The organism is Streptomyces tateyamensis, assembly GCF_003205575.1.
GTDB lineage: Bacteria > Actinomycetota > Actinomycetes > Streptomycetales > Streptomycetaceae > Kitasatospora > Kitasatospora tateyamensis.
Map to the genome: position 1 here is coordinate 111,992 of NZ_PYBW01000053.1, position 56,098 is coordinate 168,089.

Here is a 56,098-nt window from a genome sequence, read left to right on the forward strand (position 1 = left end):
CCGGCCGACCTGCTGGCCCGGCCGGTCCATCGCTGGGCCTTCCACAGCGAGTCGGTAGTCTCTTGCAGGACCGCTTGACCGACCGCACCGGGGAGCCGCACGCCGTGAAGACGACCACCAGGACCCGCACGGCGGCCACCGCGGCCGGCGTCCTCGCGCTGCTGCTGGCGGTCGGCGGTTGCGGCAGCAGCGGCACCGGCTCCTCGAACGCAGGCCAGCCCCCCGTGCCGACCGGCACGGCAGGTGACGCGCCGTCGGCCGCCCCGTCCTCGGCCGCCCCGTCGGGCCCGGCGGCCGGCGGCGCCGACGCGGCGGCCTGGGCGAAGTGGAACCTCAAGCCGCTGCCGGCCGCGCCCGCGGCGCCGGCCGACAAGCCGGTCAAGCTCGCCAAGACCGGCACGGTCCCGGTGATCGACCACATCCAGACCACCGACAAGGTCGTCTTCATCACCATCGACGACGGGGCCGAGAAGGACCCCAAGTTCGTCCAGATGCTGACCGACCTCAAGGTCCCGATCACCATGTTCCTGACCAAGGACATCATCAAGAGCGACTACGGCTACTTCAAGCCGCTGCAGGCGCTGGGCAACTCGATCCAGAACCACACCGTCACCCACCCGGTGATGAGCAAGCTGAGCGCGGACAAGCAGAAGAGCGAGATCTGCGAGGACCAGTCGACGCTCACCCAGCAGTACGGCACCGCCCCCTTCCTGTTCCGGCCGCCGTTCGGCGACGGCGCCCACACGCCCACGCTGAACCAGTCGGTGCAGCAGTGCGGCCCGCGGGCGATCGTGCTGTGGAAGGAGTCGATGCAGATCCACGACATGCAGTACCAGGGCGCCAAGACCCTCCAGCCGGGCGACATCATCCTGGCCCACTTCCGCGGCCCGGGTGAGCTCAAGGGCGAGACCATGACCCAGATGTTCGGCGAGCTGCTCAGCCGGATCCAGGAGCAGGGTTTCGCGGTCGCCCGGCTGGACGACTACGTCCAGGCCCCCAGCTGACCGTCAGTAGTCGATGATCTGCAGGTTGCCGGTGGTCCCTACGGTCCCGCCCAGGTACACGGTGTGGCCGTCGGGGCCGAGCGCCATCGCGTTCAGGTAGTCCTGGTCGGTGGCGATGGTCTGCGCGGTCAGTGCGGCACCGGTGCCGGCGTTGTAGACCAGCACCTCGCCGCCGTTGGAGCTGTCGTTGTCGGCCAGGTAGAGCTTGGTGCCGTCGGCGCTGACCCGCGGGGCGCGCAGGTCGGAGACGGGCAGCGCGAGGTTCCTGACCACGGTGTCGGTACCCGGGTCGATCACCGCGCCCTTGCCGTTGACGGTGCCGTTGACCGCGAACAGCCGGCTGCCGTTCGGGGCGAAGGCCAGCTGGTAGAAGTTCGCCGTCCCGGTGCCCGGCACGGTGCCGACCACGGTCGGCACGGCGCTCGCGGTGCTCAGGTGCACCACGCCGGCCACGGTGCCGGCGTACAGGTCGTGGCTGCCAGGGCGCACGGCCAGGTCGCCCAGCTCGGTCGCGGCCACCTGCACCGCGCCGGTGAAGGTGCGGGTGGCGGTGTCGAAGGCCAGCACCTGGCCCTGGCCGTTCTGGCGGTAGGTCTGCGGGCCGTCCTGGGCCAGGTACAGGGTCGAGCCGTCCTGGCTGAGCGCCAGGCCCTCGGTGGCGCCCACGGACCAGCCGGCGGGCCGCGCCTGGTCGGGCAGCGGGTAGCTGCCGACCAGGGTGAGCGCGGCGGTGTCCACCACGCTGAGGGTGTGCCCGTGCAGCACGTACAGCCGCGAGCCGTCGGCGGTCAGGGCCAGGAAGCTGATCCAGGTGTCGGTGCCCAGGCCGAGCCGGCCGACCACGGCGTCGCTGCCGGTGTTCACCACCTTCAGCGCCAGGCCGCCGCCGCTCTGCTGCGAGACCACGTAGGCCCGGGTGCCGTCCGGGCTGACCGCCGGCACCGCGCCGCCGCTGCCGACCGCGATCACGGCCTCGGAGCCGGTGGCCGGCGCGGCTGCCGCCGCACCGCCCGCCGCCAGCGCCAGCAGGGCCGCGGCCGAGGCCGCTGCGGTGGTCCAACGGGCCTTGTTCACAAAAGACTTCATGTTTCCCCCTGGTCAGAAGTCGAAGATCTGCAGGCCGGAGCCGTTGTCGTCCATGCCGGTGGCGTACATCGTCTCGCCGTCCGGGCCGATCGCCAGGCCGTCGAAGGTGGACAGGTCGAAGCCGTGGACGTCCTCGGCGGGCACCTCGCGGCCGGTGGCGGTGTCGAACGCGAGCACCGCCGGGTCGTCGGCCGGGTAGCCGTCGGTCACGTAGAGCCGGGTGCCGTCGGCGGAGACCACCGGGTTGCCCAGCTGCGAGTAGCCGCTGGTCAGGGCCAGGCGGGCGGTCACCGTGTCGTGGTCCAGGTCGACCCGCAGGCCGGTGCCGTCGGCCACGTCGTTGACGGCGTACAGCGCGCCGCCGCCCGGGGTCAGCGCCAGGCCGTCCATGTGGGCGCTGTCCGGCACGGTGGCCGCCACGGTGGGCGCCGCGGCGGTGGTCAGCGCCAGGTGGACGATGCCGACCTCGGTGGAGACGTAGGCGCTGCGCCCGCCCGGGCGGACCACCAGCGAGAGCGCCTGGCCGCCGGGCAGCACCGCGCTGCCGGTGACGGCCAGGTGGACGGTGTCCACGGCCCACACCCGGCCCTGGGTGGGCGCGGAGGTGCCCGGTGCCGGGCCGTCCTGGGCGACGTAGACCGTCGAGCCGTTGACCGCCAGGGCGCCGGTCACGCCCGGACCCCAGCCGGTCGGCCGCGGCTCGTCCGGCAGGGTCACCGTGCTGACCACCCGGTGCCGGGCGGTGTCGATCACCGACAGGGTCTGCCCGTTGACCACGTACAGCCGGCTGCCGTCGGCGCTGAGCGCCGGGCGCTGGCGGCTGTGGTAGCTCAGGCCGAGGTCGACGGTGGCGACCGTGCGGTCCTTGACGGTGTTCACCACGTGGACCCGCAGGTGCAGGTCGGTGTCGTCGGCGACCGCGTAGGCGCGGCTGCCGTCCGGGCTGAGCAGCGGGCCGCCGGGCTCCAGGCCCATGGTCCCGAGCTCGACCAGGCCCTCGGTGCCGGCCACCGGAGCGGCCTGGGCGACCGCCGCCGAAACCCCCAGCAGCGCCCCGGCAGTTGCCAGTGCGGTCGCCCAACGGGCCACCGTGCCAACCGACTTCATATCTTTCCCCTCCCCAGGTGAAGCACCGTGGAAGACGGTGCCCGGGCAGGCTAATGCACGGCGGCACCCGTTCGGGCGCTAATCGCCCACTGGTTGCCCGAGCATCATGACCGGGCCGCGCTCGGTTCGACTCAGGATCACCGTCAGGGAGTTGGGGCCGCTGGGCTTGAGCTGGCGGCGCAGCTCCTCCGGGGTGACCGACATCCCGCGCTTTTTGATCACCACGGTGCCGACCGCGCGCTCGCGCAGCAGCGCCTTCAGCCGCTTCACCTGGTACGGCAGCACGTCGGTCAGCTCGTAGGCGCGGGCGTAGGGGGTGGGCACCAGGGCGTCGGAGGTGACGTAGGCGATCATCGGGTCGATCAGCGTGCCGCCGACCTGCTCGGCGACCTCGGCGACCATGTGGGCCCGGATCACCGCGCCGTCCGGCTCGTACAGGTAGCGCCGTACCGGGCCGGCCGGCGGGTCGGGCAGCCGGCCGCCGGCCAGGCTGTGCGGGCCGGGCAGCAGGGTGGCCCGGTGCGGCTCGGCGGCGCCGGTGCCGAACCAGAGCACCGCCTCCTTCACCTCGCCGTGGTCGGAGACCCACTCCGCCTCGGCGTCCTCGGGCACCGCCTCGTGCGCGATGCCGGGGGCCACCTTGAGCGCGCCCAGCCGGGTGCGCCGGCCGGCCTCGATCGCCCAGGAGAGCGGCGGGGAGTAGGCGTCGGGGTCGAACACCCGGCCCCGGTCGGTGCGCCGGGCGGGGTCGGTGAAGACCGCGTCGAACCCGTCGAGTTCGAGCTCGGTGGCATCGGCCCGGCGCACCTCGACCAGCTCGGACAGGCCGAGCGCCGCGGCGTTGGCGCGGGCCACCGCGCAGGTCAGCGGGTCGCGGTCGACGGCCAGCACCGCGATGCCGCGGCGGGCCAGCGCGATCGCGTCGCCGCCGATGCCGCAGCACAGGTCGGCCAGCCGCCGGGTGCCCAGCTCGGCGAACCGGGCGGCCCGCCAGTCGGCCACGCTGCGCCGGGTGGCCTGCTCGACCCCGTGGGGCGTGAAGTACATCCGGCGGGCGTCCGCGCCGAACTTCGCCTCGGCCCGGCGGCGCAGCTGCTCCTGGCCGATCGCGGCCGAGACCAGCTCGGCCGGGTACTGCCGGCGCAGCCGGGTGGCCACCGCCAGCTCGTCACCCGGGGCCAGTCCGGTCAGTTCGGCCAGCAGCGCCTGGCCGCGCTCGGTCAGCAGTTCCTCGAACGTCTCCACCCGGTCATTGTCCCGGTCGCGCAGATCGATGGGCGCGCCGTTGGCACTCTGGTTGACTGAGTGCTAACCGCGGCCTATGGTCGTTCCTGGCACTCCCCCCAGGGTGAGTGCTAACGCGACGGAACGGGTCTGACCCCCGCGACGGCAGGCCGGTCACGTCGCCACCTACCTGTTAGACAACCCCGTAATCTCCGAAGGGGAGCTCGGACGTGACCACCAGCAGCAAGGTTGCCATCAAGCCGCTTGAGGACCGCATTGTGGTCCAGCCGCTCGACGCCGAGACCACCACGGCCTCCGGCCTGGTGATCCCGGACACCGCCAAGGAGAAGCCCCAGGAGGGCGTCGTCCTGGCCGTCGGCCCGGGCCGCTTCGAGGATGGCCAGCGCCTGCCGCTCGACGTCGCCGTTGGCGACGTCGTCCTGTACTCGAAGTACGGCGGCACCGAGGTCAAGTACCAGGGCGAGGAGTACCTGGTCCTCTCGGCCCGCGACGTGCTCGCGATCATCGAGAAGTAAGCGTTCCGGCGGACCGACGGTCCGTCATCCGCCCGCCCCGGATCCCGTCTTCGACAGGGGCCCGGGGCGCGGCTTTTGGTTCACGTAGCGCAGCACACCCAAGGAAACGGACATCATGGCGAAGATCCTGCAGTTCGACGAGGACGCCCGCCGCTCGCTCGAGCGCGGTGTCAACAAGCTGGCCGACACCGTGAAGGTGACCATCGGCCCCAAGGGCCGCAACGTCGTCATCGACAAGAAGTTCGGTGCCCCGACGATCACCAACGACGGTGTCACCATCGCCCGCGAGATCGAGCTGGACGACCCGTACGAGAACCTCGGCGCCCAGCTGGTCAAGGAGGTGGCCACCAAGACCAACGACGTCGCGGGTGACGGCACCACCACCGCCACCGTGCTGGCCCAGGCCCTGGTGAACGAGGGTCTGCGCAACGTGGCCGCGGGCGCCGGCCCGGCCGCCCTGAAGAAGGGCATCGACAAGGCCGTCGCCGCCGTCTCCGAGCACCTGCTCTCGGTCGCCCGCGAGATCGAGGGCAAGGACGACGTCGCCGCCGTCGCCGCCCTCTCCGCGCAGGACCCGCAGGTCGGCGAGCTGATCGCCGAGGCGATCGACAAGGTCGGCAAGGACGGCGTGATCACCGTCGAGGAGTCCAACACCTTCGGTGTGGAGCTGGACTTCACCGAGGGCATGCAGTTCGACAAGGGCTACCTGTCGCCGTACTTCGTCACCGACGCGGAGCGTCAGGAGGCGGTCCTGGAGGACCCGTACATCCTGATCAACCAGTCGAAGATCTCCTCGATCCAGGAGCTGCTGCCGCTGCTGGAGAAGATCCTGCAGGCCGGCGCCTCCCGCCCGCTGCTGATCATCGCCGAGGACGTGGAGGGCGAGGCGCTCTCCACCCTGGTCGTGAACAAGATCCGCGGCACCTTCAACGCGGTGGCCGTCAAGGCCCCGGGCTTCGGCGACCGCCGCAAGGCGATCCTGGGCGACCTGGCCGTGCTCACCGGCGGCACCGTGATCGCGGAGGAGGTCGGCCTCAAGCTCGACCAGGTCGGCCTGGAGGTGCTCGGCACCGCCCGCCGGGTCACCATCACCAAGGACGAGACCACCGTGGTGGACGGCGGCGGCGACAGCGAGGCCGTGGCCGGCCGGGTCGGCCAGATCAAGGCCGAGATCGCCGGCACCGACTCGGACTGGGACCGCGAGAAGCTGCAGGAGCGCCTGGCCAAGCTGGCCGGCGGGGTCTGCGTGATCAAGGTCGGCGCGGCCACCGAGGTCGAGCTCAAGGAGCGCAAGCACCGCCTGGAGGACGCCATCTCGGCCACCCGCGCGGCGGTCGAGGAGGGCATCGTCGCCGGCGGCGGCGCCTCCCTGGTGCACGCGCAGAAGGTGCTGGACGGCGGCCTGGGCCTGTCGGGCGACGAGGCGACCGGTGTCGCGGTGGTCCGCAAGGCGCTGGCCGAGCCGCTGCGCTGGATCGCCCAGAACGCCGGCCTCGAGGGCTACGTCATCACCCACAAGGTGGCGGAGCTGGAGCAGGGCCACGGCTACAACGCGGCCACCGGCGAGTACGGCGACCTGCTGAAGGCCGGCGTCATCGACCCGGTCAAGGTCACCCGCTCGGCGCTGGAGAACGCCGCCTCGATCGCCTCCCTGCTGCTCACCACCGAGACCCTGGTGGTGGAGAAGAAGGAGGAGGAGTCGGACGCCGGCCACTCGCACGGCGGCCACGGCCACTCGCACTGACGCCTGACACGCACTGACGGCCCGGTGCCCCCCGCCTCGGCGGGGTGGCACCGGGCCGTCGGCGTCTACCCTGGGGCGCATGATCGAGGCACGGCATCTGCGGGTCCTGCGAGCGGTGGCGCGCACCGGTTCGTTCTCGGCGGCGGCGCGCGAGCTGGGGTGCACCCAACCGGCGGTCAGCCAGCAGATGAAGGCGCTGGAGAAGACGATCGAGCTGCCGCTGGTGGTCCGTTCGGGGCGTGGGGTGCAGCTGAGCGAGGCGGGCGAGGTGCTGCTCAAGCACGCCTCGGGGATCCTGGCCGGGCTCAGCGCCGCCGAGCAGGAGGTGGCGGCGATCGCCGGGCTGCGCGCCGGGCGGGTGCGGCTGGTCTCCTTCCCGACCGCGAGTTCCACCCTGGTGCCGCCCGCTGTCGCCCAGCTGCGGGGCACCCATCCGGGGGTCCGCGTGTCGCTGGTGGAGGCCGAGCCGCCGGAGTCCCTGGCGATGCTGCGCGGCGGCGAGTGCGAGGTAGCGCTGGCCTTCCGCTACCCCGACCAGGCGCCGCAGCAGCCGCCCGGGCACGGGGCCGGCCGGGCGGCGCGGGCCAAGGCGGTGCTGGCCGCGGCCGAGACGGCGGCCGCCGCGGACTGGTCGGACCTGGTGGTCCGCCCACTGCTGGACGACCCGCTGGTGGGCCTGCTGCCGCCCGGGCACCCGTTGGCCGGGCGCGACGAGGAGCACCCGGTCGAGCTGGCCGAGCTGGCCGGCGAGCAGTGGATCGCGGGCTGCCCGCAGTGCCGAGGGCACCTGGTGGAGCTCTGCGCGGGCGCCGGCTTCGAGCCGCGGATCGACTTCGCCACCGACGACTACCCGGCGGTGGTCGGCCTGGTGGCGGCCGGGCTCGGCGTCGCGGTGCTGCCGGGGCTGGCGCTGGGCGCGGTGCGCCGGGACACGGTGGCGGCGGTGCCGGTGCACGCCGCGGGCGGCGGGCCGGCCCGCCGCGAGGTGGTCGCGCTGACCCTGCCGGACCTGGCCGAGGTGCCGGCCGTGGCGCTCATGCTGGACCGGCTCGCCTCGGTGGCGGCGGCCGGTCGCTGACTGCCCGGGTGCGGTCCGCTGGCCGCCACCTCCTGAAGGAACGTTTCTCCTCCTACTGACGAACCGTCAACGGCGCCTCGACGAGGCGGTTGCGGGCCCGGCCCTGCAGTTCCTCGCGCTCGTCCTCGGTCAGTCCGCCCCAGACCCCGTACGGCTCGCGCACCGCCAGTGCGTGGGTGGCGCACTGCGCGCGTACCGGGCAGCGCATGCAGACCTCCTTGGCACTCTGCTCGCGGGAGCTGCGCGCGGCACCGCGCTCCCCCTCTGGGTGGAAGAAGAGCGAACTGTCCACACCTCGGCAGGCTGCGGAGAGTTGCCAGTCCCACAGGTCCGCGTTGGGACCGGGGAGGCGGGAGAAATCGGCCATGGCTCATTCCCTTCGATGAGGCTTCCGTACGGCGAGGCATCGAGACGCCGGGAAGGACACCTGGAAATATGACTTACGGCGACCTACGGGACAAGTCACCCACACACTTACACAACAGTCAATGATCGTACAAAAGCTATAAAAGCGGACGAACTGGGCATGAAGCGGGTCGCCCGGGCTGTGGCAATCGGGTGGTCCGGTGTGTCGCCGGCGGGCGGCGCGCCGGTGGTTCGACTGCGCTCCGGCGCACGGGGACGGCGTTCCCACGCGCCTGACGAGCACAAAAGAGCGGGGTTCGCCCCGCGATGCGGCTGATCGGTAATGAGTCGGCCACGTACAGTGGTGGAGATGGCCCTGAAGGCCGTAACTCATTCGAGTGACGGTCGTTGGAAGTGCGGAGAGAGTTCGTACCAGCCAGGAGGCTCAACGTGACGCGGATCAGCTGCGGAGGACGGTCATGACTTCCGTTCTCGTTTGCGACGATTCACCGCTCGCCCGGGAGGCGCTGCGCCGAGCGGTGGCGACGGTGCCGGGCGTCGACCGGGTGACCACGGCGACCAACGGCGAGGAGGTCCTGCGCCGCTGGGTGGCCGACCGCTCCGACCTCGTCCTGATGGACGTGCGGATGCCCGGCCTCGGCGGGGTCGAGACGGTCCGTCGGCTGCTGTCCGCCGACCCCGGTGCCCGGATCATCATGCTCACCGTCGCGGAGGACCTGGACGGCGTGGCGCTCGCCGTCGCCGCCGGCGCCCGCGGCTACCTGCACAAGGACGCCTCCCGGGCCGAACTGCGCGCCACCGTCACCCAGGCGCTGGCCGACCCGACCTGGCGGCTGGCCCCGCGCCGGCTGCGCAGCCCGGACATGGGTGCGGCGCCGACCCTGACGGCCCGTGAGATCCAGGTGCTGGAGGGGATGAGCCACGGCCGCAGCAACGCGGAGATCGGTCGCGAGCTGTTCCTGTCCGAGGACACCGTCAAGACGCACGCCCGCCGCCTGTTCAAGAAGCTCGGCGCCTCCGACCGGGCGCACGCGGTGGCCCTCGGTTTCCGCTGGGGCCTGGTCCGCTGAGCTGCGCCGCGCACCGCCCGCGCCCCTTCGCGCCGTTGGCCGAGGGGCGCGCGCAGCCGGTCGGTTCGCACGGCTCACGAGCCGGGCGAACCATGACTCCCGGGTTTCCACGGCCGTGGCATAGGCCCTTCGGCGGTGGAGGCTGCACCATGGAGGGGTGGAGCGCGATGGCGGCGGGAGCGGGGGTGGGACGGTGGCGACGGATAACGGTCCGGTGCACAACTCCGGACGCGGTGCGGCGTTTCGCGGATCGACCAGGCACCATGGACCGATGCGTGAGGACGAGCCCGGCGACAGCGGCGCGAGCCGACCGCCAGTGAGCGAGCCGCCGCCGTCCGAGGAGCGGGCCACCGGCCGCGGTCGCCGGGCGGCGCCCGGTGCTGCGCCCGGCACCTCGCCGCTGGTCGCCGAGCTGGTGGCGGCCGCGGTCCGGGGCGAGGGTCCGGCCACTGACGCACTGTTGGCCTACGTCCATCCGCTGGTGCTGCGCTACTGCCGGGGCCGGCTGGTCCGGCTGCCGGGCGGGGCCCGGCACCATGTGGACGACGTGGCGCAGGAGGTGTGCGTCGCGGTGCTCTGCGCACTGCCGCGCTACCGGGACGAGGGGCGTCCGTTCGAGGCCTTCGTCTACTCGATCGCCGCGCACAAGATCGCCGACCTGCAGCGGGCCGCGATGCGCGGGCCCGGTTCCACCGCGATCCCGCCGGGCGACCTGCCCGAGGTGGTGGACGAGGCGCTCGGCCCGGAGGAGCGCGCGCTGCTGAGCAGCGACGCGGCCTGGATGCGCGAGCTGCTGTCGAACCTGCCGGCCCGTCAGCGCGAGCTGGTGCTGCTGCGGATCGCGGCCGGGCTGTCCGCGGAGGAGACCGGTGAGGTGCTCGGCATGTCGCCGGGCGCGGTCCGGGTGGCGCAGCACCGCGCGCTCAGCCGGCTGCGGGCGCTGGCGGAGGAGTCCGCGTAGCCGCGAGTCGGTGTGTACTCGCTCACCCTTGTCAAGGGGGCGCGACGTGAGAACTCGTGAAGCCAGTACGATGGGGTATCGGCGCCTGGACAGGTCGCCAAAGATCGACCGGGGCGAGCGGCGTTACCTCGTATGTTCGTCCAGGAGACCTGGCCTGTGCCGGTGGACGCGCGCCCGCCGACCCTCAACCGGGCGCGGTACGGAACGACACGGCCGGCCACGGGAAGGTAGCCCCCCACCATGTCTCTTAACGCCGCAGGCGTACCCGAGAAGTTCGCCATGCTCGGACTGACGTACGACGACGTCCTGCTGCTGCCCGGGGAATCGCACGTGCTGCCCAACCAGGTGGACACCTCCTCCCGGGTCTCGCGCAACGTGCGGGTCAACATCCCGCTGCTCTCGGCCGCGATGGACAAGGTCACCGAGTCCCGGATGGCGATCGCGATGGCCCGTCAGGGCGGCGTCGGCGTGCTGCACCGCAACCTGTCGATCGAGGACCAGGCGAACCAGGTCGACCTGGTGAAGCGCTCCGAGTCCGGCATGGTCACCGACCCGATCACGGTGGGCCCGGACGCCACGCTGGCCGAGGCGGACGCGCTCTGCGCCAAGTTCCGGATCAGCGGCGTGCCGGTCGCCGACCCGGACGGCAAGCTGCTGGGCATCGTCACCAACCGCGACATGGCCTTCGAGGCCAACCGCTCGATCCTGGTCCGCGAGATCATGACCCCGATGCCGCTGATCACCGGCAAGGTCGGCATCTCCGCCGAGGACGCGGTCGGGCTGCTGCGCCGCCACAAGATCGAGAAGCTCCCGCTGGTCGACGCCGAGGGCCGGCTCAAGGGCCTGATCACGGTCAAGGACTTCGTCAAGGCCGAGAAGTACCCGAACGCCGCCAAGGACGCCGAGGGCCGGCTGCTGGTCGGTGCCGCGGTCGGCGCCAGCGCCGAGGCCTTCGACCGGGCCCAGGCGCTGGTCGAGGCGGGTGTGGACTTCCTGGTGGTGGACACCTCGCACGGCCACAGCCACAACGCGCTGGACTGGATCGCCAAGATCAAGTCCGCCGTGGCGGTGGACGTGGTGGGCGGCAACATCGCCACCCGGGACGGCGCCCAGGCGCTGATCGACGCCGGCGTGGACGGGGTCAAGGTCGGCGTGGGCCCGGGCTCGATCTGCACCACCCGCGTGGTGGCCGGGATCGGCGTGCCGCAGGTCACCGCGATCTACGAGGCCGCGCTGGCCTGCCGCGCGGCGGGCGTGCCGGTGATCGGCGACGGCGGCCTGCAGTACTCCGGCGACATCGGCAAGGCGCTGGCCGCCGGTGCCGACACCGTGATGCTGGGCTCGCTGCTGGCGGGCTGCGAGGAGTCGCCGGGCGAGCTGCTGTTCATCAACGGCAAGCAGTTCAAGTCCTACCGCGGCATGGGCTCGCTGGGTGCGATGCAGACCCGCGGCCAGGCCAAGTCCTTCTCCAAGGACCGCTACTTCCAGGGCGAGGTCAGCTCGGACGAGAAGCTGATCGCCGAGGGCATCGAGGGCCAGGTGCCCTACCGCGGCCCGCTCTCCGCGGTGCTGTACCAGCTGGTCGGCGGCCTGCGCCAGACCATGGGCTACGTCGGTGCGGGCACCGTCGCGGAGATGGAGTCCAAGGGCCGGTTCGTCCGGATCACCTCGGCGGGCCTCAAGGAGAGCCACCCGCACGACATCCAGATGACCGTCGAGGCGCCGAACTACACCAGCCGCTGACCCGGCTGCCGTCGAAGGCCCGCCACCCCCTGGTGGCGGGCCTTCGGGCGTTGGCGGGGGATACTGGGGGGCGTTGTTGAGCAGCAAGCAGAGAGGCTCGAAGTGACTGAGATCGAGATCGGGCGAGGCAAGCGCGGCCGCCGGGCGTACTCCTTCGACGACATCGCCGTCGTCCCCAGCCGCCGGACCCGGGACCCGAAGGAGGTCTCGATCGCCTGGCAGATCGACGCCTACCGCTTCGAGCTGCCGTTCCTGGCGGCCCCGATGGACAGCGTGGTCTCGCCCGCCCAGGCCATCGCGATCGGTCAGCTCGGCGGCCTCGGCGTGCTCAACCTGGAGGGCCTGTGGACCCGCTACGAGGACCCGCAGCCGCTGCTGGACGAGATCGCCGAGATCGCTGACGGGGCGTCGGCCACCCGCCGGCTCCAGGAGATCTACGCCGCGCCGATCCAGGCCGACCTGATCGGCCGCCGGATCCGCGAGGTGCGCGAGTCCGGCGTGGTCACCGCCGCCGCGCTCTCCCCGCAGCGCACCGCCGAGTTCTCCAAGGCCGTGGTCGACGCCGGGGTGGACGTCTTCGTGATCCGCGGCACCACGGTCTCCGCCGAGCACGTCTCCGGCGCCGCCGAGCCGCTCAACCTCAAGCAGTTCATCTACGAGCTGGACGTGCCGGTCATCGTCGGCGGCTGCGCCACCTACACCGCCGCGCTGCACCTGATGCGCACCGGTGCGGCCGGCGTGCTGGTCGGCTTCGGCGGCGGCGCCGCGCACACCACCCGCAACGTGCTCGGCATCCAGGTCCCGATGGCCACCGCGGTGGCCGACGTGGCCGCCGCCCGCCGGGACTACATGGACGAGTCCGGCGGCCGCTACGTGCACGTGATCGCCGACGGCGGCGTGGGCTACAGCGGCGACATCGCCAAGGCGGTGGCCTGCGGTGCCGACGCGGTGATGATCGGGGCCGCGCTGGCCCGGGCCACCGACGCGCCGGGCAAGGGCTTCCACTGGGGCATGGAGGCGGTGCACGAGGAGCTGCCGCGCGGCAAGCGGGTCAACCTGGGCACCGTGGGCAGCACCGAGGAGATCCTGACCGGTCCCTCGCACACCCCGGACGGCACCATGAACCTGTTCGGTGCGCTGCGCCGGGCGATGGCGACCACCGGCTACTCGGAGCTCAAGGAGTTCCAGCGGGTCGAGGTGACGGTCAGCCACCGCTGATCCGTCGCAGCTGCGGCGGCCGCCCGGTCCGGGCGGCCGCCGCACCGCTATTTTCGGGGTCGAGTGAACAGCGGCCCGGCACACAGGGGATGATGGAGGCTTGACCGTCCCCGCGTTCCACGCCGCGGGTGGACGGTCCGTCACCTGACCGGCCGTAGCACATGGGGGAACGCCCGCAATGACCCAGCCGCAGGGCAGTTCCGGACGCCTCCTGGCCGACCGCTATCGGCTCGAGTCCGTCCTCGGCAGTGGTGGCATGGGCACCGTCTGGAAGGCCGAGGACGAGATGCTGGGCCGCACCGTCGCGGTCAAGGAACTGCGGATGCACGGCGGGGTGGACGAGGACGAGCGGCACCGGCTGATCGTCCGCACCCTGCGCGAGGCCAAGGCCACCGCCCGGATCCGGCACACCGCCGCGGTCACCGTCTTCGACGTGGTCGAGGAGGACGACCGGCCGTGGATCGTGATGGAGCTGGTGGACGGGCGTTCGCTGGCCGAGGTGGTCAAGGAGGACGGGCCGGTCACCCCGGTGCGGGCCGCCGAGATCGGCCTGGAGCTGCTCGGGGTGCTCGGCGCGGCGCACGCCCAGGGGATCCTGCACCGGGACGTCAAGCCGTCGAACGTGCTGATCGGTGAGGACGGGCGGGTGGTGCTGACCGACTTCGGCATCGCCAGCGTGGAGGGGGACACCTCGGTCACCTCCACCGGCATGCTGGTCGGCGCGCCCTCGTACATATCTCCCGAGCGGGCCAGGGGGCAGAAGCCCGGGCCGCCGGCCGACCTGTGGTCGCTGGGCGGCACGCTGTACGCCGCGCTGGAGGGCAAGCCGCCCTACGACCGGGGCTCGGCGCTGGCCACCCTGACCGCGGTGATGACCGAGGAACTGCCGCCGCCGGCCGGTGCCGGGCCGCTGCTGCCGGTGATCCAGGGGCTGCTGGAGAAGGACCCGGCCAAGCGGCTGGACGCCTCGCAGACCCGGTCGATGCTCAAGCGGGTGGTCGCCGAGGCGACCGCGCGGGCGGAGTCGACCACCCAGGCCGAGCTGGTGACGCAGGCGCAGGCCGAGCCGGCCGCCGAGCAGACGGCCAAGGTGGCCAAGGTGGCCAAGCAGCGGCCGCGGGTGCCCGGGCTGAGCACGGTGCGGGTGGGGGCGGCCGTCGCGGCGTCCGAGCAGTCGGCGGACCCGGTGGATCCGGGGGCGCAGGAGACCAGTTGGAGCCGGAGCCCGACGCTGGCCGCGGCCGGGCGGTGGCCGCGGCGGCGGTGGCTGCTGGCGGTGCTGGCCCTGGTGGTGGCGGTGCTCCTGGTGTTCGGAGTGGTGTGGCTGGCCCAGGGTGACGGCGGGACGGCGCACCGGGCGGGGGCGGGCGGCGGGGCGTCGGTCGCCGCCTCCGGGGCCGGTGCGCCCCCGGCTTCGGGCTCGGCGGCCGCCTCGGCCTCGGTGTCGCCCTCCGCTCCGGCTTCGGCGAGTGCGGCCGGGGCGCCGCCGGCCAGTCCCGCTGCGTCAGCCGGCGCTGCGTCAGCCGGCGCGTCCGGCAGCCCCGCGGCGTCCGGCTCGCCCGCGCCCTCGGGGCCGCCGGCCGGCTACCGGACCTACCAGGACCCGTCGGGCTTCACCGTCTCGCTGCCCGGGTGGCTGGCCGAGGACTCCTCCTCGAAGGCCGGTTCGCGGGTCTTCACCGGTCACGGGCTGCGGCTGCAGCTCGACTGGATCAGCCCGCCCGGCCCGAGCGCGCTGGGCGCCTGGAAGGACGAGGAACCCGCGGTGCGGGGCGCTTCGGCCAACTACCAGCTGGTGCGGATGGAAGCGATCACTTACCGGCAGTGGACCAACGCCGCGGACTGGGAGTGGACCTTCGGCTCCGGGGTGACCAAACGCTCGCTCAACCGGGGCTTCGTCGCCGGTTCGCACGGTTATGCGCTCTACTGGACCGCGAACGACAGCGACTGGAACACGCCCGAGCTCAGCCAGGCCAGGCAGACCGCCTTCGACAGCTTCCAGCCCGCGCCGTAACGAGCGGTCCGCGAGAGGGAAGGGGAACGGCCATGCGAGCTGGCCCTGGCCAGACGGTGGCCGGCCGGTACCGGGTGACGGACCGGGCTGCCGGCCCGGCCGCGGCCGACGGGCTGCGGCTGGTCGCCGTGGACGCGGAGACCGGGGGGCGGGTGCTGCTCGAAGGGGTCGAGCTGCCCGAAGTGCTGGTGCCCGAACTGGCGGGCAGCGTCGACTTCCCCGGCAGCCGGTGGCTGGACCCGGAACCGGTGCTGGCCGTGGCCGCCGAGGCCCTGGCGGCGGTGCCCGAACATCCGAGGCTGCGTCAGTCCTTCGCGGTGCTGGCCGAGGACGGGGTGGTCTGGGTGGCGGTGGAGCTGCCGGGCGGGGCGCCGTTGACCGAGTTGCTCGCCGAGGGGCCGCTGGAGCCGTACCGGGTGGCCGAGTTGGCCGCCGACCTGGTGGCCGCGCTCGGTGCCGTGCACCTCACCGGACGGGCGCACGGCGGGGTGCTGGCCGAGCGGGTGCACGTGTACGAGGACGGTGCGGCGCTGCTCGGCGGCCCGGTGCTGGGGGCGGTCGAGGAGGCGTTGGCCCGGGAGCTGGGCGGACCGGACGGCCGGCGCTGGGGGCTGGCCCGGACCGGACTGGTCGGGGCCCGGGCCGAGCGGTGGCCGCCGGAGCTGCTGGCCGAGCAGGGAGCGGTGGCCGGGCCGCCGGCCGACCTGTGGGCGCTCGGGGTGCTGCTGCACCGACTGCTGACCGGTCAGGGACCGTTCCCGGAGCAGGCGCCGCCGGAGCTGTACGCCGCGGTGCGGGCCGGGCAGCGGCTGGACAGCGCCCCCTGCGGGCCGCTGCGCCCGCTGGTGGACGGGCTGCTGGTGCCGCAGCCCGGGCAGCGGTGGACCGCGGCGCAGGCCCGGCAGTGGCTGACCGGGATGCTGGCGGGCGCGCCGGAGCCGTACCGGGTGGAGCCGGAGCACGAGGTGCTGCCGGTGCTGCGCCCGTCCTGGCCGCTGGTGGTGCGCCGGCGGCGCGGGGCCCGGGCGGTGGGCCCGGAGCACGCGCGCCACGCCCGCGCGGCGGCGCGCCGCCCGTCACCGCTGCTGCCCCTGCTGCTGGTCGGCGGGGTACTGGTGGCCATGGTGGCGGCGATGGCGGCCGTGGTCCTGCTCAACGGTTAGAGCGGGTCACAGGGTGGTCACGCGGACGGGTCGCGCGCGGGGGTGCGGGATCGGACGCCTAGGCTGGAGACGGAACATTGTCCGAGCCGGTGATCATTGCGTGGTGCACCGAAGAGGGGGACGGTCGCCATGGGCGGACAGGAGCAAACGGCGCAGCCGAGAATGCTGGCCGGGCGCTACGAGTTGGGGGAGCGGCTCGGCCGGGGCGGGATGGGGACGGTCTGGCGGGCCGTCGACCTGATGCTGGACCGGGAGGTGGCGGTCAAGGAGCTGACGGTCGACCACCTGCCCGAGGAGGACCTGGCGATCCTGCAGTCGCGGATGAAGCAGGAGGCCCGGGCCGCCGCGCGGATCAAGCACGCGGGTGTGATCACCATCCACGACGTGCTGGAGCAGGACGGCCGCCCGTGGATCGTGATGGAGCTGATCGACGGCCGCTCGCTGGCCGACCTGATCTCCCAGGAGGGCCCGCTCTCCCCGCGCACCGCCGCCGAGGTGGGGGCCCAGGTGCTCGCCGCGCTGCACCGCGGCCACCAGCTCGGGGTGCTGCACCGTGACGTCAAGCCCGCCAACGTGCTGCTGGAGCGCGGCACCGGTCGCGCGGTGCTGCTGGACTTCGGCATCGCCAAGTTCGAGGGCTCCTCGGAGCTGACCCGCCCCGGCGACCTGGTCGGCTCGCCCGACTACCTGGCGCCCGAGCGGGCCCAGGGCGGCCGGCCCGGTCCGGCCTTCGACCTGTGGGGCCTGGGGGCCACCCTGTACACGGCGGTGGAGGGCAACTCCCCGTTCCGGCGGGACAACCCGATCTCCACCCTGGCCGCCGTGGTGGACGAGCCGCTGCCGGAGCCGGTCCGGGCCGGTTCGCTGGGTCCGGTGCTGGCCGCGCTGATGGCCAAGGACCCCGAGGAGCGCCCGAGCGCCGACGCCGCGCTGCGGATGCTACGCGCGGTGACCGACGGCCACACGGTGTCCATCGGCACCCCGCCGCCGCTGCGGGTGCCGACCCAGTCGGTGCCGTTGGTGGACCGGTTGGAGGTCGCCGAGGAGTCGGCCGGCCAGGTGGCCGCCCCCGCCGAAGCCGCCACCGACCCGGCCGCCCCGACCACGGCGACCGCCCCCGTCCGCCGGGCGGGCCGGGGCGGCCGCCTGGCCCTGCTCGCGCTGGCCGGCCTGCTGCTGCTCGGCGGGGCCGGCTACGGCGCGCTGCGGTTGACCGAGCAGGGCGCACCGGTGGTCAGCCCCCCGGGCCCTGCGCCGACCACAGACGCGGTCCGGCCCGCGACCGACGGCACCCCCGGTCCGCTGCCGGCCGGATACCGCTGGCAGCAGGACGAGGAGGGCTTCCGCTTCCCGATACCCACCGACGCCGGGGTCTGGCAGCGCCGGGTGAGCAACGGCAACATCTACTACACCCCGGACGGGCAGAAGCACCTCATCCAGTTCGCGGTCTCGGTGGGCGAGCAGGGCTCCCCGCTGGACCACCTGCGGTCGATGGCGGCGGACGACCGCACGCTGAAGGACTACAAAGAGGTCAAGCTCGGCGCGACCACGGTGAACGGCCACGAGGGCGCGTACTGGGTCTTCACCTACACGGCCACCGACAAGGCCGCCAACCCCGGGCCGCGCAAGCTGTTCGAGGAGGAGTTCAAGGACTCCGACGGCACCGCCTACGCGATCCTGCTGTCCGCCCCGATCGCCGACGCGACGGCGGCGGAGCAGCGGTTCACCATGATCCTGAACAACTTCACCGTCACCCGCCGGTCGCAGAGCGGCGGATGACATATCGGCAACCGAGGTATTTTGTAGTTACCGACGGGTACCGTCCGGGGCGGTGAAGACCTAAGCTGCGCCCATGACGGACATCTCGGCAGTCAGCCGCGGCACCGGCCGCAATCCCGTGGCGCCGGGCGCCGGCCGTACGGTCGCCGCGGCGGTTCCCAAGTCCCTGGTCGCGCGGCTGGCCCGCGGCGTCACCGCCGGCGGCGACGCCGAGCCGGTCACCACCCTCGCGCCGCTCACCGGCGAGCCGCTGGCCGAGCTGCCGCAGTCCACCCCCGAGGACGTGGCCGGTGCCTACCGGGCGGCCCGACTGGCCCAGCCGGCCTGGGCCGCGCTGCCGGTCAGGCGCCGGGCCGAGGTGCTGCTGCGCTTCCACGACCTGCTGCTCAAGCGGCAGGACGAGGTGCTCGACCTGATCCAGGCGGAGACCGGCAAGGCCCGGCTGCACGCCTTCGAGGAGGTGCTGGCCACCGCGATGGCGGCCCGGCACTACGGCCGGTCCGCGGTCGGCTACCTGAAGGACCGTCGGCGCGGCGGTGCCGTCCCGGTCTTCACCCACACGGTGGAGGGCCGGCGGCCCAAGGGCGTGATCGGCCACATCTCGCCGTGGAACTACCCGCTGGAGCTGTCGGTCAGCGACGCGCTGCCGGCCTTCGCGGCGGGCAACGCGGTGGTCAACAAGCCCGACACGCAGACCGCGCTGACCGCGCTGTGGGCCCGGGAGCTGCTGATCGAGGCCGGGCTGCCGGCCGAGCTGTGGCAGGTGGTGCTCGGCGACGGCCCGGTGGTCGGCCCGGCCGTGGTGGAGCACGCCGACTACGTCTCGTTCACCGGCTCCACCCGCACCGGGCGGGACGTGGCCCAGCGGGCCGCCGCCCGGCTGGTCGGCGCCTCGCTGGAGCTCGGCGGCAAGAACGCGATGCTGGTGCTCGCCGACGCGGACCTGGACAAGGCCGCCGAGGGCGCGGTGCGGGCCTGCTTCTCCTCCGCCGGACAGCTGTGCATCTCGATCGAGCGGCTCTTCGTGCACCGCTCGGTGGCCGACGCCTTCCTGGCCAGGTTCGCCGAGCGGACCGCGGCGCTGCGCCTGGGCGGCGGGCTGGCCTACGGCGCGGACATGGGCTCGCTGGTCTCCGGGCGACAGCTGGAGACGGTCACCCGGCACGTCGAGGAGGCGGTCAAGGCGGGCGCCACGGTGCTGGCCGGCGGTCAGGCCCGCCCCGAGATCGGCCCGCTCTTCTTCGAGCCGACCATCCTGGACGGGGTCACCCCCGAGATGGCGGTCTGCTCCGAGGAGACCTTCGGCCCGGTGGTGTCGATCTACCGGTTCGACACCGAGGAGGAGGCGGTCACCGCCGCCAACGCCACCCCGTACGGCCTCAACTCCAGTGTCTGGACCAGGGATCTGCGCCGCGGCCGGGCGATCGCGGCCCGGCTGCGCACCGGCACGGTCAACGTCAACGAGGCCTACGCGGCGGCCTACGGCTCGGTGGCCTCGCCGATGGGCGGCATGGGCGACTCGGGCCTGGGGCGGCGGCACGGCGCCGAGGGCATCCTGCGCTTCACCGAGGCGCAGACCATCGCCAGCCAGCGGGTGATGCCGATCGCGCCGGCCTTCGGGCTGGACGACGAGAAGTTCGCCGCGCTGTTCACCAAGAGCCTGCGGATCATGAAGGCGCTGGGCCTCAAGTGAGCGGCGATCAGCTGAGTGAGGGTCAAGTGACGGACGGCAAAACGGACTTCGACTACGACGTGATCGTGGTCGGCTCGGGCTTCGGCGGCTCGGTCTCGGCGCTGCGGCTGACCGAGAAGGGCTATCGGGTCGCCGTGCTGGAGGCCGGACGGCGCTTCACCCGGGACGAACTGCCGAAGAACTCCTGGGACGTCAGGAACTACCTGTGGGCCCCCTCGCTGGGCCTGTACGGCATCCAGCGGATCCACCTGCTGGCCAACGTGCTGGTGCTCGGCGGCGCCGGCGTGGGCGGCGGCTCGCTCAACTACGCCAACACCCTGTACGTCCCGCCGAAGGCCTTCTTCGAGGACCGCCAGTGGCAGCACATCACCGACTGGCAGGAGGAGTTGGCACCGTTCTACGACCAGGCGCAGCGGATGCTGGGGGTGCGCACCAACCCCACCATGACCCCCTCGGACGTGCACCTGAAGGCGGCCGCCGAGCGGATGGGCTGCGGCGACACCTTCCACTTCGCCCCGGTCGGGGTGTTCTTCGGGGACGGCCGGGACGCCGACGGCTCGGCCAAGGCGGTGCCCGGCGGCGAGGTCGAGGACCCGTACTTCGGCGGCGCCGGACCCAGCCGCAAGGCCTGCGTGGAGTGCGGCGAGTGCATGACCGGCTGCCGCCACGGCGCCAAGAACATGCTCACCGAGAACTACCTGCACCTGGCCGAGGCGAACGGCGCCGAGATCCACCCGCTCACCACGGTGGCCCGGATCCGCGAGCAGGGCGCGGGCTTCGCGGTGGACGTGCTGCGCACCAACGCCCGGTCCGGCGCGGCCAGGAAGGCCGGTGCCCGGACCCTGACCGCCGCCAAGGTGGTGGTCGCGGCCGGCACCTACGGCACCCAGAGCCTGCTGCACAAGATGCGCGACGGCGGCCTGCTGCCGAACATCCCGGCCACCCTGGGCGAGCTCACCCGGACCAACTCCGAGGCGCTGGTCGGCGCGCAGACCACACCGCGGCGCTACGGCGGCCCGGTGGACTTCACCAAGGGCGTGGCGATCACCTCCTCGATCCACCCGGACGAGAACACCCACATCGAGCCGGTCCGCTACGGCAAGGGCTCCAACGCGATGGGCTTCCTCTCCATCCAGCAGGTGCCCGGCGGCGGGCGCGGCCCGCGCTGGCTGCGGGCCGGGGTCACCGCGGCCAAGCACCCGACCGTCTTCGCCCGCTCGCTGAGCAACTACCGGTGGTCGGAGCGGACCATCATCGGCCTGGTGATGCAGTCGCTGGACAACTCGATCACCGTCTCGCTCAAGCAGAAGGGCCTGGGGAAGGGGTCGCTGACCTCGCGGCAGGGCCACGGCGAGCCGAACCCGACCTGGATCCCGGCGGCCGAGGCGGGCGCCAAGGCGATCGCGGCGGAGATCGGCGGCTTCGCCGGCTCCACCGTCGGCGAGATCTTCGACATTCCGATGACCGCGCACTTCATCGGCGGCTGCGCGATCGGCGACAGCCCCGAGCGCGGCGTGGTCGACCCGTACCACCGGCTCTACGGGCACCCGGGGATCAGCGTGGTGGACGGCTCCACCATCTCCGCCAACCTGGGGGTGAACCCCTCGCTGACCATCACCGCCCAGGCCGAGCGGGCGATGTCCATGTGGCCGAACAAGGGCGAGGCGGACCCGCGCCCGGAGCCGGGCCAGGCCTACCGCCGGGTCGCCCCGGTGGCCCCGCAGCACCCGGCGGTGCCGGCCGGCGCGTTCGGGCAGCTGCTGCTGCCGGTGCCCGCGGTCCCGGCCAGGCAGGACGAGCAGCAGGCCGCTCCCGCCGTCGAGGGCTGACCTGCAGCGGGCGAGGCAGGCAGCGGGCAAGGCAAAGGGCCCCGCGGGGGAACGGGGCCCTTTGTCGCTCAGCACACGGCGTCAGGGCTGCGCCGGTGCTGGGGTCGGCGGCGCCGGGGGAGGAGCGCCGCCTCTATTCGGATGGCTCGACGGGCGCTCGACGGGGCCGGTCCGGCCCGCCGTCTCGGCGCCTGGTCCTCACGCAGTGTGAGGAGATACCCACTGTCACCGCCGATGGGCGGGAGCAGCGAAGCCGATGGCCCACCCGCCGGCCTCGGCCGCCGGTGTGCCCTCCCCTGCATCGTGGTGGACGCGGGCCCTGCTCTGCAACTGGTTCGGCGTACTTCGGCACAGTCCATTTTCTGCCAGGCATCTTCCTGACATCCGGTCAGCACCGTGGCGGGCTCCGGTCGCCCGCGCGAGAACCTGGTGACGTTGGGTAGTCGCGGGGTGGTTCGCCGGGTGGCGCGGCGGCTGCTCGGGCGTCCCCGGGCGCTGCCGCCGCACCTCCTGGCGCAGTCGTGAGCCGGCCGCTGTCCCCTGCCGCCGCCTCCCCGCACCCGTGCACGGTCCCACGACGCCCCGTCCGACCGCCGGCCGGCTGTGGGGCGTCACGTGCGCGAGTGGACTGGACTTCCACGCGTGGTCCTGCCGGACCGTACGGGCGCGGGCCCGGGCGCGGTGCGGCACACCTGGCGGGTGTGGCGCGGTCGTACGGTCGCCGGGTCAACGAGGCGGCGGCGGGGGCGGACACGGCCGCAGCGGCAAAGGGGTGAACGGGAGGGAACCGCGGTCCCGGTAGAATCGAAGGTGGAACCCCCACATCGCCGCCGGAAGGCCGTCTGTGTCCCCTGCTACCCCCGAACTCCCCGTACCGTCGGTCGACACCGTTCTGGTCGTCGACTTCGGCGCCCAGTACGCCCAGCTGATCGCCCGCCGGGTGCGTGAGGCGCGGGTCTACAGCGAGATCGTGCCGAGCACCATGCCGGTGTCCGAGATGCTCGCGAAGAACCCCAAGGCGATCATCCTGTCCGGCGGCCCCTCCTCGGTCTACGAGGAGGGCGCGCCGCGGCTGGACCGCGCGCTGTTCGAGGCCGGCGTGCCGGTCTTCGGCATGTGCTACGGCTTCCAGCTGATGGCGATCACCCTCGGCGGCACGGTGGACAACACCGGTGCCCGCGAGTACGGGCGCACCCCGCTGCACGTCTCCAGGGCCGGCTCGACCCTCTTCGAGGGCACCCCGACCGAGCAGTCGGTGTGGATGTCGCACGGCGACGCCTGCTCCGCCGCGCCGGCCGGCTTCACCGTCACCGCCTCGACCGCGGTGGTCCCGGTGGCCGCCTTCGAGGACGACGAGCGCAGGCTCTACGGCGTCCAGTACCACCCCGAGGTGCTGCACTCCACGCACGGCCAGCAGATCCTGGAGCACTTCCTCTACCGCGGCGCCGGCCTCGCGCCGACCTGGACCACCCACAACGTGGTGGACGAGCAGGTCGCGCTGATCAAGGAGCAGGTCGGCGACAAGCGCGCTATCTGCGGCCTGTCCGGCGGCGTCGACTCCGCGGTCGCGGCCGCGCTGGTGGCCCGCGCCGTCGGCGACCAGCTGACCTGCGTGTACGTGGACCACGGCCTGATGCGCAAGGGCGAGACCGAGCAGGTCGAGAAGGACTTCGTGGCCGCCACCGGCGTCAAGCTCAAGGTGGTGGACGCCGAGGAGCGGTTCCTGACCGCGCTCAAGGGCGTCAGCGACCCGGAGGAGAAGCGCAAGATCATCGGGCGCGAGTTCATCCGCGTCTTCGAGCAGGCCCAGGCCGAGATCATCGCGGACGAGGGTCCGGCGGTGGAGTTCCTGGTCCAGGGCACCCTGTACCCGGACGTGGTGGAGTCCGGCGGCGGCACCGGCACCGCCAACATCAAGTCCCACCACAACGTCGGCGGCCTGCCCGAGGACCTCGAGTTCCAGCTGGTCGAGCCGCTGCGCAAGCTGTTCAAGGACGAGGTCCGGATGGTCGGCCAGGAGCTCGGCCTGCCGGAGGAGATCGTCCAGCGCCAGCCGTTCCCGGGCCCGGGCCTGGGCATCCGGATCGTCGGCGAGGTCACCAAGGAGCGCCTGGACCTGCTGCGCGAGGCGGACGCGATCGCTCGCGAGGAGCTGACCGCGGCCGGTCTGGACCGCGAGATCTGGCAGTGCCCCGTGGTGCTGCTGGCGGACGTGCGCAGCGTCGGCGTGCAGGGCGACGGCCGTACCTACGGCCACCCGGTCGTGCTGCGCCCGGTCTCCTCCGAGGACGCGATGACCGCCGACTGGTCCCGCCTGCCGTACGAGGTGCTGGCCAAGATCTCCACCCGGATCACCAACGAGGTGCGCGAGGTCAACCGCGTGGTGCTGGACGTGACCAGCAAGCCGCCGGGCACCATCGAGTGGGAGTAATCCCTCCCGGGATTTGAACGGCCGCACCGCCAGCCACGTACTCGTGGTTGGCGGTGCGGCCGTTCGTGTCGGATCCGACCACTGCGCGGGTGTGGTCGGATCCGGCGCCCGGAGCTGGCAGATAACGTCAAGAGAGCGCGGCAGCGGGCAGAATGCGGTACGTGGCAGTCAGGAACTGACGGTACGAAAGGTGACGCGATGATGGAGGGCACCAGGGACTCGGTGGACGCCGGGGACCCGGGCACCGGAGCGCCGGGACCGGCCGGGCCGGGGACGGGACGGGCGGCGGAGCTCAAGGCGCTCGGCCGGCGGTACGCGCTGCTGCCGCTGCGCCTCTTCCTGGGCGTCACCTTCTGCTACGCCGGCCTGGACAAGCTGGCCGACAGCCACTACCTGGCCGCCCGCACCGACCCGCAGTCCTTCTACGCGCAGACCCTGGCCGCCAAGCCGCACAGCCCGGTCGGCGCACTGCTCGAGCCGGCCCTGCACGCGCCGACCTTCTTCGCGCTGCTGATCGCCTTCGGCGAGCTCGCCGTGGGTCTGGGCACCCTGGTCGGGCTCTGGGGCCGGCTGGCCGCGCTCGGCGGGGCCACGCTCAGCCTGACCCTGTTCCTGACGGTCAGCTGGAACGTCTCGCCGTACTACCTGGGCAACGACCTGCCCTACCTGATGGCCTGGACGGCGCTGCTGCTGGCCGGGACGCCGTACCTGTCGGTCGACGGCTACCTGGCCCGGCGCGCCGAGCGGGACCGGGCCCGCGGGCTGACCGAGGACGCGGTGCGCCGGCGCACCTTCCTCGACGGCTCGATCGCAGCGGTCGCGCTCGGCGGGGCCGGCCTGCTGGTGGGCTCGCTGACCGCCACCTTCGTGCGCAAGAAGCCGGGGCCGGCGGCCGCGGCCACCCCGGCGCCCGCCCAGTCCGGCGGAACCGGCGGCAGCGGCGGTGCAAAGGTCTCGGTGGCCGCGGCGGACGTGCCGGTGGGCGGCTCGGCGGCGGTGAAGGACCCGGCCAGCGGGGACACCGTCTACATCCTGCAGCCCAAGGCCGGGCAGTACTGCGGCCTCTCCTCGGTCTGCACGCACGCCGGCTGCACCGTGGACCCGCCCAGGAACGGTGCGCTGAGCTGCCCGTGCCACGGCTCCAAGTTCGACGCCGCCACCGGCGCGGTGCTCACCGGTCCGGCGGTCAAGCCGCTGCCCAAGTACACCGTCACCAAGGACGGCGACCGGCTGGACCTGGGCGCGCAGAGCTCCTGACGGGCCGGCTGCCGGCGCGGTGTCAGTCCGGCCCCGGGCGCTGCCCGGGGCCGCGGTCGCGCCGGGAGAACGCCGTGACCGCCCCGATCAGCCCGGCGGCGCCGAGCACGATGAAGGTCACCGGCAGCACGATCCGGCCGTTCACCGAGAAGCCGCTCAGCGAGGCGGTCAGGTAGAGCACCCCCAGCACGGTGAACAGGGTGCCGGCCAGGAACGAGAAGACGTCGAACCGATGCCGCTTCATCCGCGCACCACCTGGATCTCACCCGCGCCGACCTCGACGGTCAGCTCGATCGTTCCGTTGTCCGCGCCCCCGGCCACCGGGGCCAGGTGCACCAGGTGGTGCTCGCCGACGCCCTTGCGGTCGGAGCCGGGGGGCAGTTGCGGGCCGTACAGCCGGCCGGCCACCACCCGCAGGTCCAGGTCGGCGGCGGTGTGCGGCGGCAGCACCACCCGCACGTTGCCCGCGCCCACCTTGACGCGGCTGCCGACGGTGCCACCGCCCGGGTTCACCCCGCTCAGGTCCAGGTCCAGTTCGCCCGCGCCCAGCACGTACTCGGACTGGACCGCGGCCGCGTCGGCCGGGGCGTACTCGCGGTGGCCGAAGGCGTTGTCGCGCACGGTCGGGGAGTTGCCCAGGGCGACCAGCCCGAGCGTCACCGCCAGGGCGGGCAGCACCAGCACCTTGGCCCGGCCGACCTTGGCGCCGAGCAGGATGGTCAGGCCCAGCACGGTCAGGCCGGTGGCCAGCACGGTGGCCAGCGGGCTGTGCCCGGCGGTGTGCGCGGTGCCGGCCCAGACCGCCCAGGAGGCCAGGGCCGCGACGGCCAGGCCGAGCCAGGCCAGCCCCGAGTGCGACCGGCGCTCCCGGCGGGCCGGCGGCGGGGTGGGCCGGGCCGCGGCCGGCTCCTTGCGCAGCGGGTCGCCCTCGGGCAGGTCGGCCCGCTGCCACCAGGCGGGCGCGGGGGTGCCGGGCGGCGGGGCGGCGTCGAACGGGGGGAGGTACGGGTTGCGCTCGGGGTGGCGCGGGTCCCAGAGGTAGCCGGTGCGGCCCTCCGCGGTGTCGGCGGGCGGCCGGTCCTCGGGGGCGGCGGTGCGCGGGTCCCAGCGGTAGTCCGCCCGGTGGGCGCCGCGCTGCTCGGCCCGGTCGGCCACCCGGGCGGCCAACTGCTCGCCCAGGTCGGCCTTGCGGGCGGTCCACTCGGCGTGGAAGTCCTCCCGCCAGGTCTTCCAGTCGGCCAGTGGGGAGGGGGCGTCGGAGCTGCGGGCGGGCCGGTCGTAGGGACCCTCCGGGCGCGGCGGGGCGCCGCGGCCGCGGGCCCGGCGGCGGCGCTCCGGGTCGTGCCGGACCGCGAAGAAGATCATCGCGCCGAGCAGCAGCAGCGGGAAGAAGGAGTCTCCGCTGCCCATCCAGGAGAAGAAGACGCCGGTGCCGATCACGGTGAGCAGCACCGCGCCGATCGACTGGCCGTCCACCCGGCCGGTGAGCACCCGCTGCAGCTCGGTGCGCCCGTGAGTACCCTCCGGGTGCTCGGTCGGCATGATCAGCCAGGCCAGCCCGTAGACGAACAGGCCCAGGCCGCCGGTGAGGCAGAGCACCGCGGTGACCACCCGGAAGACCACCGGGTCGATGTCCAGGTGGCGCCCGAGGCCGCCGCACACCCCGCCCACCACCCGGTGGCTGTCGCTGCGGGTCAGCGGGGGGCGGGCGGTGGGCTGCGGATCCGGCTGCGGCGGCTGCCGCTCGGCGTCCGGCCCGGCCGCCGGCTGGCTCTGCTCCTCGGTCATGCTCCCTATCCTGCGGGCTCGCGCTCGCGGGCGGCACCGGGATCGGCCCCCTGGCGACCCTGATCTCTCCCTGAGAGCCGGTCAGGGTGCCCGCCGCCGAAGCACCGTCACCGCCTACCTAGGGGACGGACCCTGATGCGTGCGGCCCCGCCGACATGTGACCATCAGGGGCGTGGCAGCCCCCGGAACCGAACCGACCTCCAGCCCGCCCCTCGCCGAGAACCCCGCCGGCGCGGGCGGCGAGCCGTCCCCGGTGCCCGGCCGCCCGCCCTACCGCAAGCTCTACCGCAGCCCGCACTCGCGGATGCTCGGCGGGGTCGCGCACGGGTTGGCGGTGCACCTGGGCCTGCCGGTGGCCTGGGTCCGGGTGGGGTTCGTGCTGCTCTTCTTCGCCAACGGGATCGGGGTGCTGCTGTACGCGGCGTTCTGGTTCGTGGTGCCGATCGGGATCGGCGAGCCGGCGCTGGGCAGCGACTGGGTCTGGGCCGGCGGCCAGTTCGTGCCCGCCGGGGCCTCCGGGATCACCCCCGATCCGCTGCGCAAGGACCGGCGCGGTCGGCTGGGCCGGCTGCGCGACCTGCTGCAGGGCACCTTCCAGGGCGAACCGGTGATCGCCGAGACCGTGCCGCCCGGCACCGAGCCGGGCAGCCGCCCGGGTACCAGCCGGCAGAACGCGGGCCAGCTGGCCGCGCTGCTGATGCTGGTGATCGGCGTGATGGCGCTGCTCAACGCGCTCGGCATCCAGTCCGCCAAGCCGTACACCTGGCCGCTGCTGGCGATCGGCGTCGGGGTCGCGCTGGTCTGGCGGCAGGCCGACGACTCGCGCTGGCAGCGCTGGTTCGGCCTGGACGGCGGGCGGCGGCGCACCGCGGTGGCCCGGGTCGGCGCCGGCGTGCTGCTGGTCACCGCCGGCATCATCGGCTTCCTGGTGCTGCAGGGCATCGGCTCCACCCCCGCCGCGGTGGTCGAGGCCTCGCTGGCGGTGCTGGCGGGTGTGGCGGTGCTGACCGGTCCGTACGCGCTGCGGATGTGGCAGGACCTGGGCGCCGAGCGGACCGCCCGGATCCGGGCCCAGGAGCGGGCCGAGATCGCCGCGCACATCCACGACTCGGTGCTGCACACCCTGACCCTGATCCAGCGTCGGGCCGAGGACCCCAAGGAGGTGCAGCGGCTGGCCAGGGCCCAGGAGCGCGAACTGCGGCTGTGGCTCTACCGTCCGGAGGCCGCCGCCGAGGCCGCGCCCGATACCCTGGCGGAGCGGATCCGCGAGGTGGTCGCCGAGGTCGAGGACCGGCACGGCGTGCCGATCGAGCTGGTCTGCGTCGGGGACTGCCCGATGGACGAGAAGATCGCCGCGCAGCTGCGGGCCGCCAGGGAGGCGATGGTCAACGCCGCCAAGTACGGCGGCGGGGGCCCGGTGCAGGTGTACGCCGAGGTCGAGGGGAGGACGGTGCTCGTGTACGTGCGCGACCGCGGCCCCGGCTTCGACCCCGAGACCGTTCCGGAGGACCGGATGGGCGTGCGGGAATCGATCATCGGTCGGATGAAGCGCAACGGCGGGACCGCCCGGGTGCGCCCCGCGCCGGACGGCGGTACCGAGGTCGAGCTGGAGATGGAGAGAGCCGCAGATGACTGACGCTGTGCCCGCCGAGCCGGGCCGGACCGCGCGGGTGGTCCTGGTGGACGACCACCGGATGTTCCGCACCGGGGTGCGGGCCGAGATCGGGCGGACCGAGACCACCGGCATCGACGTGGTGGGGGAGGCCGACGACGTCGAGTCGGCGGTCAAGGTGGTGGCCGAGACCCGGCCTGACGTGGTGCTGCTGGACGTGCACCTGCCCGGCGGCGGCGGGGTCGAGGTGCTGCGCCGCTCCGCCGCGGTGATGGGCGAGCCCGGCGGGGTGAAGTTCCTGGCGCTGTCGGTCTCCGACGCGGCCGAGGACGTGATCGGGGTGATCCGCGGCGGCGCCCGCGGCTACGTCACCAAGACCATCACCGGCACCGACCTGGTGGACGCGGTCTTCCGGATCGCCGACGGGGACGCGGTCTTCTCGCCCCGGCTGGCCGGCTTCGTGCTGGACGCCTTCGCCGCCACCGACACCCCGCCGGTCGACGAGGACCTGGACCGGCTCACCCAGCGCGAGCGCGAGGTGCTGCGGCTGATCGCCCGCGGCTACGCCTACAAGGAGATCGCCAAGCAGCTGTTCATCTCGGTGAAGACGGTGGAGAGCCACGTCTCGGCGGTGCTGCGCAAGCTGCAGCTGAGCAACCGTCACGAGCTGACCCGGTGGGCGGCGGCACGCCGGCTGGTCTGAGGGTGCCCGGAACACGAGGGAGCCGCTGTCCGCGAGCGCGGACAGCGGCTCCTTCCTCGCGCAAGGTCCGGGGCTGGCAGTCGCTCAGCCCTCGGCGGCGGCCCGCTCGGCGGCCGCCGCGACGCTGCGGCGGTCGAGCGCCTTGGAGACCCGCTTGCCCAGCTTCTGACCCGGCATCTCGACCAGCTTGTAGGTCAGGTGGCTGACCAGCAGCACGCAGGCGACGAAGAACGCGGGCAGCAGCCAGCGGCCGGCCCCGGTGGTCGGGAAGTGCACCACCTTGTCCTTGAACCACCAGGTGCCCCAGAGGACCGGAATGTGCACCACGTAGACCGAGTAGCTGATCGCGCCCAGCCAGGTCAGCACCCGGGGCCAGCGGCGGCCGCGCAGCAGCATGCCCAGGCCGAAGACCGCCCAGGCGGTCACGTAGGGGAGCGAGAAGCCCTGCCAGGAGCCGGTCCAGGTGCGGTCGAGCGCCTTGCCGTGGTTGTACATGTAGCCGACCAGGAAGCCCGCGGTCAGCACGAAGGCGCAGCAGATCCAGGCCAGCAGCCGGTCGATCTGCCCCTTCTCGGCCCGGAAGATCGCGGTGCCCGCGAACATCGTGGCCAGGATCATCATGCTCTCGTAGAACGTGGACCGGGCGTTCAGGAAGAGCAGCGCGGCACCGAGGCCGCCCAGCACCAGGGCGCCCAGCCGGATCAGCTCGGGGCGGCCGAGCAGGACCAGGACCAGGCCGGTGGCCATGACCGCGACGGTGGCGACGATGATGTGGTGGGTCTGCGCGGGGGCCACCCAGGGCTGCTGCGGGGTGATCAGCTGCGGCGTCCACCAGGCGCCGAGCAGCAGCGCGGCGCCGGCGAAGAAGACCGAGATCGGGGCGCTGTTGCGGTGCCAGCCCTTCACGAAGAGCGCGCTGACCAGGAAGTAGAAGACCATCTCGTAGCAGAGCGTCCACATGGCGCCCAGGGCGCTGGCGATGTTGGTCATCTCGTGCAGCAGGGTCAGGTTGGCCAGGGAGGCCCAGTACGGACGGTCCGTGACCTGGCTGGGGACCGCGGAGTAGGAGTGCGGCAGCAGCACCAGCGACAGGCCGACCGCGATGATCAGCAGCGGGTAGATCCGGAAGAGCCGGCCGACCCAGAACCCGCGCACGTCTCCGCGACGCTCCAGGGAGGCGGGTACGATGTAGCCGCTGACCAGGAAGAACAGCATGACCGCGAAGATTCCCAGGTCGAACTTCTTCTCGAAGTCCGTCCCCCAGGAGAACCACTTCAGCAGGCCGAAGTGGTGGATCGCGACCAGCAGGGCGGCGATGCCCCGCAGGCCGTCGAGCCACCCCAGGCGGGGAGCGGGCCGGGCGGCCGGGGCATCCGTCGGGTCGCCGATGGTCAGTTCGGCGGGCTGGTTTGCAGTCACGGTCACACGGGGAGGCTAGCCTACCGAACCCGGGCCCTGCATGGCGCGGGCCGCGCCCCGCGCGTGAGTGCCGCCGCCGGCCGCTCGCGGTGTTCGAGCGCGAGGAGTGCGTCTGCGGAGGACAGGTGAGACTACCGGTCGTGCGGCGCCACATAATAGGGTCTTGACGGTTGCCGGGCAGTGGCCCGGTAGACGCGCGTCGCGGCCGACTCCGAGCAAAGCTGCTCCGGGGCTCGGTCGCGTTACCGTGTCTGCGCACTTTTCCGCCCGTGACACCCGCGACTGACGGAGCACGATGTCTGAGACCATCACGGAGAGCCGCCCGGCGGCCGGCGATGCCACCGGTTCCTCGTCGGCAGGTGGTTGGCCCGCGCTGGTGTGGTGGAACCCGGTCAGCTGGCCGGTGCGGATCCTCGCCCCGCTCGGCTACTGGGTCTCGACCCGACTGATCATGATCATGACAGTCTTCCAGACCCACGAGAACTCCAACGGTGAGGTCCACCGGCTCTACCAGGCGTGGGCGCAGATCCTGCGGCACGGGTCCTACCCGATCGGGGACCCCACCTGGCAGTACCCGCCGGGGGCGGCCGGGGTGATCCTGGCGCCGCTCGCGGTGCCGGGCGTGAACTACGTCCAGGGCTTCGTGGTGGTGACGCTGGTCGCCGACCTGGTCGTCATGGGGGCCCTGCTGCGCTACGGCAGCCGGCCGGAGCGCTCGCTGGCCGGGGCCTGGGTCTGGCTGCTGACGCTGCCGCTGATGACCTACATCCCGTACGCGCGGTACGACGTGATCGTCTCGCTCTTCGCGGTGCTGGCCCTGCTCTGGCTGCAGCGCAGGCCGTGGCTGGGCGGCGGCATGGCCGCGCTCGGCGCGATGATCAAGGTCTGGCCCGCCTTCGCCGTCTTCGGCGCGCCGCGCGGGCGCTCGCTGCGCTCGGCGGCGCTCGGCTTCGTGGCCTCGGCGGTCGCGCTGGTGGTGATCGCCATGGCGCTGTTCAAGGGCTCCTTCGACTTCCTCAACGGCCAGGGCAACCGCGGCGTCGAGTTCGAGTCGCTGCCCGGCAGCATCCTGCTGCTGGCCCACCAGTTCGGCTACCAGGGCAGCATCGCCTACCGGTACGGCTCGCTGGAGATCGTCGGCCCGCACGTGGAGACGATCGGCAAGGCCATGCTGGTGCTGAGCGTGGTCGGCTTCTGTTGGCTGCTGCTGTGGCGGCTGCGGGCCCGGACCTTCTCCGACGCCACCCCGGCGGACGCCGCGCTCGCCGTCGTACTGGTCTTCATCACCACCAGCCGGGTGATCAGTCCGCAGTACCTCATCTGGGTGGCCGGCATCGGCGCAGTGTGTCTCAGCTTCAAATCGACCACCCAACGCCCGATCGTGGGGCTGCTGGTCCTCGCCACGGCGATGACCACGGTGGAGTTCCCGCTCTTCTGGCAGGACGTGATCGCCGGCAAGCCCGGCTTCGACGCTCTGCTCGCGGCGCGCAACCTGATCCTCCTGGTGGCGACCGTGTGGTCCTGTGCCAGGCTGTGGCGGGCCACGGTGACGCGAGGCAGTCGGCGGGGCCTTTCGAAGTAGTGCGGCCCCGGCCGTCCGTCAGCCGATCGTGCCGCACGGCCCGACCGCGATTATCGAGGTGTTGTGATCACTAGCAAGGAGGCCCGGTGCACCGGGCAGGGCCGCGCGGGGGGCGGGTCGTGACCTCACAGCTCGTGGACGAGGCGGCCGCGGTCCGAGTGCCGTCCCGCCGGGGGCACCGGCGGCGCGGAGCACGGTTCGTGGTGCGCGCCGGCCGTACGGTGCGCTACGCCGCACCGGCGCTGCTCGGATACCTGGTGGTGCGCGCGATAGGCGTCGCGGTCCTGCTCAACTGGCACAGCCAGTCGATCATGAACCCCGCCTACCGGCAGTTCTCCGGCGGGCACCACGCGACCGCGCTGATCCAGCTGGCCACCCTCTGGGACGCGCAGTGGTACCTGGACATCGCGCACCACGGCTACGCCGGAACGCCGGCGCATCCGGGTCCGTTCGGTCCGTACCAGCCGTACGCCTTCTTCCCGGTGTACCCGACGCTGATCCGGGTCGTCTGGACGGTGCTGCCGCTGCCGCTGCACTACGCGGCGCTGCTGACCGCCTGGGTGGCGGCGCTGGCGGCCGCCTGGGGCGTCTTCGCCGTCGCCGACAAGCTCTACGGCCGCCGGGCCGGGGTGATCGCCGCGGTGCTGTGGGGCGTGACGCCGTACGCCGTGGTCGAGAGCATGGCCTACTCCGAGCTGCCGTTCTGCGCACTGGCCGCCTGGACCATGTACGCGGCCGTGACCAGGCGCTGGATCCTGGCCGGGGTGCTCAGCACGCTGGCCGGGCTGACCCGGCCGACCGGCGTCGCGGTCGCTGCCGCGGTCGGCATCGGTGCGGCCTGGGTGCTGGTCTCCCAGTGGTGGCGGGCGCGCCGGGGCGACCTGCCGGCCGAGGAGCGGGTCGCCTGGTGGCGGCTGGTCCTGGGCGGCGCGATCGCCCCGGTCGGCTTCGTCGGCTTCATCGCCTGGGTCGGCGTCGTCAAGGGGCGGATGGACGCCTACTTCCGGATCCAGGACGCCTGGCAGTCGCACTTCGACTACGGACGCTCCACCTGGGACTCCTTCCACCACATGCTCACCGTGCCCGGCGGCGTCTGGCTGACCGACCTGGTGGTGGCCGTCGTCCTGGTGGTCTCGGGCCTGCTGCTGGTCCTGTCGGTGCTGCAGCGACAGCCGCTGCCGTTGCTGGTGTTCAGCGCGGTCACCCTGCTGCTGGCGGTGGGCGACGCGGCGTACTTCAACTCCCGCGCCCGCTTCCTGGTGCCCGCCTTCGCCCTGCTGTTCCCGCTGGCGGCGAACCTGGCACGGGTGCGGACCCGGGCGGCGGCGCCGATGGTGCTGGCCTCGGCGGCCGTCTGCTCCGCGCTGTACGGCGGCTATGTGGTCTTCGTCTACCCCAACTCACCCTGAGCAACGGCTCACCATGGGTCACGAGAGAGAATCTGGCAGGTCTGCGGGCATGAGTGTCGGCACAATGAGTACTGCTTCGGCGCCTCCAGAGGGGCCGGAGACGAGCGGGGAGACGCGTGGCGGCCTACGCCGCAGCGCCCTCGACCTGGCCCGGGGGGCTTACTGGCTCTGGCCCGCACTGCTGATGCTGGGCCTGGGCCTCTACGGCAACACGCGGGTCGGTCTGTGGCGGGACGAGCTGGCGACCTGGAGCGCGATCAACCGCAGCACCGGCCAGCTCTACTACCTGCTGCACCACCTTGATGCCGTGTCCGGCGCCTACTACCTGTTCCTGCAGGAGTGGGCGCGGCTGTTCGGCCACTCGCTGGCCGTCCTGCGGCTGCCGTCGGCGCTGGCCATGGCCGTGGCCGCCGTGTTCGTCGCGCTCACCGGCACGAAGCTGTTCGACCGGCGCACCGGCCTGACGGCCGGTCTGCTCTTCGCGCTGATCCCCTCGGTCTCGCGGTACGCGCAGGAGGCCCGCTCCTACGCCATCGTGGTGATGGCGGTGGCGGCGGCGACCTGGCTGCTGCTGCGGGCACTGGAGCGGCCGAGCGCACTGCGCTGGCTGCTCTACTCGCTGACGGTGCTCACCGTCGGCGTCTTCCACATCGTCGCGCTGGCGACCCTTGCACCGGGCGCGCTCGTCGTGGTGCTGCGGTGGCGGCGCGATCGGGACCGGCGCCAGCTCCTGGGGTTCACTTCGGCGGTGCTGGCGGCGGTGCTGGTGGTGCTGCCGATCGCCTACGAGGGGCACAAGCAGGTCGGCCGCCAGCTCGGCTGGATAAAGGCCCCCGACCTGCCGTACGTCGCGGACCCGTTCTGGCGCGGGCTGTACGGGTCCAGTTGGGTGAGCCTGTGCGTGCTGGCGATGGCGGTGCTGCCGCTGGCCTGGCCGCACGGGCGCCGGCCGGCGGTCAGGATCGCGGCCTTCGCGCTGCTGCCGATCGTGCTGATCTGGCTGGTGTCGCAGAGCTCGAGCCACTACTTCCTCGACCGCTACCTGCTCTTCACGCTGCCGGCCTGGACGGTACTGGCCGCCGCCGGGCTGTCCGCGCTGCGGCCGCGGGCCCTTGCGTCGCTCGGGCTGGTGCTGGTCGCCCTGGTCGGGCTGAACGACCAGCAGCACCTGCGGGAGGTGGGCTCGCGCGAGCTCTTCGACGCCAACGCGGCCGCTGCTGTGATCGACAAGGGCTACCAGCCCGGTGACGGCCTGATCGCGGTGCGCGGGGACCTGGCGTTCCTCCAGATCGAGACCGCGGTCGACTACGCGCTGCCGGCCGACCGGACGCCGAGGACCCTGCTGGTCTCGAAGACCGCGGCGCAGATCGGGGAACTGCTGCCGATGCCCTGCGCGGACCCGGCGGCCTGCGTGGGCACCACCCCGCGCGTGTGGGTGGTGACCGTCGGGAACTGGCAGGACCCGTACCGGGGGCTGAGCGTCGGGGAGGTCGCCGCACTGCGCGACTACAAGCAGGTCTCGGTGACCAACGTGCCCGGGCTGATGGTGACCCTCGTCGAGCGGAAGTGACGGTACGGACGATCCAGGGCTGCCGGGCCCCTCGACGGTGACCCCGTGAGGAGTGCCCGGTAGCGGCCTGCGTATCCTTCTCGGGACGCCGGCATCGTGGGGACCCGGCGGGGGACGTTGGCCGGGGGGCAGCGATGAGCATCAGTACGACCTGCGAGGCGCCGGAGGCCGGCCGGACGCAGGACCGTCCGGCCGAGGCCGGACGACAGCTGAAGGACCTGGCGAGACGGGGGTACTGGGTCCCGCCGGGCCTGCTGACCCTCCTGGTCTGCCTCTACCGCATCACCCGGACCGGCCTGTGGCGCGACGAGTTGGCCACCTGGAGCGCGATCGACCGCAGCCCGGGGCAGTTGTACGCGCTGCTGCACCACATCGACGCGGTCTCGGGGGCCTACTACTTCCTGCTCAGGGGCTGGGTCGCCCTGGTCGGGTCCTCGGTGCTGCTGCTGCGGCTGCCCTCGGCGATGGCGATGGCCGGCAGCGCGGTCCTGGTCGCACTGATCGGCCGTCAGGTCTTCGACCGTCGGATCGGCCTGACGGCCGGTCTGCTCTTCACGGTGATCCCGTCGGTCAGCCGGTACGGCCAGGAGGCGCGCTCGTACGCCTTCGCGGTGCTCGCGGTGGCCGCCGCGTCCTGGGCGCTGCTGCGGGCGCTGGAGCGGCCGCGGATCGACCTGCGCGGGGCAGGGTGGTGGGGGCTGTATGCCGGGTCCGTCGGCTGCGCCGGACTCTTCCACCTGGTCTCACTGGCCGTCCTGGCCGGCCACGCCGGGATCGTCGGCCACCGCTGGTGGCGGGTGCGGGCCCGGGGGCCGGTGGCCGGCTTCCTGCTGTCGGTACCGCTCGGCCTGCTGCCCCTGCTGCCGCTGGCCTGGATCGGCATGCACCAGCAGGGGCAGCAACTCGGCTGGCTGGATGCGCCGAGCGTCCAGTACGTCGGCGATGCGTTCTGGCCCGGCCTGTTCGGTTCCTCCTGGACCAGCATCACGGTGATGGCACTGGCGGTGCTGCCGCTGGCCTGGCCGCGCGGCCGGCGCCGCACGCTGGACCTGTACCTGCTGGCCCTGCTGCCGGTCGGGCTGGTCTGGCTGGTGTCGCAGGGCGGTTCGCACTACTTCCTCGACCGGTACCTGCTCTTCACCCTGCCGTTCTGGGTGCTGCTCGCCGCGAGCGCACTGGCCGGGCTGCGCCCGCGGGCGGTCGGCCTGGTCGGCCTGGTGGCGGTGGTGCTGCTGGCCGGGCCGCAGCAGATCCAGCTGCGGAAGCCGGACGCGCGCGAGCGTTTCGACGCGGCCCGGGCGGCGGCCGTGCTCGCTGCGGACTACCGGCCGGGCGACGGTCTGGCCGTGCCCAGGGGGCCCTACCACTGGTTCTTCCAGGTGGACACGGCACTGCGCTTCTACCTGCCGCCGCAGGTGGCGCCGACCGACGTGTTCCGGGCGAAGTCCGCCGTGCAGCAGCAGGGGCTGTACTCGGCGGCCTGCTCGCAGGACCGGACGCTCGCCTGCCTGGCGGCGGTGGCGCCGCCCCGGATCTGGGTGGTGACCGTCGCGGACCGCAACGACCCGTTCGCCGGCCTGTCCGACACCGAGAAGGCCGCGCTGACCTCGCAGTACCGGGTGCGGTCGGTGACCGAGGTGCCGGGCATGGTGCTCACGCTGATGGAGCGCTAGTTCGGATTCTCGGGAGCCGCCGGAACTGTCACCGGCGGGCCATAGACTCGAAGAGCCATGAGTAGCCTCTTTGACGACCTCCCGCTGCCCGGCTTCGAGCACTTCGAGGCCAAGCCCGCCGCCGTGCCGACCGCGGACCTCGCCGAGGAGCCGCCGCCCGAGGAGTACGACGCGGGCGGGTACGACGAGGAGACGATCCCCGCCGACCTGTTCCGGACCGACTACGCGGCCCAGGACGAGCGCGACGCCCACTACCGCAACGGCGCCCACCGCCCGGTGGTGGACCCGGCGCAGCTGCTGGCGGGGATGAACGACCCGCAGCGCGAGGCGGTGCTGCACGCCGGCTCGCCACTGCTGATCGTGGCCGGCGCCGGCTCGGGCAAGACCCGGGTGCTGACCCACCGGATCGCCTACCTGCTGGCGGCCCGCGGGGTGCAGCCGGGCGAGGTGCTGGCCATCACCTTCACCAACAAGGCCGCCGGCGAGATGCGCGAGCGGGTGGAGCAACTGGTCGGGCCCCGGGCCCGGGCGATGTGGGTCTCCACCTTCCACAGCGCCTGCGTGCGGATCCTGCGCCGGGAGAGCAAGCGGCTCGGCTTCACCTCCAGCTTCTCCATCTACGACTCGGCGGACTCGCAGCGCCTGATGGCCCTGGTCTGCCGTGACCTGGACCTGGACCCCAAGCAGTTCCCGCCGAAGTCCTTCACGGCCAAGGTCTCCAACCTCAAGAACGAGCTGATCGACGAGGAGAGCTACGCCGCGCAGGCCGCCAACCCGATGGAGCGCAAGCTGGCCGAGGCCTACGCGCTCTACCAGGCCCGGCTGCGCGAGGCGAACGCGCTGGACTTCGACGACATCATCATGACCACCGTCCACCTGCTGCAGGCCTTCCCGGACGTGTCCGAGCACTACCGGCGCCGGTTCCGGCACATCCTGGTGGACGAGTACCAGGACACCAACCACGCCCAGTACACCCTGGTGCGCGAGCTGACCGGCGGCGCGGCGGGTGCGGCCCCCAAGCGCACGGTGGACGGCGAGTTCGTCAACCCCGCCCAGGCCGGCCTCGCCGAGCTGCCGGCCGCCGAGCTGTGCGTGGTGGGTGACGCGGACCAGTCCATCTACGCCTTCCGCGGCGCGACCATCCGCAACATCCTCCAGTTCGAGGAGGACTACCCGGCCGCCACCACGATCCTGCTGGAGCAGAACTACCGCTCCACCCAGACCATCCTGTCCGCCGCCAACGCGGTGATCGAGCGCAACGCCAACCGGCGCGCGAAGAAGCTCTGGACGGCCGGCGACGACGGCGAGAAGGTGGTCGGCTTCGTCGCCGACGACGAGCACGGCGAGGCCCAGTTCATCGCCGAGGAGATCGACCGGCTGACCGACGCCGGCCACGCCCGCCCCGGCGACGTGGCGATCTTCTACCGGACGAACGCCCAGTCCCGGGTGTTCGAGGAGGTGTTCATCCGGGTCGGCCTGCCCTACAAGGTCGTCGGCGGGGTGCGCTTCTACGAGCGGCGCGAGGTCCGGGACGTGCTGGCCTACCTGCGGGTGCTGGCCAACCCCGAGGACACCGTGCCGCTGCGCCGGATCCTCAACGTGCCCAAGCGCGGCATCGGCGACCGGGCCGAGGCGATGGTCGAGGCGCTGGCCGCCCGGGAGCGGATCTCCTTCGCCCAGGCGCTGCTGCGGGTGGACGAGGCGTACGGGATGGCCGCGCGCTCGGCCAACGCGGTGAAGAAGTTCAACGCGCTGCTGGCCTCGCTGCGCCAGGTGGTCGACTCGGGCGCGGGCCCGGCGGCGATCCTGGAGGCGGTGCTGGAGGAGACGGGTTACCTGGCCGAGCTGCAGTCCTCCACCGACCCGCAGGACGAGACCCGGGTGGAGAACCTCCAGGAGCTGGCGAGCGTCGCGCTGGAGTACGAGCAGGACCCGGGCGAGCGGCCGGACGCCGGCGAGGACGGCGCGCCGCCGGTCGGCTCGCTGGCCGACTTCCTGGAGCGGGTCGCGCTGGTCGCCGACTCCGACCAGATCCCCGACGACGAGGACGGCCAGGGTGTCATCACCATGATGACCCTGCACACCGCCAAGGGGCTGGAGTTCCCGGTGGTCTTCCTGACCGGCATGGAGGACGGGATCTTCCCGCACATGCGGGCGCTCAGCCAGGTCAAGGAGCTGGAGGAGGAGCGGCGCCTGGCCTACGTCGGGCTGACCCGGGCCCGCCGGCGGCTCTACCTGACCCGCAGCGTGCTGCGCAGCGCCTGGGGCCAGCCGGCCTACAACCCGGCCTCTCGGTTCCTGGAGGAGATCCCGGCCGAGCTGGTCGACTGGAAGGGCAACGCGGCCAAGGCGCAGGCCGCCGCCCGTTCGCTGACGGTCAGCGGGAGTCGCGGTGGCGGCGGTGGCGGCTTCAGCTCGCAGGGGCCCAAGGCGGGTTGGGGCAAGTCGGCGCGCTCCGCGGTGGTCGAGCGCGAGGTGGTCGCGCTGGCGGTGGGCGACCGGGTCAGCCACGACAAGTTCGGGCTCGGCACGGTGGCCCAGATCGAGGGCGCGGGCCACAACGCCAAGGCGACCATCGACTTCGGCGCCGAGGGGCGCCGGACGCTGGTGCTGCGCTACGCCCCGGTGGAGAAGCTCTGACCGCGGGTGCCGCGCGGCCCGGAGTCCAGGCCGGGGGGTTGTGATTTTCCCCTCGCTTTGGCCGCGGACGGGCGGGCCCGTGGGGCGGGGCGCTAACCTCCCCTCAGGTCGGTTATCGCTGGTTAACATGGAGGCAGTGATGGGTGTGTCGGGCCCGATCCGGGTGGTGGTCGCCAAGCCGGGGCTGGACGGTCACGACCGTGGTGCGAAGGTGATCGCGCGCGCCCTGCGGGATGCCGGCATGGAGGTGATCTACACCGGCCTGCACCAGACTCCGGAGCAGGTGGTGGACACCGCGATCCAGGAGGACGCGGACGGCATCGGCCTGTCGATCCTCTCCGGCGCCCACATGACGCTCTGCGCCAAGGTGATCGAGCTGCTCAAGGAGCGGGACGCCGCGGACATCAAGGTGTTCTGCGGCGGCATCATCCCCGAGGCGGACGTCGCCGAGCTGAAGGCGATGGGCGTGGCCGACATCTTCACCCCCGGCACCCCGACCGGCGACGTGGTCGCCTGGGTCCGGGCCAACCTGCGCCAGGCCGGCTGAACCGCGACTCACCCGACGGTCGGGCTCACCCGCTGAGCTCGGCCAGCATGGCGGCGCGGAACTCCAGGGTGCCGGCCAGCCGGGCGAAGGTCTCCGCCCAGGCGGTGTCCGGGGCCGCGTCGGCCGCCAGGGCCGCGACCGCCGGCGCCGCGGCCGGCGCGAGCGAACGCTCCGTCAGGCCCAGCACGCCGCTGTGGCTCCACGGGTAGGAGCCGGCGCCGGCCGCCCGCTCCAGTGCGGCCACCACCGCGGTGGACAGCGGCGGCGTCCACGGCACGGCGCAGGCACCGAGCAGCTGGAAGGCGTCGCCCAGCCCGTGGCTGCGCAGGAACGCGGCCGTCCAGGCCGCCCGCTCGGCGGGCGGCAGCACCGCGAGCAGCCTGGCCGGCGCACCCTCGAAGACCCGGCGGGCCCGCCGCGGCACCGGGCCGAGCAGCGCCCGGGCCCACGCCACGTCCCGCTGGCGCACCGCAGCCCTGGCCCAGGCCTCGCGCACCTCCGCCTGCCAGCCTCCCCCCTCCTCCGGCCGGGTCGACCGCCGTGAGCCGTCCACCGCGTCCAGCACCGGCAGGGCGAGCAGCTGACCGGGCGTCAGGGCGAAGGCCGTGCACCAGGCGGCCAGCGGGGTGGCGGCCAGCACCTCGCTCAGCCACCAGGCCTGCTCGCCGCGGCCGGTGGGTGAACTGGGGGCTATCCCGTCCCGGCGCATCCCCTCGTCGCAGCCGCTCGGCGGGGTGACCAGCAGGTGGCTGCCGGCGCCGGCCAGCGTGACCGCGGCCAGCGCGCGCTCGGCCATCCGGGCGCCCAGCGCCGAGCCGGGCAGGCCGGAGAGCAGTTCCGCGGCGGTGGCCCGCACGCCCGGGCTGCCGTCGCCCAGCGCCTGCTCCAGGAACTCCTCGTCGGCCGGCCCCAGGCCGTCCTGCAGCGCGTCCAGGAAGAGCAGCCGGTCCTCGGCCCGCTCGCTCGCCCAGCTGGACCGCAGCAGCGCCAGCCCGGCGGCGGGATCGGTGCGGCGCAGCCGGGTGAGCTGGGTGACCCGCTCGGCGAACAGCCCCTGCTGCCAGATCAGCTCGGGTGCGGTGGGCCCCTCGGCGCCGACCGTGCGCAGCACGTACCGCCACTCGGGGTTGTGCTCGGCCAGCCAGCGGCCCAGCGGACCGGTCACCGCGACCACGTCGCCGCGCAGTTCGCTGCGCGAGCGGGCGGTGTCCAGCAGCGCCGGGACCAGCGCTGCCGGCGGGCGGTAGCCGCGCCGGCGGACCTCGGCCAGCCACTGCGGCAGCAGTTCGACCAGGTTGGCCGCGCCCGGGTGGCCGCCGCGCCCGGCGAGCAGGGTGCGCAGCCGGGTGGCGGCCGGGGCGGGCAGCGGGGGCCGCGGGTCGGCGGGTGCGGGCTCGGCGGTGCGCGGCGCGGGGGCGGGCAGTAGGCCGGCCCGGCGCCGCACGGTGGCCAGCGCGGCCAGCTCCAGCAGGGCGCAGGCGGGGTCGGTGCCGTCCACCGCGGCGGCCGCCTCGGCGAGCGCGGGGGAGCCGGTGAGTTCGGGCAGCGGGCGGCGGTCGGTGCCGAGCAGGGCGACGGTCTGCAGGCGGGCCCAGTCCTGAGCGTCCGTCATGCCGGCACCGCGATCGGCTCGCCCCGCTCGTCCCAGACCGTGACCGGCTCGAAGCCCAGGTGGCCGTACTCGCCGAAGACGGTGACCGGGCGCCCGCCGGAGACCGCGGCGAGGCGCCACAGCCCGGCCTCGCCGCCGGCCGGCGGGCGGACCGGCAGCACGTGCCGGTCGTCCGTCAGCCGCCAGCCGCGCGGGTCGGGCAGCGGGACCGCGCCGGCCAGCAGCACCGGCCAGGACTCGGTCCACGGATCGGCGGCCACCGCCTCGCCGTAGGCGGCGGGGGCGGCGGCCAGCGGCCGGCCGGGCGGAGCGGCCCCGGCCGGCTCGGCGCCGCCGTGGCAGGCGCCGAGCACCGCGCGCAGCGGCCAGGCGGACGGGTGGAAGGCCAGCTCGGCCTCCAGCAGGTGGCCGGTGGGCAGTGCGGGTGCCGGTGCCTGGCCGGGACGGTCGTAGTCGACCAGCAGCGCCGGGCGGCCGGTCTTGGCGCCGCGCAGCCAGGTCTGCCGGGTGGTCACCGGGCCCTCGGCGCGCCGACGGCTGCCGAGCACCAGCCAGCGGTCGCGCACCGTCGGTCCGGCGAGCAGCGCGGCGGTGTCCACGGTGAAGCCGACCCGCCCTCGCACGGTGGCGGCCAGCGGGGCGGGCAGTTCGCCGACCCGCTGGTAGGCGGTGGCCAGCAGGTGCAGCAGGGCGTGCCCGGCCAGCCGCTGCTCGACCGGGAGGGCCGCCAACTCGCGGGCGCGGGCGGCGAGTCCCGGAGCCTGGGCGTCGACCATCCGGGCCGCCACCTGCTCCCAGTCCACCCCGCCCGGCTCGGCCAGCCCGCCGCGCACCCGGTCGGCCAGCACCTGCCGCAACTCCTCGGCCCCGCCGGCCACCCGCTCCGCCCGCCGCCCGGCCCGCCGCGCCGCGGCGAGCGGATCGGCGGGGCCGCTGTTCCTGCGTTCCTCCATGCTCCGAACGCTAGGACGGGGGACTGACAGTAAGTCAGGAGAGCTGCCCGAGCCCGGCCGGCGGCGGTTGTCAGTGCTGCCCGGGATGCTGGTTCCTGTCGGGGTGGTGCGGGTGTTCGTACCCCCGGTGATCTGCGCTGATGCTCCCTGGTACCCCACCGCCACGGCACCCGTGCGCCCTGTGGCGGGCGATGAGACGGAGCCCTTCGAATGAGTGATGAGCAGGCCGGGACGGTGCTGCGGGCGCCCGCCGAGGAGGCGTTCGCCGAGGAGCTGGCCGCGTTGGAGCGGGTGGACGACCGGGTCCGGCCGGGGAGTTGGCGGCTCTCGCCGTGGGCGGTGGCGACCTATCTGCTCGGCGGCACGCTGGCGGACGGCACGGTGGTCACGCCCAAGTACGTGGGACCGCGCCGGCTCGTCGAGGTGGCGGTGGCGACGCTGGCCACCGACCGGGCGCTGCTGCTGCTCGGGGTGCCGGGCACCGCCAAGACCTGGGTGTCCGAGCACCTGGCGGCCGCGATCAGCGGGGACTCCACCCTGCTGGTGCAGGGCACGGCCGGCACCGGCGAGGAGGCGGTGCGGTACGGCTGGAACTACGCGCGGCTGCTCGCCGAGGGGCCGAGCCGGGCCGCCCTGGTGCCCTCGCCGGTGCTGCGCGCGATGGCCGCCGGGCAACTGGTCCGGGTCGAGGAGCTGACCCGGATCCCGCCCGACGTGCAGGACGCGCTGATCACCGTGCTCTCGGAAAAGGCGTTGCCGATACCGGAGTTGGGCGGACAGACTCAAGCTGTCCGCGGGTTCAACCTGATCGCCACCGCCAACGATCGCGACCGCGGGGTCAACGAACTCTCCAGTGCGCTGCGCCGCCGTTTCACCACGGTGGTGCTGCCGCTGCCCGCGACGCTCGACCAGGAGGTCGAGATCGTCGCGCGGCGGGTCGGGCAGCTCGGCCGCGCCCTGGAACTGCCCGAACTGCCGGGCGGCGCGCAGGAGATCCGTCGGGTGGTGACGGTCTTCCGCGAGCTGCGGGAGGGCGTCACGGCCGACGGTCGCACCAAGGTCAGGACACCCACCGGCACCCTCTCCACCGCCGAGGCGATCTCGGTGGTCACCCATGGGCTCGCGCTCGCCGCGCACTTCGGCGACGGCGTGCTGCGCGCCCGGGACCTGGCGGCGGGGGTGCTCGGGGCGGTGGTCCGCGACCAGGTGGCGGACCGGGCGGTGTGGCGGGAGTACCGCGAGGGCGTGCTGCGCGAGCGGGCCGATTGGCGGGACTTCTACCGGGCGGCGTGCGAATTCGACTGAAACACAAATGTACTGACGCAGCGTCAGACAGAGGGATGAACGAGGGGGAGAGGGAAGCGGAGATGACTGGCGAGGTGACCCTGCTCGGAGTGCGTCACCACGGGCCCGGCTCGGCCCGTGCGGTGGCGGCCGCGCTGACCGCGCTGCGGCCGGACGCGGTGCTGATCGAGGGGCCGCCGGAGGCGGATGAGCTGCTGGCCCTGGCGGGGCGGGCGGACCTGGTGCCGCCGGTGGCGCTGCTCGCCCACCCGGTGGGCGAGCCGGCCCGGGCGCTCAGCTGGCCGTTCGCGGCCTTCTCCCCGGAGTGGGTGGCGATCCGGCACGCGCTGGCGCAGGGGGTGCCGGTGCGGTTCGTCGACCTGCCGGCCGCGGCGCGCTTCGCGCTCGCCGAGGAGCCGGCCGGGTCGGACGAGCGGGCCGGGCAGGCCGAGCCGGACCCGATCGCGGTGCTCGCCGCCGCGGCCGGCCAGCCGGACCCGGAGGCCTGGTGGGAGGACGTGGTCGAGCACCGGCTGCCCGACCGGGACCCGTTGGCGCCGTTCGAGGCGATCGCCGAGGCGATGGCCGAGCTGCGCGCCGACGATCCGGTCGGCACCCCGGGCTCGCCCGGGGTGCACCCGGGCACCGGGGCCGGGGTCGGGGCCGCGCGCCCCGGCCCCGGCCCCGCCGGTACCCGGCCCGGATTCGGCGAGCTGCGCGAGGCGTACATGCGCCTGCAGATCCGCGCCGCCCGCCGGGCCGGCCACCGGCGGATCGCCGTGGTCTGCGGCGCCTGGCACGTACCGGCGCTCGCCGCCCCCCGGGCGGCGGGCGCCGACCGCCTGCTGCTCGCCGCCCTGCCCAAGCGGCCCAGGACGGAGGTCAGCTGGGTCCCGTGGAGCCACGGCCGACTGGCGCTGCGCTCCGGGTACGGCGCCGGGATCGAGTCCCCCGGCTGGTACCAGCACCTGTTCGACAGCGCCGACCGCGGCCCCGCGGCACTGGCCCGCTGGTTCGCCAGGGCCGCCGAGCTGCTCCGGGGCGCCGACCACCCGGTCTCCGCCGCCCAGGTGATCGAGGCGGTGCGCCTGGCCGAGACCCTCGCCGCACTGCGCGGACGCCCGGTCGCAGGCCTGGCCGAGACGCTGGACGCGGCGCGGGCGGTGCTCTGCGAGGGCTCCGAGATCGCGCTCGCCCTGGTCCGCGAGCAACTGGTGGTCGGTGAGGTGCTCGGGCAGGTGCCCGCGGACGCGCCGGCCGTACCGCTGCAGCACGATCTGACCCGACTTCAGCGCACCCTGCGGCTGCGCCCCGAGCCGACCGGGCGGGAGCTGGTGCTCGACCTGCGCAAGGAGCTGGACGCGGCCCGCTCGCTGCTGCTGCACCGGTTGCGGCTGCTGGAGCTCGACTGGGGCCGGCCGGTGGCCGGACGCGGTTCCGGGACGTTCAAGGAGGTCTGGCAACTGTGCTGGGACCCTGGGTTGGCGGTCGCGGTGGTGACCGCCGGCCAGTGGGGGAGCACGGTCGAGGCGGCCGCCGCCGGGCGGCTGGCCCAGCTGGCCGGGCAGGCCGCCACCCCGGCGGAGCTGGCCCGGCTGGCCGAGCAGTGCCTGCTCGCCGACCTGCCCGCGGCGCTGCCCGCCGTGCTCGCGGCCCTGGCCGACCGGGCCGCGCTCGGGTCCGACACCGCCGCCCTCGCCGACGCGCTGCCCGCCCTGGTCCGGGCCCTGCGGTACGGGGACGTCCGGGGCACCGACCGCGGCGCCCTCGAACAGGTGGCCCGTGGTCTCGCCGAGCGGGTCCGGATCGGGCTGGGTGCGGCGTGCACCGGACTGTCCGGCGCGGGTGCGGCCGCGATGCGGGACCGTCTGGAGGCGGTGCACCGCGCGGTCGCACTGCTGGAGTCCGGCGCCGGAAGCAGGCTTGACGACAGGTCGGCATCCGACACCGCGTCCGGTTCGCCGGCCGACCGCTGGGCCGCGGCGCTGGCCGGGCTGGCCGACCGGGAGCCGACCGGCGGACCGGCCACCGGGGTGCCCGGACTGCTGCGCGGGCGGGCGGTGCGGCTGCTGCTGGACGACGGGCGGCTGACCTTCGGGCAGGCCCGGCGCCGCCTCGGTCTGGCGCTCTCCGGGGCGGGCGAGCCGGCCGACGCGGCGAGCTGGATCGAGGGCTTCCTGGCTGGCGGCGGCGCCCTGCTGCTGCACGACGCGCAGCTGCTCGGCCTGCTGGACGACTGGCTGCTGGCGGTGCCCGAGCAGGAGTTCACCGCGCTGCTCCCGCTGCTGCGGCGCGCCTTCGCCGAGCTGGAGGCCGGGGTGCGGCGCGGGATCGGGGCCCGGATCGCGGCTGGGCACCCCGCCGCCGCGGGCGGCGGTCCGCAGGCCGAGCCCCCGCTCGACCAGCAGCGCGCGGACGCCGCGCTGCCCACCGTCCGCCTGCTGCTCGGCCTACCGGGCGGCACCCCTGCCCCGTCGCCGCCGGCCCGGATCCCCCGGCAGAGTGACCGCCGCGCCGCCTGACGCCCCCTCATCCCTCCCAGGAGCTGCCGCATGACCGTCCCTCACTCCGCCCACCAGGACGAGCGCCTGCGCCGTTGGCGACTGGTGCTCGGCGACGAGGGCGCCGACGGGACGGGGCGCGCCCTGGCCGGCCAGGACGCCGGCGTGGACCGGGCGCTGGCCGCCCTGTACCGGGGCGAGCCCGGCACCGGCACCGGGCGGCGGCCGGCCGGACTCGGGGCCGGGGCGCCGCAGCTGGTGCGCTGGCTCGGCGACATCCGCCGCTACTTCCCCCGCACCGTGGTGCGGCTGCTGCAGCAGGACGCGATCGACCGCCTGGGCCTGGCCCGACTGCTGCTCGAGCCCGAGATGCTCGCCGCCGCCGAGCCGGACGTGCACCTGGTGGCCACCCTGCTGGCGCTGCGCCAGGTGCTGCCCGAGACCACCCGGGCCACCGCCCGCCAGGTGGTCGCCACCGTGGTGGCCGATTTGGAGCGCCGGCTGGCCGAGCGCCTGCGCAGCGCCCTGGCCGGCGCTCCCGACCGCGGTGCCCGCAGCCACCGCCCGCGCCCGCGCGACATCGACTGGGACCGCACCATCCGGGCCAATCTGAAGGAGTACCTGCCCGAGCACCGCACCGTGGTCCCGCACCGGCTGGTCGGCCACCCCCGGGCCCGCCGCGGCATCGACCAGCAGGTGATCCTCTGCGTCGACCAGTCCGGCTCGATGGCCCCTTCGCTGGTGCACGCGGCGGTGTTCGGCGCGGCGCTCGCCTCGATCCGCACCCTTGACACCCGCCTGGTGGTCTTCGACACCGCGGTGGTGGACCTGACGGACCACCTGGGCGACCCGGTCGAGCTGCTGTTCGCCGCCCAGTTGGGCGGCGGCACCGACATCGACCGGGCGCTGGCCTACTGCGAGTCCCGGATCACCCGTCCGGCGGACACCGTGGTCGTCCTGATCAGTGATCTCTGCGAGGGCGGCAGCCCGGACGGCATGCTGCGCCGGGTGGCCGCGCTGCGGGCCGCGGGGGTGCGGGTGGTGGCGCTGCTGGCGCTGGACGACCAGGGCACCCCGGTCTACGACCAGGAGCGCGCCGCGGCCCTCGCGGCCCTTGGCGCGCCCGCCTTCGCCTGCACCCCGGACGCCTTCCCCGAACTGCTGGCCGCCGCGCTCCAGGGACGCCCGCTGCCGGCCCCCTCGGGCTGAGGCGTCGAGTCGCGCGCCCGGCGTGCGACACGCCAGGACACACCCGTTGTGACGGTTCTCACCTCGGCCTTGCGTCCCCCCGGCGAATCAGGCAGCGCCTGCGGGGATAACCTGCCATGCGGACGTGACGCGCGTGTTGATTGACGTGTGCGCCCGTGGCTGTGAGGACCGCAAGGCCTTTCTCTGCGTACCCCCACCGCCCCGACGACCCGCAGCGAAGATCCTGCCGTGGCACGCTCGTAGAGACACAATCCGCGACCACGAACAAGGACGAACACACGTGGACCTGTTCGAGTACCAGGCGAGGGACCTCTTCGCCAAGCACGGTGTGCCCGTGCTTGACGGTGATGTCATCGAGACCCCGGAAGCCGCTCGTGCCATCGCCGAGCGCTTCGGCGGACGCGCCGTCGTCAAGGCTCAGGTGAAGGTCGGCGGCCGTGGCAAGGCCGGCGGTGTCAAGCTCGCCGCCGACCCGGCCGACGCCGTCGCCAAGGCCGAGGCGATCCTCGGTATGGACATCAAGGGCCACACCGTCCACAAGGTGATGCTGGCCCAGACCGCGGACATCAAGGACGAGTACTACGTCTCGTTCCTGCTGGACCGCACCAACCGCACCTTCCTGGCGATGGCCAGCGTCGAGGGCGGCGTGGAGATCGAGGTCGTCGCCGAGGAGAACCCCGACGCGCTGGCCAAGGTCCCGGTCGACGCCAACGAGGGCTGCACCCCGGAGAAGGCCGCCGAGATCGTCGCCGCCGCCAAGTTCCCGGCCGAGATCGCCGACCAGGTCGCCGAGGTGCTGCAGAAGCTGTGGACCGTCTTCATCAAGGAGGACGCCACCCTCGTCGAGGTCAACCCGCTGATCAAGTCCGGTGACGGCAAGATCATCGCGCTCGACGGCAAGGTCTCGCTGGACGAGAACGCCGAGTTCCGCCAGCCGGAGCACGAGGCGCTCGAGGACAAGGCCGCGGCCAACCCGCTGGAGGCGGCGGCCAAGGCCAAGGGCCTCAACTACGTCAAGCTGGACGGCGAGGTCGGCATCATCGGCAACGGCGCGGGTCTCGTCATGAGCACCCTGGACGTCGTCGCCTACGCCGGTGAGAACCACGGCGGCGTCAAGCCCGCCAACTTCCTCGACATCGGTGGCGGCGCCTCCGCCGAGGTGATGGCGAACGGCCTGGAGATCATCCTGGGCGACACCGACGTCAAGGCCGTCTTCGTCAACGTCTTCGGCGGCATCACCGCGTGCGACGCGGTCGCCAACGGCATCGTGCAGGCGCTGGCCCTGCTGGAGAGCAAGGGCGAGGCGGTCACCAAGCCGCTGGTCGTCCGCCTCGACGGCAACAACGCCGAGCTGGGTCGCAAGATCCTGACCGACGCCAACCACCCGCTGATCGAGCAGGTGGACACCATGGACGGCGCCGCTGACCGCGCCGCCGAGCTGGCCAACGCGAAGTAAGGAAGGGGACTTAACAACATGGCTATCTTCCTTACCGAGGACAGCAAGGTCATCGTCCAGGGCATGACCGGCTCCGAGGGCATGAAGCACACCCGCCGGATGCTCGCCTCGGGCACCAAGATCGTCGGTGGCGTGAACCCGCGCAAGGCCGGCACCACGGTCGACGTCGACGGCACCGAGGTGCCCGTCTTCGGCTCCGTCGCCGAGGCGATCGAGAAGACCGGGGCCGACGTCTCCGTCATCTTCGTGCCGCCGGCCTTCACCAAGAGCGCCGTGGTCGAGGCGATCGACGCCGAGATCCCGCTCGCGGTCGTCATCACCGAGGGCGTCCCGGTGCACGACAGCGCCTCGTTCTGGGCCTACGCCGGTGAGAAGGGCAACAAGACCCAGATCATCGGCCCGAACTGCCCGGGCCTGATCTCGCCCGGAAAGTCCAACGCGGGCATCATCCCGGCGGACATCACCAAGGCCGGCAAGATCGGCCTGGTCTCCAAGTCGGGCACGCTGACCTACCAGCTCATGTACGAGCTGCGCGACATCGGCTTCTCCTCGGCCGTCGGCATCGGTGGCGACCCGGTCATCGGCACCACCCACATCGACGCGCTGCGCGCGTTCGAGGCCGACCCGGAGACCGAGATCATCGTGATGATCGGCGAGATCGGTGGCGACGCCGAGGAGCGCGCCGCGGCCTTCATCAAGGAGAACGTGACCAAGCCGGTCGTCGGCTACGTCGCGGGCTTCACCGCTCCCGAGGGCAAGACCATGGGCCACGCCGGTGCCATCGTCTCCGGCTCCTCGGGCACCGCGGCCGCCAAGAAGGAGGCCCTGGAGGCCGCGGGCGTCAAGGTCGGCAAGACCCCGTCCGAGACCGCCCGCCTGGCGCGCGAGCTCATCGGCTGACCAAGCACAGCGGCTGACCAAGCCTCGGCTGAGCACGGCTCACCCACGCCCCGGACCGGATCACCGGTCCGGGGCGTCGTGCTTGGTGCACCAGTCGCTGCGCAGCGCCGTGTCCGCCCCGGCCGCGGCCGGCCCGGCGTTGGCCGCGGCCACGCAGACCTGGCGCCGCGGGGTGGCCGGCCCGTGCACCAGCGGGTGGCCGGCCAGGGTGGCGCCGAAGGCCCCGAGGGTGGCCAGCACCAGCGCCGAGGCGGCCACCGGCGGGGCGAGCAGCCGCAGCCGTCCCCGCGCCCGCAGCGCGGCGGTGCCGCCCGGCTCGGGCGCCGCCGGGCAGCCGCGCTCGGCAGCCCGGTAGAGCAGCCCGCCGAGCCGCTCGCCGAACCCGGGTGCGGTCGGATCGGAGCCCACCAGGGCCGGGACCGAGCGGGCCAGCTGCGCGTGCGCGGCGGCCAGCCGGGCGGTCACCGCGCCGGTGCTGGCCTCCACCTCGGCCGCGATGGCGGCCGGGGCCAGGCCCAGCGCGTCGTGCAGCACGAGCACCCGGCGGCGCGGCCGGGAGAGCCGGCGCACGGCGGTGAGCAGGGCCCGGTCCCGGCCGGCGGCGTCCGGCAGCGCGGGCACGGTGATCCGCCGGCGCGCCGGCGGCAGCCGGTGGGTGCGGCGCGGGCCGACCGGGTGCCAGGGGGCCAGCGCCGCCTCGTGGCTGCGCCGGCGCAGCCAGGCCGCCGGGTCGGCGGCGGTGCCCAGCTGCGACCAGCGCGGCCAGGCGGCGGCGAAGGCGCGGTGCACGGCGGCCCGGGCGCTGCGGCGGCGGCCGGTGAGCAGGTAGGCCTGCTGGACCAGCTCGGCGCCCAGGACGGCGTAGAGCGCTTCGAAGTCGGCCAGGGTGGGGGCGGCCGGCCCCGGCTCCGCTGCCTGATCCGCTGCGTGAGCGGGTGCCGGAGCCGCTGTCGGGTCCGGCGCTGGTGCCGGGGAGCCTTCCTGACGCATAAGCAGATCATCCGAGACACGGCGAGGGCCTGCTCCTTGCACAGGGCAGGACGGGTGACGGCGGCACTATGGCTGCATGACGCACCACCTGACGGCCGGTCCGCTCACCGCGCGGGCGGCGCCCCGGGCCGGTGGCCCGGCGCTGGCCGGGATCACCAGCGCGCTGCTGGGGCTGGCCATCACCGCGGTGCCGGTGCTGGCGCTCTGGGTGCTCTCGGCCACCCCGCAGGACAGCGCGGCCGACGCCGCCCGGCTGGCCGGGGCACTCTGGCTGCTCGGCCACGGCGGTCCGCTGGCCAGGGGCGGGACGGCTCCGCTCTCGCTCACCCCGCTGGCGCTCACGCTGGCCGTGCTGCTGCTGGTGCGCCGGGCGGCCGGGCGGGCGGCGGGCACGGTGGGGGTGCGGCGCGGCTCGGTGCCCGCGGTGCTGTGCACCGGGTACCTGCTGGTCGCGCTGCCGGTGGCACTGTTCTGCCAGGGCGCGGGAGTGCTGCGGGCGCAGCCGCTGCCGGACCTGGCGGCCGTCGCGCTGCTGGTCTACGGCACGGCGGCCGCCGGGGCGCGGACCCGGCCGGCCTGGTGGTCGCCGTCGTACCGGTGGGCGGTACGGCAGGCGCGGGGGCTGACACAGCGTCTGGCGGCCCGGCTGCCCGCGGCCGTGACGCAGTGGCTGACCGGACGGCGGCCCGCCCTGCTGCCCGGACCGGCCGTGGTCCGGGCCGCGACGGGCGGGGTGCTCACTCTGCTGGCGGGCGGAGCGCTGCTGTTCGGCACGGTGGTGGTGCTGCGCACCGATGCCACCGACCCCGTGGTGCGCGAGCTGGCCGGGAACAGCGTCTCCGGGCTGCTCGGCCTGCTGCTCAGCTGCCTGCTGCTGGCGCCCGACGCGGTGCTCTGTGCGGTGGGCTACGCCCTCGGGCCGGGGTTCGCGCTGGGCACCGGCACGGCGGTGGCCCCCGGCACGGTGCGGCTCGGCGCGGTGCCGGACTTCCCGCTGTTCGCCCTGGTGCCGAGCAGCGGCAGTGGCTGGCAGTGGCTGGCACTGCTGGTCCCGCTGGCGGCCGGCGTGGTGGTGGCCACCCTGCTCGGGCGGGAGGCGTCGCCGGTGGCGCACGCGGAGGCGGAGGAGGAGGAAGCCGGGGCCGAGTCGGAGGAAGGGCCGGCACCGCAGCTGGTCGGGCCGGCCGGTGCCGCGCTGGCGGCCGCGGGTGCGGCGGTGCTGGTCGGGGTCGCGGTGGCGGTGGCCGGCTGGCTGGCCGGGGGAGCGGTGGGCGGCGGCCGGATGGCGGCGCTCGGTCCCGCGCCCGGCTGCGGTCCGGCGGCGGCCGGGTGGATCGCCGCGGTGGCGGTGCCGGGTGCGGCGGGGCTGCGCTGGTGGCAGCGGCACCGGGCCGATCGGGCGGCGGCCCCGCTGGACCCGCTGGACGCCGAGCCGGCCGGTGCGCTGCCGGTCGGGACGTTGCCGCTGCCGGCCCAGCAGAACCGGGCCGGGCAGGCCGGTGCCCGACTGCTCGACTGGGCCCGCCGACGGCTCGGGCGCAGCTGAGCCGGGGTCAGTGCCCAGCTGAGGCGGGGTCAGGCGCCCCGGGCCGGACCGGGGTCAGTTCTGCGGGTCGAAGACGGTGTTGAGCCAGTGCGGGGCGAGGGTGGAGCAGCTGTCCGCGGCGACCTGGGTCAGGGCGTCGTTCTGGCAGGTGAAGTACGGCTGGTAGGCCATCTCCAGGCCGAAGGAGCCCAGCACCAGGGCCACCGCCACCCCGCCGGTGATCAGCCCGCCCAGCGCGGCCGGGACCTGCGGCGCGACCCGCTGCGAGTAGGGCCAGCTCGGCGCGCCGGGCTGGGCGCCCTCCTCCCGGCCCGCAGAGGCCGCCGCGTCCTTGCGGGTGGCCCGCAGCGTGCTGACGCCCCAGTACAGGGCCAGCACCCCGAACAGCAGCGAGAAGTCGAAGTACCCGAACAGCCCGGAGGAGAGCGAGCCCATCCCGGCGTACAGCGCGTACCGCGAGCGGCGGTGCACCGGGTCGGCGGGGTCGAACCGCGGCTGCGGCGGCCCGGACTGCGGACCCGGCCAGCCCGGCCCTCCGCCGCCCTGCCAGTTCGGGCTCCACGAGTGCGGCGGCGGCACCGGCGGCTGGGCGGGCCGGCCGGACTCGGGGGCAGCGCCCTCCTCGCCCTGCGGCTCCCCGTCGACCGGGCCCTGCGGCAGGCGCGGCTGCCACGGCCGGTCCGGCGCGTCCGCCGGCGGCGGCGCGAAGGGGTTGCGCTCGTCGCTGTTCTTGCCGCTGCTCATGTCGGTCGGGGTTCCTCATCCTCTGGGGTGTCGGGTCGCGTCGGGCGGCCGCCGACCCCATGATCCCGCAGCGCGTCCGGGCGGTGCGTCCGGCCTGCCGTTCGATGCGCAGGTGAGACCCGCCGGTGGGAGCCGGTCGGCGCGCCCGGGAGTCCCTGCGCGCATCTACCCGCGTCTACGCGCGTCAAGCAGAATCCCTGGTACAGCCCGCGTTCAACCAGCCGTTATCGTGGTGACGGTCGGCAGCTCTCCCGGGTTCCCGGAGCCCGCAGCGAGGCGGGACCTCCCCCGGCGCACCCGCGGATCTGTCGACCTGCCGGCCTGTCCGTAGTGGCCCCACCGCCCGGTGGACGTACCAGCGGGCGGGCACCCGACCTACGGAGACCCGCACAGTGGCCGCCGCTTCCTCGCTCGCCTTCCCGCCCCCCGTCGACCGCCCTGCCCGGCTGGTGGTCCTGGTGTCCGGTTCCGGCACCAACCTCCAGGCCCTGCTGGACGCGGTGGCCGACCCCGCGTACGGCGCCGAGATCGTCGCCGTCGGCGCCGACCGGGACGGCATCGCCGGCCTGACCCGGGCCGAGCGGGCGGGGGTGCCCACCTTCGTCCACCGGATCAAGGACCATGCCGACCGCGCCGACTGGGACGCGGCACTGACCGCCTCGGTCGAGCGCCACCGGCCGGACCTGGTGGTCACGGCCGGCTTCATGAAGATCCTCGGCGCCCGCTTCATGGCGGCCTTCGCCGGACGGATCGTCAACACCCACCCCGCGCTGCTGCCCGCCTTCCCCGGCGCCCACGGCGTCGCCGACGCACTCGCCTACGGGGTCAGGGTCACCGGTTGCACCGTCCACCTGGTCGACGCCGGGGTGGACACCGGGCCGATCATCGCGCAGGGCGTCGTCGAGGTGCTCGACGCCGACCACGCCGACGGCGGCGAAGCCCTGCACGAGCGCATCAAGACCGTCGAGCGCCGGCTGCTCGTCGAGATCGTGGGCCGCCTGGCCCGCGAAGGTCACCGCATCGAAGACCGAAAGGTATGGATTCCGGCATGAGCGCCGCTCCCAACGCCACGCCCGTCATCAGCGAGAACGTCCGCCCGATCCGTCGCGCGCTGATCAGCGTGTACGACAAGACCGGGCTGGAGGAGCTGGCCCAGGGCCTGCACGCCGCCGGGGTCGCGATCGTCTCCACCGGCTCGACGGCCGGCCGGATCGCCGCCGCCGGGGTCCCGGTCACCGAGGTCTCCGAGCTGACCGGCTTCCCGGAGTGCCTGGACGGCCGGGTCAAGACCCTGCACCCGCGGGTGCACGCGGGCGTGCTGGCCGACCTGCGGCTGGAGTCGCACCGCGCGCAGCTGGCCGAGCTCGGCGTGGAGCCGTTCGACCTGGTGGTGGTGAACCTCTACCCGTTCACCGCGACCGTGGCCTCCGGCGCCACCCCCGACGAGTGCGTCGAGCAGATCGACATCGGCGGCCCGTCGATGGTCCGCGCGGCCGCCAAGAACCACCCCTCGGTGGCCGTGGTGGTCGACCCGGCCCGCTACGCCGACGTGCTCCGCGCGGCCGCCGAGGGCGGCTTCGACCTGCTGACCCGCAAGCGGCTGGCGGCGGCGGCCTTCGCCCACACCGCGGCCTACGACGTCGCGGTGGCCCAGTGGTTCGAGGACTCCGGGTACACCGAGTCCGAGGAGGCCTTCCCGTCCTTCCTGGGCGCCACCTGGGAGCGCTCGAACGTGCTGCGCTACGGAGAGAACCCGCACCAGCAGGCGGCGCTCTACACCGACGGCACCGGGGGCCTGGCGGCCGCCGAGCAGCTGCACGGCAAGGAGATGTCCTACAACAACTACGTGGACACCGACGCCGCCCGCCGCGCCGCCTACGACCACGAGCGCCCGGCGGTGGCGATCATCAAGCACGCCAACCCGTGCGGCATCGCGGTCGGCGCGGACGTGGCCGAGGCGCACCGCAAGGCGCACGCCTGCGACCCGCTGTCCGCCTTCGGCGGCGTGATCGCGGTCAACCGCCCGGTCACCGTGGAGCTGGCCGAGCAGATCGCGCCGATCTTCACCGAGGTCGTCGTCGCCCCCGACTACGAGCCGGGCGCCGTCGAGGTGCTGGCCCGCAAGAAGAACATCCGGGTGCTGCGCGCGCCCGAGGTCCCGGGCGAGCGCCGGGAGGCCCGCCGGATCAGCGGCGGCCTGCTCCTGCAGCAGGTCGACAAGGTGGACGCGCCGGGTGACGACCCGTCGACCTGGACCCTGGCCACCGGCGAGGCGCTGTCCGAGGCCGAGCTGGCCGACCTGGCCTTCGCCTGGGCCGCCTGCCGGGCCGTCAAGTCCAACGCGATCCTGCTGGCCAAGGACGGCGCCTCGGTGGGCGTCGGGATGGGCCAGGTGAACCGGGTCGACTCGGCCAAGCTCGCGGTGGAGCGGGCCGGCGACCGGGCGCAGGGCTCGTTCGCCGCCTCGGACGCGTTCTTCCCGTTCGCCGACGGCCTGCAGATCCTGCTGGACGCGGGTGTCCGGGCGGTCGTCCAGCCGGGCGGCTCGGTGCGGGACGAGGAGGTCGTGGCCGCGGCCGCGGCGGCCGGGGTCACCATGTACCTCACCGGGACCCGGCACTTCTTCCACTGACCCGGAACGCCTGACGGCCCGTGGG

General features: G+C 73.9%; 43 protein-coding genes and 1 pseudogene (1 of these 44 only partly in view). 33 read left to right on the forward strand and 11 right to left on the reverse strand.

The window, feature by feature from the left end:
* Together C7C46_RS17205 and C7C46_RS17210 are read left to right on the forward strand one after the other, a co-directional pair.
* Positions 1–78, forward strand: the end of a protein-coding gene (locus C7C46_RS17205) for a hypothetical protein (RefSeq protein ID WP_110670576.1). It extends 189 nt beyond the left edge of the window; 78 of the gene's 267 nt are visible here — the last part of the coding sequence; its start codon lies beyond the left edge, outside the window; it ends in the stop codon at positions 76–78.
* Complete coding sequence (locus C7C46_RS17210) at positions 75–1,004, forward strand: polysaccharide deacetylase family protein (protein WP_245984466.1); 930 nt, start codon at positions 75–77, stop codon at positions 1,002–1,004. The genes C7C46_RS17205 and C7C46_RS17210 overlap by 4 nt, the downstream gene beginning before the upstream one ends.
* Positions 1,005–1,007: 3 nt before the next feature.
* Here the strand turns inward: C7C46_RS17210 and C7C46_RS17215 are convergent, their stop codons facing one another.
* From C7C46_RS17215 to C7C46_RS17225, 3 genes are all read right to left on the reverse strand, one after another.
* Positions 1,008–2,090 carry a WD40 repeat domain-containing protein gene (locus C7C46_RS17215; protein ID WP_110670578.1) on the reverse strand — a complete coding sequence of 361 codons (1,083 nt, stop codon included), beginning with the start codon at positions 2,088–2,090 and terminating at the stop codon, positions 1,008–1,010.
* Between the two features lie 12 nt (positions 2,091–2,102).
* Complete coding sequence (locus tag C7C46_RS17220) at positions 2,103–3,197, reverse strand: YncE family protein (RefSeq protein ID WP_110670581.1); 1,095 nt, start codon at positions 3,195–3,197, stop codon at positions 2,103–2,105.
* Between the two features lie 78 nt (positions 3,198–3,275).
* On the reverse strand, positions 3,276–4,442 hold the full coding sequence (locus C7C46_RS17225) for a class I SAM-dependent methyltransferase (RefSeq protein WP_110670583.1): 1,167 nt from the start codon (positions 4,440–4,442) through the stop codon (positions 3,276–3,278).
* A 209-nt stretch (positions 4,443–4,651) separates the two neighbouring features.
* On the opposite strand from C7C46_RS17225, the gene groES reads away from it, so the two are divergent.
* The 3 genes from groES to C7C46_RS17240 all read left to right on the forward strand — a co-directional run bounded on the left by groES (position 4,652) and on the right by C7C46_RS17240 (position 7,779).
* A complete protein-coding gene (gene groES, locus C7C46_RS17230) occupies positions 4,652–4,957 on the forward strand; it encodes a co-chaperone GroES (RefSeq protein ID WP_110670585.1) in 306 nt (101 codons plus the stop codon).
* A 115-nt stretch (positions 4,958–5,072) separates the two neighbouring features.
* Positions 5,073–6,701 (forward strand): chaperonin GroEL, encoded by a 1,629-nt coding sequence (groL, locus tag C7C46_RS17235; RefSeq protein ID WP_110670587.1) that lies wholly within the window; start codon positions 5,073–5,075, stop codon positions 6,699–6,701.
* A gap of 79 nt (positions 6,702–6,780) precedes the next feature.
* Positions 6,781–7,779: a LysR family transcriptional regulator gene (locus tag C7C46_RS17240; protein WP_110670589.1), complete on the forward strand. Its 999-nt coding sequence runs from the start codon at positions 6,781–6,783 to the stop codon at positions 7,777–7,779.
* 52 nt (positions 7,780–7,831) lie between these two features.
* Here C7C46_RS17240 and C7C46_RS17245 read toward each other — a convergent pair whose 3' ends face one another.
* Entirely contained in the window at positions 7,832–8,146 is a 315-nt protein-coding gene (locus tag C7C46_RS17245) for a WhiB family transcriptional regulator (RefSeq protein WP_110670591.1), read from the reverse strand.
* A 457-nt stretch (positions 8,147–8,603) separates the two neighbouring features.
* On the opposite strand from C7C46_RS17245, the gene C7C46_RS17250 reads away from it, so the two are divergent.
* From C7C46_RS17250 to C7C46_RS36570, 12 genes and pseudogenes are all read left to right on the forward strand, one after another.
* A complete protein-coding gene (locus tag C7C46_RS17250; RefSeq protein ID WP_014136228.1) occupies positions 8,604–9,215 on the forward strand; it encodes a response regulator transcription factor in 612 nt (203 codons plus the stop codon).
* Between the two features lie 271 nt (positions 9,216–9,486).
* On the forward strand, positions 9,487–10,176 hold the full coding sequence (gene shbA / locus C7C46_RS17255; protein WP_110670593.1) for an RNA polymerase sigma factor ShbA: 690 nt from the start codon (positions 9,487–9,489) through the stop codon (positions 10,174–10,176).
* 240 nt (positions 10,177–10,416) lie between these two features.
* Complete coding sequence (gene guaB, locus C7C46_RS17260; RefSeq protein ID WP_110670595.1) at positions 10,417–11,919, forward strand: IMP dehydrogenase; 1,503 nt, start codon at positions 10,417–10,419, stop codon at positions 11,917–11,919.
* 102 nt (positions 11,920–12,021) lie between these two features.
* Positions 12,022–13,137 carry a GuaB3 family IMP dehydrogenase-related protein gene (locus tag C7C46_RS17265; protein WP_110670597.1) on the forward strand — a complete coding sequence of 372 codons (1,116 nt, stop codon included), beginning with the start codon at positions 12,022–12,024 and terminating at the stop codon, positions 13,135–13,137.
* A gap of 178 nt (positions 13,138–13,315) precedes the next feature.
* Positions 13,316–15,151, forward strand: a complete 1,836-nt coding sequence (locus C7C46_RS17270; protein ID WP_110670599.1) for a serine/threonine-protein kinase — start codon at positions 13,316–13,318, stop codon at positions 15,149–15,151.
* A gap of 32 nt (positions 15,152–15,183) precedes the next feature.
* Positions 15,184–16,314 carry a protein kinase family protein gene (locus C7C46_RS17275; RefSeq protein WP_146259109.1) on the forward strand — a complete coding sequence of 377 codons (1,131 nt, stop codon included), beginning with the start codon at positions 15,184–15,186 and terminating at the stop codon, positions 16,312–16,314.
* 129 nt (positions 16,315–16,443) lie between these two features.
* Positions 16,444–18,093: a serine/threonine-protein kinase gene (locus C7C46_RS36560; protein ID WP_245984468.1), complete on the forward strand. Its 1,650-nt coding sequence runs from the start codon at positions 16,444–16,446 to the stop codon at positions 18,091–18,093.
* Between the two features lie 73 nt (positions 18,094–18,166).
* Positions 18,167–19,786, forward strand: a complete 1,620-nt coding sequence (locus C7C46_RS17295; RefSeq protein WP_110670605.1) for a succinic semialdehyde dehydrogenase — start codon at positions 18,167–18,169, stop codon at positions 19,784–19,786.
* 26 nt (positions 19,787–19,812) lie between these two features.
* Positions 19,813–21,615, forward strand: coding sequence for a GMC oxidoreductase (locus C7C46_RS17300; RefSeq protein WP_245984469.1), 1,803 nt, complete (start codon positions 19,813–19,815; stop codon positions 21,613–21,615).
* Between the two features lie 844 nt (positions 21,616–22,459).
* Positions 22,460–24,046, forward strand: a complete 1,587-nt coding sequence (gene guaA, locus C7C46_RS17305) for a glutamine-hydrolyzing GMP synthase (RefSeq protein ID WP_110670609.1) — start codon at positions 22,460–22,462, stop codon at positions 24,044–24,046.
* A 201-nt stretch (positions 24,047–24,247) separates the two neighbouring features.
* Positions 24,248–24,793 (forward strand): annotated as a pseudogene (locus C7C46_RS36565) (DoxX family protein); the annotation flags it as partial.
* Positions 24,794–25,042: 249 nt separating this feature from the next.
* On the forward strand, positions 25,043–25,303 hold the full coding sequence (locus tag C7C46_RS36570) for a Rieske (2Fe-2S) protein (protein ID WP_245984473.1): 261 nt from the start codon (positions 25,043–25,045) through the stop codon (positions 25,301–25,303).
* 22 nt (positions 25,304–25,325) lie between these two features.
* Here C7C46_RS36570 and C7C46_RS17315 read toward each other — a convergent pair whose 3' ends face one another.
* Positions 25,326–25,547: a hypothetical protein gene (locus tag C7C46_RS17315; RefSeq protein WP_110670611.1), complete on the reverse strand. Its 222-nt coding sequence runs from the start codon at positions 25,545–25,547 to the stop codon at positions 25,326–25,328.
* Positions 25,544–27,091, reverse strand: a complete 1,548-nt coding sequence (locus C7C46_RS17320) for a PspC domain-containing protein (RefSeq protein WP_110670613.1) — start codon at positions 27,089–27,091, stop codon at positions 25,544–25,546. Before C7C46_RS17320 ends, C7C46_RS17315 begins: the two co-directional genes overlap by 4 nt.
* 253 nt (positions 27,092–27,344) lie before the next feature.
* Between C7C46_RS17320 and C7C46_RS17325 the strand changes: the two genes are divergently transcribed.
* Both C7C46_RS17325 and C7C46_RS17330 read left to right on the forward strand, forming a co-directional pair.
* Positions 27,345–28,727, forward strand: a complete 1,383-nt coding sequence (locus tag C7C46_RS17325; RefSeq protein WP_245984474.1) for an ATP-binding protein — start codon at positions 27,345–27,347, stop codon at positions 28,725–28,727.
* Entirely contained in the window at positions 28,720–29,406 is a 687-nt protein-coding gene (locus C7C46_RS17330; protein ID WP_110670615.1) for a LuxR C-terminal-related transcriptional regulator, read from the forward strand. The genes C7C46_RS17325 and C7C46_RS17330 overlap by 8 nt, the downstream gene beginning before the upstream one ends.
* Positions 29,407–29,490: 84 nt before the next feature.
* On the opposite strand, the gene C7C46_RS17335 is transcribed toward C7C46_RS17330, so the two are convergent.
* Positions 29,491–30,831: an acyltransferase family protein gene (locus C7C46_RS17335; RefSeq protein WP_110670617.1), complete on the reverse strand. Its 1,341-nt coding sequence runs from the start codon at positions 30,829–30,831 to the stop codon at positions 29,491–29,493.
* Between the two features lie 289 nt (positions 30,832–31,120).
* On the opposite strand from C7C46_RS17335, the gene C7C46_RS17340 reads away from it, so the two are divergent.
* The 6 genes from C7C46_RS17340 (at position 31,121) to icmB (ending at position 40,246) form a co-directional block, all read left to right on the forward strand.
* Positions 31,121–32,407, forward strand: a complete 1,287-nt coding sequence (locus tag C7C46_RS17340; protein ID WP_110670619.1) for a glycosyltransferase family 87 protein — start codon at positions 31,121–31,123, stop codon at positions 32,405–32,407.
* Between the two features lie 119 nt (positions 32,408–32,526).
* On the forward strand, positions 32,527–33,816 hold the full coding sequence (locus tag C7C46_RS17345) for a glycosyltransferase family 39 protein (protein ID WP_146259110.1): 1,290 nt from the start codon (positions 32,527–32,529) through the stop codon (positions 33,814–33,816).
* Between the two features lie 64 nt (positions 33,817–33,880).
* Positions 33,881–35,386, forward strand: coding sequence for a glycosyltransferase family 39 protein (locus tag C7C46_RS17350; protein WP_181442397.1), 1,506 nt, complete (start codon positions 33,881–33,883; stop codon positions 35,384–35,386).
* A gap of 134 nt (positions 35,387–35,520) precedes the next feature.
* Positions 35,521–37,059 carry a glycosyltransferase family 39 protein gene (locus tag C7C46_RS17355; RefSeq protein ID WP_110670626.1) on the forward strand — a complete coding sequence of 513 codons (1,539 nt, stop codon included), beginning with the start codon at positions 35,521–35,523 and terminating at the stop codon, positions 37,057–37,059.
* Between the two features lie 57 nt (positions 37,060–37,116).
* A complete protein-coding gene (gene pcrA / locus C7C46_RS17360; protein WP_110670628.1) occupies positions 37,117–39,699 on the forward strand; it encodes a DNA helicase PcrA in 2,583 nt (860 codons plus the stop codon).
* A gap of 139 nt (positions 39,700–39,838) precedes the next feature.
* Positions 39,839–40,246 (forward strand): coenzyme B12-dependent isobutyryl CoA mutase small subunit, encoded by a 408-nt coding sequence (gene icmB, locus C7C46_RS17365; RefSeq protein ID WP_110670630.1) that lies wholly within the window; start codon positions 39,839–39,841, stop codon positions 40,244–40,246.
* 25 nt (positions 40,247–40,271) lie between these two features.
* On the opposite strand, the gene C7C46_RS17370 is transcribed toward icmB, so the two are convergent.
* Positions 40,272–41,858 (reverse strand): DUF5691 domain-containing protein, encoded by a 1,587-nt coding sequence (locus tag C7C46_RS17370; RefSeq protein WP_110670632.1) that lies wholly within the window; start codon positions 41,856–41,858, stop codon positions 40,272–40,274.
* Positions 41,855–42,811: an SWIM zinc finger family protein gene (locus C7C46_RS17375; protein ID WP_110670634.1), complete on the reverse strand. Its 957-nt coding sequence runs from the start codon at positions 42,809–42,811 to the stop codon at positions 41,855–41,857. The genes C7C46_RS17370 and C7C46_RS17375 overlap by 4 nt, the downstream gene beginning before the upstream one ends.
* Positions 42,812–43,021: 210 nt before the next feature.
* Here C7C46_RS17375 and C7C46_RS17380 point away from each other — a divergent pair, with 210 nt between their 5' ends.
* From C7C46_RS17380 to sucD, 5 genes are all read left to right on the forward strand, one after another.
* Positions 43,022–44,116 (forward strand): ATP-binding protein, encoded by a 1,095-nt coding sequence (locus C7C46_RS17380; protein WP_110670636.1) that lies wholly within the window; start codon positions 43,022–43,024, stop codon positions 44,114–44,116.
* Positions 44,117–44,178: 62 nt separating this feature from the next.
* On the forward strand, positions 44,179–46,617 hold the full coding sequence (locus C7C46_RS17385) for a DUF5682 family protein (protein ID WP_220040640.1): 2,439 nt from the start codon (positions 44,179–44,181) through the stop codon (positions 46,615–46,617).
* Between the two features lie 30 nt (positions 46,618–46,647).
* The gene (locus tag C7C46_RS17390) at positions 46,648–47,805 is read left to right on the forward strand and encodes a VWA domain-containing protein (RefSeq protein ID WP_110670641.1); all 1,158 of its coding nucleotides are present in this window, start codon (positions 46,648–46,650) and stop codon (positions 47,803–47,805) included.
* A 280-nt stretch (positions 47,806–48,085) separates the two neighbouring features.
* Entirely contained in the window at positions 48,086–49,261 is a 1,176-nt protein-coding gene (gene sucC / locus C7C46_RS17395; RefSeq protein WP_110670643.1) for an ADP-forming succinate--CoA ligase subunit beta, read from the forward strand.
* Between the two features lie 18 nt (positions 49,262–49,279).
* On the forward strand, positions 49,280–50,161 hold the full coding sequence (gene sucD / locus C7C46_RS17400) for a succinate--CoA ligase subunit alpha (protein ID WP_035848296.1): 882 nt from the start codon (positions 49,280–49,282) through the stop codon (positions 50,159–50,161).
* Between the two features lie 60 nt (positions 50,162–50,221).
* Here sucD and C7C46_RS17405 read toward each other — a convergent pair whose 3' ends face one another.
* Entirely contained in the window at positions 50,222–51,151 is a 930-nt protein-coding gene (locus tag C7C46_RS17405) for a sigma factor-like helix-turn-helix DNA-binding protein (protein WP_110670646.1), read from the reverse strand.
* Positions 51,152–51,227: 76 nt separating this feature from the next.
* On the opposite strand from C7C46_RS17405, the gene C7C46_RS17410 reads away from it, so the two are divergent.
* Positions 51,228–52,697: a cell division protein PerM gene (locus tag C7C46_RS17410; RefSeq protein ID WP_110670647.1), complete on the forward strand. Its 1,470-nt coding sequence runs from the start codon at positions 51,228–51,230 to the stop codon at positions 52,695–52,697.
* Positions 52,698–52,751: 54 nt separating this feature from the next.
* Here C7C46_RS17410 and C7C46_RS17415 read toward each other — a convergent pair whose 3' ends face one another.
* The gene (locus tag C7C46_RS17415) at positions 52,752–53,441 is read right to left on the reverse strand and encodes a hypothetical protein (protein WP_110670649.1); all 690 of its coding nucleotides are present in this window, start codon (positions 53,439–53,441) and stop codon (positions 52,752–52,754) included.
* A 392-nt stretch (positions 53,442–53,833) separates the two neighbouring features.
* Here C7C46_RS17415 and purN point away from each other — a divergent pair, with 392 nt between their 5' ends.
* The gene (purN, locus tag C7C46_RS17420; protein ID WP_110670651.1) at positions 53,834–54,493 is read left to right on the forward strand and encodes a phosphoribosylglycinamide formyltransferase; all 660 of its coding nucleotides are present in this window, start codon (positions 53,834–53,836) and stop codon (positions 54,491–54,493) included.
* Positions 54,490–56,073, forward strand: a complete 1,584-nt coding sequence (purH, locus tag C7C46_RS17425) for a bifunctional phosphoribosylaminoimidazolecarboxamide formyltransferase/IMP cyclohydrolase (protein WP_110670653.1) — start codon at positions 54,490–54,492, stop codon at positions 56,071–56,073. The genes purN and purH overlap by 4 nt, the downstream gene beginning before the upstream one ends.
* Positions 56,074–56,098: the final 25 nt, after the last annotated feature.

What these genes read in the sequence shown, in the direction of transcription:
- C7C46_RS17295 (WP_110670605.1), top strand. Translation starts at nt 18,167, where the DNA reads ATGACGGACATCTCGGCAGTCAGCCGCGGCACCGGCCGCAATCCCGTG.
- C7C46_RS17240 (WP_110670589.1), top strand. Translation starts at nt 6,781, where the DNA reads ATGATCGAGGCACGGCATCTGCGGGTCCTGCGAGCGGTGGCGCGCACC.
- groL (WP_110670587.1), top strand. Translation starts at nt 5,073, where the DNA reads ATGGCGAAGATCCTGCAGTTCGACGAGGACGCCCGCCGCTCGCTCGAG.
- C7C46_RS17405 (WP_110670646.1), bottom strand. Translation starts at nt 51,151, where the DNA reads ATGCGTCAGGAAGGCTCCCCGGCACCAGCGCCGGACCCGACAGCGGCT.
- C7C46_RS17380 (WP_110670636.1), top strand. Translation starts at nt 43,022, where the DNA reads ATGAGTGATGAGCAGGCCGGGACGGTGCTGCGGGCGCCCGCCGAGGAG.
- C7C46_RS17355 (WP_110670626.1), top strand. Translation starts at nt 35,521, where the DNA reads ATGAGCATCAGTACGACCTGCGAGGCGCCGGAGGCCGGCCGGACGCAG.
- C7C46_RS17215 (WP_110670578.1), bottom strand. Translation starts at nt 2,090, where the DNA reads ATGAAGTCTTTTGTGAACAAGGCCCGTTGGACCACCGCAGCGGCCTCG.
- C7C46_RS17415 (WP_110670649.1), bottom strand. Translation starts at nt 53,441, where the DNA reads ATGAGCAGCGGCAAGAACAGCGACGAGCGCAACCCCTTCGCGCCGCCG.
- C7C46_RS17245 (WP_110670591.1), bottom strand. Translation starts at nt 8,146, where the DNA reads ATGGCCGATTTCTCCCGCCTCCCCGGTCCCAACGCGGACCTGTGGGAC.
- C7C46_RS17410 (WP_110670647.1), top strand. Translation starts at nt 51,228, where the DNA reads ATGACGCACCACCTGACGGCCGGTCCGCTCACCGCGCGGGCGGCGCCC.
- C7C46_RS17315 (WP_110670611.1), bottom strand. Translation starts at nt 25,547, where the DNA reads ATGAAGCGGCATCGGTTCGACGTCTTCTCGTTCCTGGCCGGCACCCTG.
- C7C46_RS17350 (WP_181442397.1), top strand. Translation starts at nt 33,881, where the DNA reads ATGAGTACTGCTTCGGCGCCTCCAGAGGGGCCGGAGACGAGCGGGGAG.
- C7C46_RS17320 (WP_110670613.1), bottom strand. Translation starts at nt 27,091, where the DNA reads ATGACCGAGGAGCAGAGCCAGCCGGCGGCCGGGCCGGACGCCGAGCGG.
- C7C46_RS36560 (WP_245984468.1), top strand. Translation starts at nt 16,444, where the DNA reads ATGGGCGGACAGGAGCAAACGGCGCAGCCGAGAATGCTGGCCGGGCGC.
- C7C46_RS17390 (WP_110670641.1), top strand. Translation starts at nt 46,648, where the DNA reads ATGACCGTCCCTCACTCCGCCCACCAGGACGAGCGCCTGCGCCGTTGG.
- icmB (WP_110670630.1), top strand. Translation starts at nt 39,839, where the DNA reads ATGGGTGTGTCGGGCCCGATCCGGGTGGTGGTCGCCAAGCCGGGGCTG.
- C7C46_RS17375 (WP_110670634.1), bottom strand. Translation starts at nt 42,811, where the DNA reads ATGGAGGAACGCAGGAACAGCGGCCCCGCCGATCCGCTCGCCGCGGCG.
- C7C46_RS17275 (WP_146259109.1), top strand. Translation starts at nt 15,184, where the DNA reads ATGCGAGCTGGCCCTGGCCAGACGGTGGCCGGCCGGTACCGGGTGACG.
- sucD (WP_035848296.1), top strand. Translation starts at nt 49,280, where the DNA reads ATGGCTATCTTCCTTACCGAGGACAGCAAGGTCATCGTCCAGGGCATG.
- purH (WP_110670653.1), top strand. Translation starts at nt 54,490, where the DNA reads ATGAGCGCCGCTCCCAACGCCACGCCCGTCATCAGCGAGAACGTCCGC.
- C7C46_RS17250 (WP_014136228.1), top strand. Translation starts at nt 8,604, where the DNA reads ATGACTTCCGTTCTCGTTTGCGACGATTCACCGCTCGCCCGGGAGGCG.
- pcrA (WP_110670628.1), top strand. Translation starts at nt 37,117, where the DNA reads ATGAGTAGCCTCTTTGACGACCTCCCGCTGCCCGGCTTCGAGCACTTC.
- C7C46_RS17270 (WP_110670599.1), top strand. Translation starts at nt 13,316, where the DNA reads ATGACCCAGCCGCAGGGCAGTTCCGGACGCCTCCTGGCCGACCGCTAT.
- C7C46_RS17330 (WP_110670615.1), top strand. Translation starts at nt 28,720, where the DNA reads ATGACTGACGCTGTGCCCGCCGAGCCGGGCCGGACCGCGCGGGTGGTC.
- C7C46_RS17340 (WP_110670619.1), top strand. Translation starts at nt 31,121, where the DNA reads ATGTCTGAGACCATCACGGAGAGCCGCCCGGCGGCCGGCGATGCCACC.
- C7C46_RS17385 (WP_220040640.1), top strand. Translation starts at nt 44,179, where the DNA reads ATGACTGGCGAGGTGACCCTGCTCGGAGTGCGTCACCACGGGCCCGGC.
- shbA (WP_110670593.1), top strand. Translation starts at nt 9,487, where the DNA reads ATGCGTGAGGACGAGCCCGGCGACAGCGGCGCGAGCCGACCGCCAGTG.
- C7C46_RS17220 (WP_110670581.1), bottom strand. Translation starts at nt 3,197, where the DNA reads ATGAAGTCGGTTGGCACGGTGGCCCGTTGGGCGACCGCACTGGCAACT.
- C7C46_RS17370 (WP_110670632.1), bottom strand. Translation starts at nt 41,858, where the DNA reads ATGACGGACGCTCAGGACTGGGCCCGCCTGCAGACCGTCGCCCTGCTC.
- guaB (WP_110670595.1), top strand. Translation starts at nt 10,417, where the DNA reads ATGTCTCTTAACGCCGCAGGCGTACCCGAGAAGTTCGCCATGCTCGGA.